Consider the following 57671-nt stretch of genomic DNA (forward strand, 5'->3'; position numbering starts at 1 on the left):
GAATGGGTGCCGAGCAGCTCCCCGGCATTCACCGGAAGCTCAACTGCAGCTGCTTGCCCTACCTGCACGGTAACGACTCCATTTACCGCAGGACCGCTCAGCTGAGCCGCTGTAATAGCTGCCACCGCAGGCTTGGCAGTCGCATTTGGCACTGGCGTTGCACTTGGCACTGGTGTTGCTGCCGGACGCGGTGTTGCCGGCGGATCAGTCGGTGTCACCGGCGGGTTCGTAGGTACAACCGGCTGGCGGTTCACGGTAAGCTCAAGCGGCTCCGTATTAACCGTATCCTTGTATGCAAGGCCGCCGATCAGACGGGTGTTGCTTACTTCTGCCTTATAGGCACCCGCATCAGCCAGCGCGGCCTTCTCCAAAATCAGGCTGCTGCCGGTGGCGCCGTCCAGGACAAGACCGTCCTTCAGCCAGCGGTAGCTGAGTTCTCCATACACGGAGCTTGCTACCACATTAAAGGTTACTGGAGCACCTTCTGTTACCGGATGGGCCGTCACCGTGAACGACTGGACAGCCGGAAGCTCATGGGCCGGATAGACCTTGAGCAGCAGCTCCGTTCCGGTAATGACTTCCGGGCTCGCCTCAGCTTTGCCGGTCAGTACAACGCGGTAGGCGGTCCCGTTATCTTCAATTAGCGGTGTGAACCGGTATACGGCACCAGTAACACTGGCTACCGGCTGCCAGGTGCTGCCGCCGGCTTGTTTCATTTCCCAGTTGATGGACGCAATGTCCCCTGTCGTATCAACCAGAAGGGTTACGGGTTCGCCTTCCACAGTCTCAAGTGCAGACGGCAGATCTGCCGTGAAGGCAGGCGTGATCCATTCGGCTTCAGCCGGAATGACTTGCAGCGTATATTCCTGTTCGCCGGTTACGCCGCTTTCGTCAGTAACGACGGCCTTATAACGGTAGCCGCTCATTGCTGTGGCCAGCTCCGGCAGGATTAGCGTGTCGCCCGAACCCACCGGTTCGCCGTAGCCTGCTCCCTTATCCGCATACCAGGTGTAGGACAAGATACCTTCACCCTGAGCAGCAGCGCGGAGCACGCCTTCGGTTCCTTCACGCAGCGAGCCTTCACTGACGATCTGTACTGCCAGTGTCTTAAGTGTCCATTTCGCAGTCAGTGTTAATGCGCCGGGCACGGTCTGGGCGGCAAAATCCCATTTTGCTGCACCATTGTACCAGCCCTCCAGCGTATAACCTTTCTTGGCTACCTCCGGAGCGGTCAGCTTCTGGCCGTATACAGCCTGGATGACCGTCTGCGCCGGGCTTCCGCCATCGGCCTCGAAAGTGATGTTATAGTGCGTCAATGCGCTGATCTCGCTGTTGCTGAGATTGCGGATTTCGATTTTCATGCGCTGATTATCCAGTCCCTGGTCATCAGCCAGTCTCACCGTGGCCCCATCGTTTTTGGATGCGCCTTCTACAGTGATGACCTTATTATTGCTTTTGTTAACAATCGTATAGTAACTGCCGTCCTGCTCCAGCTTCCACTGCTGAGTATCCGGTATAGTTCCGGTAGCCTGCTTGTTCTGGCAAAGCTGCTGTATGGCTGAACCAGGGAGAATGTCGAGCACATGCCCGCTCTGAACGGACTGAATCTGGTAATAGCCTGTGCCCAGATCCAGGAACCGCCACAGCTGATTATTGCCGTCGCCGTTCGACCACTGGTTAATGACCGCCAGCGGACTGCTTGATACCTTGTCTACGTCCAAGGCCTTTCCGCTGTGCTTCGGCTGGATTTTGAGCATTTTCTCCGGAGTGATCTTCCCGGCAATCGAGCTCATGAAGCCGCCGCTGGCCTGATCAATGGTGAGGCTGTCGATATTGAATCTTCCGGTATCCCCTTGCTCACGGACGAATTCAATGACATTATTTCCGGCATTCAGGTTCACCAGCTCGGTACTGTTGTTCCATGTATCCCAGTCCTTTGTCGGCAGCAGGGATACTTGCTTCACCCTCTGGCCGTTGATGTACATTGACATGGTTATATTGGCGCTCTGCTGGCCGGAATACCGCAGGGTTGAGGTATAGGCAGCGGTATTCGGAACGTTAACCTTGAACTTCAGCGAATCGCCAGTTTTCTCAAATCCGCCTACAAAGCCGTTGCCTTCATACCATAAATGATCTTTCCCGATTTGCAGACTGCCTGCCCGGGCGGAATCCTCTGCCTGATATCTCCAAGGTGTCCGTTTGTTCAAATGAATGCTGTCGATATTTATGATGCCGGAATGACCGGTTTCATTTTTATAAGTAATCGTATTGTTGCCTGCCTGCAGGCTTAATGTCTCCAGTTGCTCCTTCCAGACCGTAAGCCCGCCGGTAGCAGGGAGGGTTATGCTTTTAACATAGGTACCGTTCAAATACAGGCCAAAGATTGAGCCGGCAGCTTCCTTGGCATATCTCAGCTTTACATCATAAGATGCTGCATTCTCCACGTTAACAGCGAACTCTACGGAGGAGTCTGCTGCCGACAGCCCGCTTACATAACCTGTGCCCAGGTTGCCGGCGTCTTTGGTATACTCAACCGCAGTATCACCTGCGCCGGACAGCTTTGCGTCCTCGGCCCCGTAATGCCAGGTGGTGGCTTCGGTCACGGTGATATAGTCCAGATTGACATTACCGGTGTTGCCGGCGTCGTATTTATACGTGATCGTATTTTCCCCTTCCTGCAGGAAAACATTATCATACCGGTCAGCCCAGCTGTCCCAGCTTTTCAGGCTGAAGAAGTCGACCTGCTTAATCTTTTGCCCGTTTACATACATGCTCAGGGTCCGGTCATCATCGAATCCGAGGCTGTAGCCCAGATTCACCGAATAGCTGCCTGCAGCCGGAGCATTTACCTTGAAGCTGACCGCAGAACCCGAAGTCCACAGCCCGCCGGCAAATCCGGTTCCGCTGTAACCCGGGTGGTCGTTGTCGGCCTTGGCATTTCCCGTCAGCACGGCATTTTCTGCTTCGTACAGAGTGCTTCGCTTGATAATCATGGCATCCAGCGCCAATGCGCTCTTGCCGGACAGGCGGATCGTATTGCTGCCTGCGTTAAGCTTGATGTTATAAGCGGACTTCAGATCAAAGTTTGCTTCGAAGCCTGCATTGGAGGCGAAGATCAGCTCCCGGTCAGCCTCCTGGTTAACGCCTAATTTCATAGCCACTGCATCCGTTGTATTGTTGTTGTATCTGAAATCCAGGGAATAGGTGCCCTCAGTGCCGGTATTAACCGTAAACTCAATATAGTCATTTTCGCTGCTGTTATTGAATTTCTCATATATGCTGCCTGAGGCATAAGCGCTTTTTCCGGTAATTCTGGAAACGCCGGATACCTTTGCGTCCTCGGCTTCATAGATTTCGCTTTTTTCCTCTCCGGATGGTCTGTTCAGGACCGTACCGGGGTTAGAAGGGATGCCGAGATTGATGAAATCATTATCATCCCAATGGATCCGCTGCGCCCGGATGCCTCTGTTGCCGCCGCCTTGTCCATGGGTCGGTATACCGTGATAGAGAATCCAATCCTCGGTGTTGTCCTCAGACTTCAGGAACAGCGGTGAGCCCGGTCCATACGAGCTGTTCTCATCGGATCTGGTCATCGCCGGCTCCGGATGCTTGACCCATGACTTGGCATCCATCACATCAGAAGCGGCATCCGCTACGGATACGCCTACTGAATAGTTATCATTCATGAAGCTGCTTGCCGAGTACGCGAAATAGATTTTGCCGTTCCGCTCAACCACCGCAGCGCCTTCGTTGATATTGTCGCCGTGCTTTTCCCAGTCGTATACCGGCGTAGCCACCATACCTTCAGGACCTTCCAGGGTCCACGGGTTCTTCATTTTGACAATCGTCGGGCTCTCATCAAATTTCGTAGCCCCCGGATTCTTGGGGTCCTCGAAATAATAGTATTTCGTGTAGGTGAAGTAGGTTTCTCCTTTGATGGACACAATCCCGCAGGCTAAACCGAAGCCCTCCGTATTCAGCAGCCCCTGCTTGGCAGTAACCTGTCCGTCGCTGTCCTCATTAGAGGATTCCCCCTTCAGCGTCCACGTGCCTTCAAAAGGATCGGGCGAGGGATTCTCCAGAACGTAGGAGCTTGGATGCCCGTAACCGAAGCTGTCCTCCGGGCCGGAGGCGAAATACAGGTACCATTTGCCTTCCAGCCTGTAAATATAAGGGCCCCACACATAGCCGAAATTAGCAGGCTTCTTCCAGACGACTTTGCTCTTGGCTGTGGATACTCCGAGAATCGTCTCGTGCCGCTTCAAGGTAATGTTATTATCTCCGGAAGAAGCAGAATAGTAGTAGCCGTCCGCAGCCCTGGCAATCGTAGGGTCGGCCCCGCCCATAAGCGGGTTGACGTAGTTAGAGGTGACCTCTGCAAAAGAGATGCCTGACATCAATAATGAAAGTATTAATACCAGGGGGAGCAACTTTAAGCTTTTTTTCCTCATAATAGTCTCCTTATCTAATCCGTGGTGATGTGGTGATGCTTACATGCTCTGATTGCTAAACGGCAGCTGACTTTATCCCCTCCTCCAAGAACTGCGACTGTTATTGAAACCGCTTTCTATTGTTTGTACCGCTACGCATTCATTATAAAATAAGAGCGGAACTGTTTTTCCGCATCATGTTTTACGTTATTTTGAGTGTTTCTGCCTGCAGGCGGGGGAACGTGGACAGGAGAGCGGTAATCTTGCATTTTTTTTAGTTTTCTTATGATATTTTTACTCTGTACAATCACGCAACAAATGTTTACATTCTTTGTATAATTATAGTGAGACTGGAATCCGGATCTGATAAAAAAGATAAATGACAGTCTAAGAAAAAGGCTATAAACAGGGGGGACCATGTTGACGGAAATAAATTATCCAATTAAAAATCCATCACGAATTGAAACCATCATAGGCATGATTATTATTATATCTTGCCATTCAATTCTTCTATCGAGATTATGGGATCAGAGGGGAATATTCTACGTTTTGTCAATAACGGTTCTTTTGTGTTTAGTTTTACTGTTCCTGGCATTCTACATAACATTTTTTAAGAAACCAACCGGGTTAAGCCTGTCCAATGAGCAGATTTTCTTAAATGGCAATATTATTAATCCAAAGGATATTAAAGTGATAATGATCAGGGGGTACTTTAAGCCTGTTATTGGAATATTACCTCACAAGAGGAGGATCGTCCCACTCAATATGGCATTCAGGTATTCAGAGGATGAAGATAAAGGTATCTCAAATTTAAAAAGCTGGGCAACAATGAATAATGTAAAGATGGTCAACAGATCGTTTCAAACGTGGATATAAGATTAGTAGAAGAACAATAGGGAGGAATCATAGACAGGGAATCACTCATTTTTACTTAGAGCAAGTTACGGGTGGCCTGACATGGGACTACCGCTCATGTTATAACTGTAATTTGTACAACTATAACGCTTCATTATTGCGAAGAAACATTTTTAATTGCACTTTGTACACTTATAAATTATTTCTTTGCTGTAAAAGAACAAATTCCCTATTTTTAATTGTACGGAATACAGTTATCCCTAGATATGCGGGTTTTCGCCGGCTTTTAATTGCACAAAATACATTTATTATCCGCTATTGGCTCCACGCTGCTAATGAAACCCCTCTTCATGCCTTAATCTTAGTTCCATAAAAAAGTACAGCTGAATCAGATCGATTCAACTGTACACATTTTTGAATTATGCAGTTAAATTACGCCTTCTCCGCCAATAGCCGTTGCTGTGAATGCTATCGGCCCAAATAAGTTTAAAGGCAGGCTGCTGTCATTTTGTATGATTAATTCATAGTTGTGGATTCCAAGATAAGGACCGTCAACCCACAGAACATTGATTTGAGTATCAGTAATTGTAGTATAACGGAAAACAGATCTATAAATATCGGTCCCAGCCCGCCGGATCAAAACGAAAAATGGACCATCCGCAGGTGCGGTAAGACTAAAACTGCCTTTTAATTCGACTCTGCTGGAGAAAGAGGCAGGATTAGCCGGACTAATATTTACCTGTGCTGTAGCCAGACTTGCCCCGGCTCCGGGAATCCCTGCAACGGTTACAACCGTAGTAAACGGGTCTAACGGCATTTTTGCCTGCGAACCATAGCTTATTATTGTTGCCATCTATCATCACTCCATTTCAAAGGTATACGTTATTATATTGTGAACCGCAATGATAGAGTGGACTAAGCTCCTGATGATTATATACATTTAGCCGGCTGTTACAGCGCTCGCAGGCGGAAATATTTATTCGGAGAGTTGATTTCTTCGATGATATTATTCTACTATGAACGAATAACATCTAAGAGGTGAACGAATGAAGTATCATGAATTTAGTATCGGACAGGTCTTTAAGACCAAATCTCTAAGGATAACCCATGAGAATATTAAGAGCTTTGCGGCTGAGTATGACCCGCAGTATATGCATCTGGATGAAGAGAAGGCCGGACAGGGCAGATTCAACGGCATTATTGCCTCCGGGATTCAGACGCTGGCGGTCTCGTTCAAGCTCTGGGTAGAGACTGGGAGTTATGGCGAGGATGTTATTGCCGGCACAGCGATGAATCATATTAAATTTATTAAGCCCGTATTTCCGGGAGATGAGCTGCATTGTGTTATCGAAGTCATCGGTCTGAGCAGCAAGAAGAATGAGACGGGACTGGTTACCGTGTCGCTCTCAACCTTCAACCAGGCGGATGAGAAAGTGTTTGCCGGGGAATTAACGGTGCTAGTTAACAAACAGCAGCAAGTTTAGCTGCCATCTTATGGATATGATACTGCTGCGGTTTAAACCTCCTGTCAGGCGGGTAAATGAGGACAAACACTCCTATAGGAGAAAGGCGGTAATCGTATGCTGTGGGGATTAATCGGACTCGTTGTTGTGGCTTGGCTGCTCGGATTTATCTTTGATGTGATGGGCAATTTAATTCATTTGTTGCTGTTTGTCGCCGCGGTCCTGTTCGTGGTCAATCTGTTCCGGGGACGTTCCCGGGGTTAGCTGAGTTAACTAAACGGCAAAGCACGCGGCTCCTGCTTACGGGGCGCGTGCTTTTTTGTCTGTTCCTGATGTTCATGGGCGGCAGCTGCTTGATCCCGGTCCAGTCTGGACACGTCCCCTTGTGAAATTTATAATGTAATGACTATCATCACACAATACGCAGCTATTCTATTGCAGAACATGCAGCCTGAAGGAGGAGAATCAATGAGTAAACCAATTATCGCTGTCGATATGGACGATACAATCTGCCATCTCGTCAAACGTGCGATCTACCACAACAACATTGAGTTTCCTACGCATCCGCTTCGTTACGAAGATATGATCGACTGGAATACGGATCATCTGCGCCACCCGGACAGTACCATGGACCTGTTCTTTGGCCGGCCCGGCCTGTACGAGGAGCTTGAGCTGTTCGATGAATATGTCGTTGAAGAGATGGAGAAGCTTCATAACGCCTATGATGTCATTATTGTAACGGCTGCTGTACCCAAAACGGTGCTGGAGAAATGGAACTGGCTGCAAAAGCATATGCCGTACATCCCGGCAGAGAATTTCTTCACCGCGAAGCGGAAGCAGCTGCTCGGCTTCGATCTGCTGATCGATGACGGCCCGCATAATCTGCTGCCCGCCGTCCAGGCGGGGCGGAAGGTGCTCTGTATTCCGCATCCCTGGAACCTGAGAGCCAGGGAGGAATATGCGTTTCCGCTGATGACCTCCTGGCAGGGTGCGAAGGAGCGGGTGGATGAGATTTTGCAGGGCCGGCGTAGCCGCTTGGCCTTCTAGGCGCACGGATGGGGATGAGGGGCGGAAATGCCCCTGAATTCCCTGAAAGTAGCCCTGGGTGGGGAAACTAGGGGGACTTATGGATCTCAGTCCATACAGTAAACGGTCACACACCGGTTAATAAGTACATAGTGTAGCGTTACGGACATGAGAGGCGTTAAGAGGCGGAAAAGCGGCTGAATGCAGGCCTAACGGACATCAGCGCCGTTATTTCACCAGAAAAGTGAAGATATCACACGAAAAGTGGCGAATAAAGGCCGTGGTGTCCGCAAACCCGTCAAATGGAGCAAAAACGGGCTGATAAGGGCTGTGGTGTCCGTAGTGACCGAAGTGCTCGAAGTGACCCGAAGTACCCGAAGTGACTAAAGTATGCAATGTGACTATAGTGACCAAAGTAACAGAAGCACGCAAACAACCAAAGTACCCAAAGTGTCCAAGGTATGTAAAGTGACCCAATTACCCAAAGTACCTGATGTGTCCGCCAGATGGTGTTCGTATTGACCTGGGGAGTTGGTGTTTTGTCCTCTATATTCCACTCTGAAGCCCCTAATTACAGCAAAAGTGAGCAATGAGAGGGGAATAGGGGCACTAATGCCCCCGAATCCTCCAAGTGCCCCTCGTTCCTCCAGAGCCGGCAATTCCAAAGTAAACGACAAAAAGGCTGTCTACGCAAGTAGAGTTCCTACTTCCGGAGACAGCCTTTTGTCATATCGATTTAGGAGGCCTGCTCAAACTGGCTGTTATACAGCTCGGCGTAGAAGCCGTTCTTCGCCAGCAGTTCCGCATGGCTGCCGCTCTCCAGGATGTCGCCGTCCTTCAGGACAAGAATGACATCGGCGTTCTTGATGGTGGAGAGCCGGTGGGCGATGACGAAGGAGGTTCTGCCCTCCATCAGCTGGTCCATTGCCTGCTGAATCAGCAGCTCTGTCCGGGTATCGACCGAGCTGGTCGCTTCGTCAAGGATGAGCATCGGCGCATTCTTCAGCATGGCGCGGGCGATGGTCAGCTGCTGCTTTTGTCCGGCGGATAAGTTGACCTTGTCGTTCAGGACTGTATTATATCCGTCACTGAGCGACTGGATGAACCGGTGCAGGCCGACGGCTTTGCAGGCTTCCATCAGCTGATTCTCTGAAATTCCCTGCTGATTGTAGATCAGGTTCTCTTTGATCGTGCCCTCGAACAGCCAGGTATCCTGCAGGACCATGCAGAATTGATCATGGATATTCTCCCGTGTTAAGCTGCTGATCGGCGTGTCATCAATGTAGATTTCGCCGCCGGTCAGCTCATTGAAGCGGATCAGCAGATTGACGAGCGTGGTTTTGCCTGCACCGGTCGGGCCGACGATGGCGACCTTTTGCCCGGGCTTCACATCTGCCGAGAAGTTCTTGATCACGAGCTTCTCCGTGCCTTCATACGCAAATTGCACCTGTTCAAACTTCACTTTCCCCTTAGCTGTAGCCAGGGTACGCTCCTTCGCACTCTCGTCCTCCATTTCCTCAGCTTCAAGGAATTCAAACACGCGTCCTCCGGCTGCGGTGGCCGACTGCATATTCTGTGCAGCCTGGGCTACCTGGGCCAGCGGCTGGGTGAAGAAGCGGACGTACATAATGAAGGCGACAATGACCCCGAAGGAGATTGTCCCGTTCAGCGCCATTACAGCCCCGACGACACAGACGGCGACAAAGCCGAGGTTACCGATAAAGCCCATCAGCGGCGGCATCAGCCCGGAGAGGAACTGCGCCTTGAAGGCACTGTCCTTCAGCTCCTTATTGAGCGACTGGAAGGTGCTGCGCATCTGCGCCTCGCCGTTATAGGCTTTGACTACGTTATGGCCGGTGTATACTTCCTCAACATGGCCGTTGATTTTACCCAAATATTCCTGCTGGCGGGCAAAATACTTCTGCGAGGCTTTCATAATTACCGCCATCAAGCCGAAGCCGATAACAGTAGCAACGATGGCGGTAACGGTCATGATTACATTGGTCTTCAGCATCATGATAATCGAACCGACGAACATTGCGGCTGCGGTCACGAGACTGCCGATGCTCTGATTCAGTGCCTGCCCGATCGTGTCTACATCATTGGTCACCCGGGAGAGGATATCACCGGTAGTCGACTTGTTGTAGTAGGAGATCGGCAGGCGGTTCATTTTGTGAGCCAGATCGGTTCTCAGCTTCTTCGAGACCTTCTGGGTAATGTTCGACATGATCAGGCCTTGGGAAAGTGACAGCACAGCACTGATGCTGTAGATCAGGACCAGTGTGAGGCCAATTGTCTTGATTCCTTCCAGATCGATACCACCGGCAAGCCCGGCTGTAATCTTGTCCGTCATTTCGGAGAGCTTATCCGGACCGAATAGAGTGAGCACCGTTCCGGCAGCTGCACAGATCAGCGCAATCACAATTACAGGGACATAGTTTCGGCAATAGCGGAGCAGCTTGCTCCAGGTGTTAGGTTCTTTGGTCTTCGTGCTCTTCGTACTCATTAGGCAAGCTCCTCCTTGGACAGCTGGGAATAGGCAATTTCCTGATATACGCTGCAGGTCTGCATTAATTCATCATGGGTTCCCTTTCCGGCAATCCGTCCGGCTTCCAGCACGATGATGGTATCCGCATCCTTGATGGTACCGATCCGCTGGGCGACGATCAGCTTGGTGGTGCCCTGGGCATCCTTCTTCAGCTCACTGCGCAGCTTGCGGTCGGTCTTATAGTCCAGCGCGGAGAACGAATCATCGAAGATCAGAATTTCCGGCCGCCGGGCAATCGCTCTGGCAATCGACAGGCGCTGCTTCTGCCCGCCGGAGAGGTTGGTGCCGCCCTGGGCGATATGGGCATCGTAATTGCCTTCAAGCTTCTCAACAAATTCCGAGGACTGGGAGGTATAGACCGCATCGACGATATCAGAGGTCATAAGCGATCCGGAGCCATTTTCGCCAAAAGCAATATTGGAGGTTACGGTTCCGCCGAACAGAACGGCCTTCTGGGAGACATAGCCCATTTTATTCCGCAGCACCTGCTGGTCGTATTCCCTGACATTGATGCCGCCTATCAGCACTTCACCTGCCGTAGCATCATAGAACCGGGGGATGAGGTTAACCAGAGTACTTTTGCCGCAGCCCGTTGATCCGATAAAAGCGACCGTTTCCCCCTTCTTCGCTGTAAAGCTGATATCCTCAAGGACATATTCCTCTGCATCGGGATATTTGAAGCTGACCCCTCTGAATTCCAGCTCATTCTCACGCTTCACAGGCAATTGGGTGACTGAGCCATTCTTCAGGCTAGGTGCGGTTTCCAGCACTTCGTTAATACGTTTGGCGGATACCTGAGCCCGCGGGAGCAGGATGAAGATCATAATCAGCATCATAAAAGCCATCACCACCTGCATGGCGTAAGAGGAGAACACAATCATATCGGATAACAGGCCCATCTTGGCGGTGCCTTCGGCTGCCTGAATAACTATAGCACCAATCCAGTAAATAGAGAGGCTGAGCCCGCTCATGATCAGGGTGATACTCGGCATAAGCATGGTCATCACATTGTTGGCGAACAGGTTGGTACGGGTCAGCTCATTGTTGGCGGCTGCGAATTTCTCTTCCTGATATTGCTCGGCATTGTACGCACGGATTACCCGCAGGCCGTTCAGATTCTCGCGGGAGACCCGGTTCAGGTTGTCAGTCAGCAGCTGCAGCTTTTTGAACTTGGGCAGGACAAGAAGGATACAGACGGCGACGATCAGCACGAGAATCCCTACAGAGGCCCCGGTTGCAAGTGACCACTGCCAGCTCTTGCCTGTAATCTTAAGGATCGCCCAGACCGCAAGAATCGGTGCCTTCACCAGCAGCTGCAAGCCGATCACAATCAGCATCTGCACCTGCGTAATATCATTGGTGGAGCGGGTAATCAGACTGGCTGTCGAGAAGCTGTTGATTTCCTCCATCGAGAAGGACTGTACCTTGTCGAACAAGGTGGAGCGGAGTCTCGCGGAGAAGTCGGCCGCAATTCTGGCGGCAATTCCCGCCACAACAACCGAGGTGGCCAGACTGCCCAGTGCACAGAGCAGCATCCAGCCGCCGGCGGCCATAATTTCGCTCATCTCACTGCCCGGGGTTTGAATCAGCTGGGTGATGTCCCTCATGTAATCAGGCAGCTCCAGATCGAGCCAGACCTGAACAACAATAAACATCAGGCTGACAGCGAACAGGAACCATTCTTTGGGTTCCAGTTTCTTAAGTAATTTCAGCATAAGAATGACTCCTCTACGTAATGAATAAGATGTGTAACTGATGATGCAATCGTACAGGAGGTTCATAAACTGAAAATTAACTTTTCGCTGAAAAAGCAGCAGCGGCTAATAAAATAACCCCACAAAGTGGGGCTATCTGGCTACAATGGAGGGGGCCTTTTTGGCCGCAGGGAGCAGTACCGTGAAGGTGGTGCCTTGCAGCGGAACGCTGTCACAAGTGACTGTACCGTCATGCAGAGCGATGATCCGCCGGACAATGGTCAGACCGAGGCCGTTGCCGGAGGCGGCATGAGAGGTGTCCTGCTGATAGAATTTGTCGAAAATTCTGGGCAGTGCAGCCGGGCTGATGCCCGCTCCGTTGTCATGGAATGTAATCTCGACTGCATCGCCGGCCTGCTTCATCGCCACTTCAATTTCCCCGCCTTCGGGAGTGAACTTGATCGCATTATCCAGCAGATTCAGCCAGACCTGGTTCAGCAGCTCCTTATTGCCGGGGATCTCATAATCCTGGACGTTGGCATTAAAAGAGATCCGCTTCTTCATAAGCTTTCCGTGCAGGAGCAGCACACATTGGCGGATTTGCTCACCGGCATTGAAGGTTTCGCGTCCGGTCAGGATAGTCTGTGCTTCCACCTTGGACAGGTTCAGCACATTCGAGGCCAGGGTAGTCAGCCGGGCGGATTCCTCAATGACAATATCCAGATATTCATGCCGCTCTTCATTGCTCAGCCCGTCATCCTTGAGAATTTCTGCGAAGCCTTTGATCGACACAATGGGGGTGCGGAATTCATGGGAGAAGTTGTTGACAAAATCCGTACGCAGAATTTCAATGCCGCCCAGCTCGTCGGCCATCCGGTTGAAATTCTCAGAAAGAATCTTGAATTCCGGCGGATGCTTGAGCTGCAGCCGGGTGGAGAAATCTCCTCCGGCCAGCTGCTCGGTGGCATTGATGAACATGCGGATCGATTGCAGCATCCTCCGGCTGGCCAGGATCGAGGTGACGGTGCCAATGATAATACAGGCGATTAATATAACGAAGGTAAGCACCTTAATATCCTGAATGACCCGCTCATTGAGCACGCCGATTACCGACAGCAGATAGATCAGAACTCCGGTAATAAGCACGGTAATCAGGAAGATGAAGAATACCGCGAATGAGAAGTAGAGGGAGAGACCGATTTTACCCGTGAGCTTCCTGATCATGTTCTCACCGCCTTGTATCCGAGACCGCGTACGGACACGAGCTCGAATTCAGGATAGGCCTCGAATCTTTTGCGCAGACGGTTGATGTGCACATTCACTGTAGTATCTGTAGATTCACTTTCCATTCCCCAGATTTCATCCATCAGCTGGATGCGGGTGAAGATTCGCTCCGGATAGGACAGCAGCTTGTAGAGCAGGTAGAATTCCTTCTGCGGCAGCGTCTGTTTATCATCGTCCCGGGTAACAGTCAGCGTATCATAATCAAGCTGGACCCTGCCGAGCGTTAGCCTCCTGGCGCTGGCAATCTGCGAGCGGCGGAGCAGAGCCTGGATACGCAGCAGCATTTCTTCGGTATCCACCGGCTTGGTCATATAATCATCCGTTCCGAGCCGGAACCCTTTCTTCTTATCCTCAGGCAGCTGTTTGGCTGTTGCCATGAGGATCGGAATATTGTTGTCAGCATTCCGCAGCTCCGCAGCGAATTCGTAGCCGTCCATCCCGGGCATCATAATATCGAGAATAATCAGATCAATGTGCTGCACCTCAAGAACCTCAAGCGCCTCAATTCCGTTCTCGGCCGTTAACACCTCATAGCCTTCCCGTTTCAGCACCGCCTGCATCAGCTTGCGGACATGCTTATCGTCTTCCACAACCAGGATTTTAATCATAGATTTCACTCCAATTAGATCTTGAATTGAGTGCAGTTCCTCATTAGTGTAATGGAAAAGAGGGCAGATGACAAAAGATGAAGTTAGTCTTCAGGATCGGTTAGTATGAATGACTTAAGGAGTGGTGAGAGACAACCTGCTGAATTTACTAAACCTTCTTATCATACAAATAAATTATTAGAACTTATCATAACTGAACGTGAACTGCTTGATAAAGAATACGGAGATGCTTATGGTGAGCATTTAAAGTACCTCAAAGATAGAGAGGCCTAAACTTTAGCAAATTGGAAAAGGGGGTTTAAGATAAGGCTTGAATGGTGAGGAGCCGCCCGATGTTGCTTGGAGGAACTGTTTCAATTCAAACAGCAGCCCGGGATATATCCCGGGCCGCTTTGATTAAGTAGAAAAAGTACATTTATTTAGCAAAAAAAAGTATGATTTCGAAGTGACAGTTGGAAAAAATACACTTAATTGACCGGTACCCGCCATTTAGAGAGCGATCCGGTCCCAGCAGATGCTGTTTATCCACTTAAATTATCTTTGTGAGCAAAAACGGTTTAAATAAGTGCTGAATTTCCACTTGTTATACATCCACCACAAACGCCAAACCGCCGTACTATTTATCCTGATTCAAGAACATCCGTGTCCGCTCCAGCCGCGGATTGCCGAACAGCGCCTCCGGGGTGCCCGATTCGGCGATCTCCCCGTTATCCATGAAGAATACGCGGTCAGCCACATCGCGGGCGAAGCTCATCTCATGCGTAACGATGATCATCGTCATGTTCTCCTCAGCCAGCTGGCGGATGACGCGCAGCACCTCGCCGGTCAGCTCCGGATCAAGCGCCGAGGTCGGCTCGTCAAACAGCAGAATGTCCGGGCTGAGCATCAGCGCCCTGGCGATCGCCACCCGCTGCTTCTGTCCGCCTGACAGCATGGAGGGATAGACATCCGCCTTATCGGCAAGGCCGACCTTGGCGAGCAGCGCCTGGCTTTTGGCCTCGATCTCCTGCAGGCTCTCCCGTTTCAGCGTCCGCGGGGCCAGCTCCAGATTGCCCTTTACCGTAAGATGCGGGAACAGGTTGAAGTGTTGAAACACCATGCCCATCGTTGCTGTAATCTCCCGGATTTCCGTACTGCCGGCATATTTGCCATTCTCGACAAGTGCTTTGCCGTGAATTTTGATGCCGCCGCCGGTGACCTCCTCCAGATGCACAAGGCTGCGCAGCATGGTGCTTTTGCCGGAGCCGGAGGGCCCGATTACCGCAACAACCTCTCCCGGATTCACATCAAAGGTAATCTGCTTCAGCACATCGAGGCTGCCGAAGGACTTTTGCAATTGCCGAACTTCAATCATGCTACTCATAGCTATACAGCCCTTCTACTCAAATTTGAATCGTTTCTCCAGCGCCTTGAAGAACAGTGTAAGCACTAGTGTCATCAGCAGATATATTACACCTGCGACAACAAAAGGAGTTACGGTGAAGTCCCGGTTAACCGCCGTCTTGGCAAAGTTCAGCAGCTCAGGCACAGCTACGGCATACAGCAGAGCGGTGTCTTTCACCAGGGTGATGGACTCGTTGGCTACCGCAGGCAGGGCCACCCGGAACATCTGGGCGAGAATGACCTTGCGCAGCGTCTGCCACCGGCTAAGCCCAAGCACCTGGGCGGCTTCATGCTGGCCTTTATCAATCGAGAGCAGCCCGCCGCGGAAGATCTCGGCAAAGTAAGCCCCGTAATTCAGAATGAAGCCAAGGCTGGCGGCAACGAACCGGTCCATGACCAGGTATTGCCCGATCACCGGAATCTGCGGCAGACCGAAGCAGAAGAATAACAGCTGCAGCAGCAGCGGGGTTCCGCGCATCACATAAATATAAGTATGGGCGATCCAGGCCAGCGGCTTGATCCGGCTTTTGGCCAGCAGGGTGACCGCCATTCCGAGCGGAATGGACAGCACAATAACGATCAGAAACAGCAATACTGTGGTTCGCGCACCCTCCAGCATCGGCCCGGAAATTTTAATAATATAGTCGATATCCATGTCTTCCTCCGCCACTCTACCCTTAACTTGAATTTTGTAAGTTCAATCTATCTAGTTCAATACTTTGTCTTCGCCGAACCATTTCGTTGAGATCTCGGCGGCTGTCCCGTCACTGCTCAGCTCGTCAAGCGCCTTCTGCAGGGTCTTCAGCAGCTCCGCATTACCTTTCTTAATTCCGACGCCGTACTCTTCAGGAGCAAGCGACTCTTCCATCAGCTTATAAGTATCCGGCTCTTTAGATATGTAATATCTGGCCACTACTTCATCAATAACAACGCCATCCAGACGGCCCGATTTGAGGTCTGTCAGAGCAAGCACATTATCGGTAAATTCAGAGACACCCTTCAGCTCTGCCTTAATCGGATTCGCATCCAGGGCATCGGCAGCAGATGAAAGGCTCTGCAGTCCGACTTCCTTGCCGGCCAGATCACCAAGCGCAGACAGCGCCGAATCCGCAAGCACCACTACGACCTGGCTGTTCTTCAAGTAAGGTCTGGTGAATAATACCTTTTCCTTGCGCTCATCCGTGATGGTGTAACCGTTCCATATCATATCAATACGTCCGCTGCTTAGCTCCGATTCTTTGGCAGACCAGTCAATCGGCTGGAAGGTAACCTCTTTGCCCATTTTCTCAGCTGCTGCCCGCGCATAATCAATATCGAAGCCGACAATCTCATTGTTATCATCCCGGAAGCCCATCGGGGCAAATTTATCATCAATCCCGATCACCAGCTTACCGTCATTGCCTCCTGAACTGGAGCAGCCTGCTATTACAGCAATAGCCATAACTATTAATAGAACGAATATGCCTTGTCTCTTCATCACTTGAATCCCCCTAGTAAATTAAACGCAACAACACGCGCTTTAGTTCGTTAACACGTTATCAGGGTATCATAATAACATATCATGTGAATTACGTCGATAGAGAAGCGGAACATATCTGTGCACCTTTGCCAAGGGGAAGGCAGATGAAGCATAATAAAGCGTATACATATTTTTTTGGAGGCGATGATATTGGCTCAAAATGCGGAAGAGATCATCAATGCGTTCATGCAGGAGCATTCGCTCAATGAGAAAGCGGAGAAGGTGAAGAAATACAGCATCCTTAATTCTCTGGCAGTAAAAGGGCAAACCGTGATGGCGGGCTCCTCACTGATGGAATTTTTCCCGGTGAATGAATTGCAGCAGAGTCTCGCACGGCAGACGGTAATCTATAACCGTGGAATTGCAGGCTATGTAACAAGAGAGCTGTTATCCACTATGGAAGAATGCATTTTTGAGCTGGAGCCGTCGAAGCTGTTCATCAATATCGGCACTAACGACATTGCTTCGGCGGACGGTGAATACCAGCCCTTGCGGCTGCTGGAGAACTATAATGAGATTTTGACCCGGATAGGGGCCAGGCTGCCCGGATGCAAGGTGTATGTGATGGCGTATTACCCGGTAAATGCCAAAGCGGATTTCAGCGGGATCGATCAGGCGATGAAGGCAGGCATGTTCAGCACAAGAACGAATGCAGCACTCCTTGCGGCGAATGCCGAGGTGGAGAAGCTGGCGGAGCGGCATGGATATCCTTTCATTAATGTGAATGAGGGGTTAACCGACGGGGAAGGGAATCTGAAAGAAGCGTATACGATGGACGGGGTTCACATGTATGCTAGCGGTTATGCGGTGGTGCTGAATAATCTTAAGGCTTATTTGTGAACAGCTGCCGGACGCATCAGGAAAAAAGCAGCGGTTCTCCCGGGAGGGCGAACCGCTGCTTTTTACTGTAACCTTCATATTCATGCTCCGTGAATTATGGCTTGCTTGCCAGGAATTCATCCAGCTGCTTCTGCTTCTCGGCCAGAATATCACCAAGGCCGTTCTTCTTCTCTTTGTCGTACCATTCCTGTGCTTTGGCCGGATCGATGGCTCCGGTCTCCAGGGCAGCGGCATATTGCTTTGAAATATTGATCAGGATGGCCGCCTGTGATTTGACCGGCTCTACATTGAAGATGAATCCAAGGGCCGGAGACTGATGGGCACTTTCGTTGAACACCTTGGTCTGCTCCCACTTGTTCGGATCTTCCGATTCAAAGGTATAGTTCAGGAACTGGTTCCCGAGCTCCCAGGCTACGCCCGGAGTATAGTCCGCCGCTTTGGGGCCGGAGGTAATGACGTTATCGGATACCTTCGTGTAGTGCTCGCCCTCAATCCCGAAGTTGATCAGGTTGATCAGGTACTTGTCGGAGTGCAGCAGATTGATGACCATCATGGCCCGGGCAGGGTCTTTGGAAGTCGAGGAGACGGCCAGCATCGCGCCTGCCGTTTCACTGGTGGATACGGTTGCCGGGCCCAGCTCCAGCTGCTTGATTTTGCCCTCCATCCCTACGGAGATGGCATATTCCTTGTCCCAGCCCGGTTTGAGTGAAGCAATCGCCATGAAGACATTGCCGCTGCTCAGCGGGTCGCCGACGGATGTGGTCGCTGCATCTTTATTAATAAGGCCTTCTTCGAAAAATTTGCGTGTCAGTTCAATCTGGGCCATATAATCCGGGTCCTCGAAACGGCTGATTACGGTGGTGTTCTCACCGTCCTTGCGAACAGCGCCGTCGATGGTATCATCGCCCAGGAAATCGAGCTGGGCCATGTAATGGGTGTTGAAGTTGGAGCTCTTGGACATGAACAGCGGGGTGAAGCCGGCGCCTTTATTCTCCTTGACGGCCTGCAGGATCGGCTCCAGGTCGGCAACAGTCTTGACATTATTCAGTGCCTCGGTCAAGCCCAGCTCTTCAGCGATATCACTGCGGTATAAGACCCCGCCCTGGGCTGCCATCTCTTTGTTCGTAGGAATGCCATAGATCTTGCCCCCGACTGAGGAGCCTTTCAGGAAGGCGGAATCGAGTGAGCTTGAGATGTCTTTGCCGTATTGCTCCAGCAGATCGCCGGTTGCTGCGCCGGTATCATTCAGCGGCAGGAAAGCGCCTTTGGAGACGTTGTTGGCATAGCCGTTCCACTGCGCAGTGAACACGATATCCATAGGCTCACGGCTGGCGATGAGCAGCGGCATCTTCTCGTCATACTGTCCCCAGTCCAGCGTGCTGATCTTGACAGTGGCATTGATCTTGGGCTGCAGATATTCATTGATTTTCGCTTCAACGGCCAGTACATCCTTTTGTGCCGGGCCTTCCCACAGCAGCTTTACCTCATAAGGCTTCAGCTCAGCGGCTGCAGAATTACCGGCTGAATCCGGGGAAGCAGTGCCGGTGCCGGCTGCGCTGTTATTCTGTGTGCCGCCGCATGCGGCGAGCAGCAGGGACATCGCGAGTAGGGCAGTTGATGGCGCAATCTTGCCTTTAGCATTCTTCAGGCTTGTTCTAAACATCGGGGTTGGCCTCCCTTTTCAATATAGATGCAGCTATATTCAACCGGCTGAATACCGGGTGGAGCTCTGTGTGGAGATGCTTATCTGCTCCCGGAATCAGCCCTTAACGGCTCCGACCGTCAGTCCTTCAATGAAGAAACGCTGGAAGAAAGGATAAGCGAAGATAATCGGTCCGATGCCGACGACGGCCATCGCCATGCGCACCGTTTCACTCGGGAGCTGATAGCTGGGATTCTGGCGCATAATCGCCGCATAAGCGGTGGAGTTGGAGCTCAGGAACTGCATATCCTGCAGCGCCTTATACATCCGGTACTGGATATTGATGTGTGTATCATCGTTAATGAACAGCATGCTCAAATACCAGTCATTCCAGTAATTTAAGGTGCACAGCAGACCTACACTGGCGAGCACGGGCAGGGAGAGCGGGAGGACGATTTGGGCGAAGATACGCCATTCGCCGGCCCCGTCGATTTTGCCGGATTCAATCAGCTCGGTGGGTACGGAATTGGTGAAGAATGTCCGCATCACGAGTACGAAGAAGCCTTGAACCAGGTAGGGGAGGATGAGCACGGCCAGTGTATTTTGCAGATGCAGATACTGGGTATACATCATGTAGAACGGGACAAGACCGGCATTGAACAGAATGGTGAACACCATGATGAAGGAGAATAGCCCGCGCTGCCTGAAATCTCTTCTGGAGATTGGATAGGCGAACAGGGCCATGATCACAATGGACAGGACGGTGCCGATGATGGTGACGAATATGGAGATTCCATAAGAGCGGACGATGCTGCTCCAGTCATTCAGCAGGAAATCGTAAGCGGACAAGCTCAGCTTCTCCGGGAAGAGGCTGTAACCGTTTAGCAGCACGGTTTTCTCATCTGTGAAGGAGACGACAAGCACCAGCACGAACGGTATGATGCAGAGCGCGGAATAGATCCAGAAGAAAATATTGATTAAGGTATTGGCGGGCTTGGAAATATCGGTTACTGAGCGCGGCTTCCCGCCTGCCTTCAGCTTGCCGTTGGTATTCTTCATTGAGAGTGTTGCCATAATGTGCCGACCTCCTATAATGGATGATTGCGGGCCTTCCGGCTAGTATAACGCATCCTCACGGCTGATTCTCCGGATGATCAGATTGCTGACGAAGACGAGGATGAAGCCGACAACCGCCTGATACAAGCCTGCCGCCGAGGACATCCCGAAATCACCGGTAACGATCAGCCCCTGATACACATAAGTATCAATTACGAGTGTCGTATCGTATAGAGCGCCGGCATTGCGGGTCACCTGATAGAAGAGTCCGAAGTCCGAATAGAAAATGCGGCCGACCTGGAGCATCGTGAGCACTATGACTACAGGGCGGATCAGCGGCAGCGTAATGGACTGGATCTGGCGCCATTTGGATGCACCGTCAATCGTAGCCGCTTCGTAATACTCCTTGTCGATTCCGATGATCGCTGCCAGGTAGAATACGGCGTAATAACCGATGCCCTTCCAGGTGTTAACAATTGGCAGAATGTACGGCCAGTACTTGGGATCGGAATACCAGTCGAAGCTTTGCTGAATGCCGAGGGAAGGGAGCAGGGATTTGTTAATCAGGCCGATCTCCGGGTTGAGGAAGCCATAGACGAGATAGGTGACGATAATCCAGGAGAGGAAATACGGCAGGAACATCATTGTCTGGTGGAATTTGGCGAGCCGGCGGCTGCGCATTGCATTGAATAACAGGGCAAGCGCGACACCGATAATCAGATTCAGAATAATAAATACGGCGTTGTAGATAATGGTATTCTTCGTAATATTCCACGCGTCACTGGTGCTGAACAGGAAGCTGAAGTTCTTCCAGCCGATCCACGGGCTCTGAAACACCCCGGTCTGATAATTCACGTTCTTGAAGGCAATGACAGATCCGATCATAGGAAGGTAGTTGTTAATGAGCAGGAAGAGCAGCGCGGGGGTCATCATCAGGTAAAACGCCCCGTACTTCCGCCAATATCCGATGTTCTGCCTGCGGCTGTTGCCGGCGGCGGGCAGAGGCATCTGGACAGCCTCGACAGGTTGGTTCATTCTTCTCACGTTCCTTTCGGCTCTGTGGTTCTTTCTACTGGCTTCAGTATAGATAGATTGTGTCAGCGATTCTATCTACTCAAATGACATGAATAGCAAATATGTGACTTTCGCGGAAAAATATCTAACATATAAAGTTATTACTATGATAGAAATGAAAATAATCGTGATGATATTTCAATAAATCATGAAAAAATATCAAATAAACACATAAAAACCGCAGGCCCTATCGAAGGGAGTGCGGTTTTTATATGGGCTGCAGCAGATGATACAGAATTATGACGAACGGTGTATTCTCCGGTAATCTTGCGGGGTGAAGCCGGTCAGCTTGCGGAACAGCTTGGCGAAGTAGGAAAAGTGTACATAACCCAGTCCTTCAGCGATGCTGCTGATTTTGTCACCCGTCTCCACCAGCAGCTTTTTCGCCCGCTCAATCCGCTGAAGTGTAATGTATTCTGACAGGGACATGCCTGTTTCCTTGCGGAACAGGCGGGACAGGTATGCCGGATTACGGCCGACCAGGGCGGCGATATCATCACGGGTCAAATCCTGATGCAGATGCTCCTGGATATACTGGTACGCCTTGGTAATGACCGGCGAGGAATTCCGCTGCCGGCTCTCGAAGGCTTCAGCGGTTTTGCAGGCCAGACGCCTTGCCCACTGCAGCAAATGCTGCGGCGAGCGGACGGCCTGGGTGTCATTCAGCTCTTGAACGCTGAGCAACTCATAGATGGACAGGCCTTTGCGGTAAGCAGCCTGATAGAACATGTGCAACAGCCCGTAATAGAGCTGCTCCAGCAGCTCACGGCTGGCCGTCTCCCTCTGCAGCCGCTTCACGGTGAGCTCCAGCTGGCGGATCAGCTCCTCCTGCTGTCCCTGTTCCAGCAGCTCTGCCCATTCGCCTAAAGAGGGAAGCAGCCCGGCCTCACCGGGAATTCCGGTATCTGCAACCGCACCGGCATCGATAACCGATTCCGGCGAAGTCGTGTTCGTCCGTTCCGCCTGAACCAGGCTGGCGATTACCTCCGTCAGCTCTACAAGCGGCGTTTCGCTTCCGACATAACAGGAAATCCGGCAGTGGAGGCCTGAAGACGCAGACACGAACTGGCGGCAGCGCTTAAGCAACGCCTCCCGGTCCAGCGCCTCATCCTCCTTGCCGTAGAGCAGAATCAGATTCAGCTCGTGACTGTCCTGAATGACTACCCCGCTTAGCTTGCCGATAATAATCTCTGTAGCCTCCTTGCGGAGGGCATACTCCATAATCGTCTCATCCCGGGCACTCATGTCTGTATTCCAGTGCTCAATACTAAGCAGTATAGGCAATACATGACCGTCAGCCCGCAGCGGAATGTGATACAGGCCGAATTGCCGGTCCAGCCGTTTGGGCTGAAGGGGGAGCCTTCCGGCCAGCAGGTCCTGCCAGAAGCGCTCGACCAGCACCGGCAGCTGCATGCTCCACTGCTGCTGATGCTGTTCCAGCAGCTCATGGAAGGAACGCTGCTGCTGCTGTGCTTCAAGCTCCGTCAAAGCCCGGCCGACAATGCCCTTCAGCAGGTCATGATCAATCGGCTTGAGCGCATAATCGAAGCAGCCCAGCTGCAGCGCCTCATGGGCGTATTCAAAGCGGGCATGGCCGGTCAGGAAGATGACCAGCGTATGCGGGTAATTCCCGTGTATCCAGCGGAGCAGCTCAAGTCCGCTGGCCTGCTGCATCTCAATGTCAGAGATGACAAGCTGGACTGGCTGCTGCTGCATAAGCTGTTTGGCGGACTGCACGCTGCCGGCTTCAAGTATCTTCGAGATGGGCAGGCTGCTCCAGTCAATGCCCTGCGTAATCCCTTTAAGTGCGTATATTTCATCATCTACCACCAGCATCGTAACCATCGGTATCCTCCTTCATTTCCTGCTGCGGCCCGGCGCCTTCACGGCTCCCGGGTAAGCTGCTTAACTGCGGCAGCCGTACTTCAACCACGGCGCCGCCGTCAGCGCAGTTGCTGAAGCGGATCCCGTCCCGGATTCCGTCTCCGTACAGCAGCTTGTACCTGCGGAGCACATTCCAGATGCCCAGATGCTTGTCACCTGTGCCGTCTGCATACCTGCCGCTGACCAGCCCGCTAAGCATATCCTCCGGAAAGCCCGGGCCGTTATCCGTAATGGTGATGACGGCATACCGGCCGGCAGGATCGCTATCGTCTGCCGAGCTAATGATGATCCGGAACGGTGTGCCGTCCTGCTGGCGCGCGGTCAGGCCGTGGAGAATAGCATTCTCCACGAAAGGCTGCAGCAGCAGCGGGGAGACGGTCAGCTTCAGGTGCTCTTGCAGCACTTGAAACTCATAGTCCAGCATATCCATGTAACGCAGCTTCTGGATTTCCAGGTAATGCCGGATATGCCCGAGCTCATTCTCAAGCGGGATGGAAGAGCGGTCGCCATGCATCAGGAAGCGGAAATAATCTGCCAGATGAAGGCTCATCTTCTGAACCGATTTGTACTCCTTGAGCGCTGCCATGTTATAGATAATATTGAGGCTGTTCATATAAAAATGCGGGTTGATCTGCATCTGCAAATGCTTGTATTCGGCCCGCTGCACCCGCAGCTGCTCTTCGTACACATCAATCTTGAGCTGCTCAATATGCCGGGCCATCTCATTAAATGTGGTTGTCATGAGGGAGAATTCCTTGGTGTCCCTCTGGTCCGGGAGCCGCACATCCAGCATTCCGTAGCCGAGCTTGCGCATCCCGCCGGTGAGCCGGGCCAGTGGGCGGAATAAGAAGCGCTGCAGATAGAGGATATAACCGCTGAGTGCCATAACGGAGAGCAGCGGAACCCAGTAATAGAGCAGCTTTTGCAGGTAAGGCAGGTTCTTCAGGATATAGGACTCCGGCGTCACGATGACGTAACGGATATCGGAGTACTGTGAGCTCTGCGTCAGCACCAGGTACTTCTTATTCTTCCACTGGAGTGTGCCGGATGGAGCCTCCATCTGCAGGACAGAGGTACGGAAGGCGTTGTCTTGTCCGTCAGGGAGCATGCCCGAGGAGAGCAGGCGGCCCCCGCCGTCCATAATGAAAACAGAGCCCTCCGGTCCGACATCAAGCGCCGCGAGTGTCTGATTCAGCGTATCCAGCTGAACGAGGGCCCCGTCCAGCATGCCGAAGCCGATATCGACAGCCTTGATCAGGTAATTGCCGCCTCCCGGCATCCGGATGATCTCCCAGCGGTCGCTGATTCCTTGGCCGCGCGAAGCGAAGCCGGCAGAATAGGATTTGAGCAGCATATTCATTGCATAGGCCGTGTTAACGTTCTGGGTAGCGAAGAGGGGATAATTGCTCTCCTTGTCCAGATAGACGAAGAAGGTATCAATCATTTTATAGTAATTGGTATCCAGCAGGAAGCGGTTGTACAGCCGGACCTTGGCCAGCGTGTAGTCGGGATCGCTTACGGGCAAGGTTTTGAGGGACAGGATTTCCGAATCATTCGCGGTATCAAGCTGGATCAGGAAGTTGTAGGTGTTTTTCAGAAGCGAATCATTGGCGTTAACCTGTATACCGGACAGCTTGCCGTAATTGGCGGAGATTTGCTCACGGACGATCCGGGCGGCGTACAGATTGTTGTAAATGAGGAAGAGGACCAGCGGAGTGACGATGAGGAGGAAGCCGAACACAATGCGAAAGCGCATCGACAGCCAGTATCGCATCTGAATTCCCTCCTGTCCGCTTGGCATATTTTCATAATAGAATAACCCAATCTATGAAAATATGCCAATACAACTATACACATGCCACAGAGCTAAGGCTTGAGCTTCCTCCATTTACCGACAATCAGTAACAATAGCGGCAGGCCCAGCATGTTCACAGGCAAAGCAACAGGCACCCAGTAGCGCAGCAGATAATTTGTGGTAGCCTCCGTTACATTTTGCGGAATCAGTGCAAAAGCAAACATGACCGGAGCAATGAACCAGATCAGCAGCTTCCAGTTGCCGATCTTCAGGAATTGGGCCGTTCCATAGCTGACCACGAAGAAATAGACAGCCAGCTTAATGAACACGCTGGACATCCAGATTACAACCGGAATGGCGTCGAAGTTATCTATGAAGCCAAACAGCGATATTTTCTGCGTCATCTCGAAGAAGGGGTACCACATGTTGGGACTAAGATTGACGCCAAGGATCGCAATGATCATTATGGTGGTTAGGAGTACCAGTAAGTTAGCGAACAATACAGCCCAAATGGCATATGGAGCGCCTTTGCGGGGCTGTTTCAAGAAGGAAGCAAACATCAGGTATTCTACGGAATGGCCAAGATAGGAGGCAGGAGCAAACGAACCTTGCACAATATGTTTGGCTCCGCTGTCCACGTAGACCGGCAGGATATTCTTCCAGTGAATATGATTACTGTTCGCCAGCAGGACTAGCAGCACTGTAATCATGATGATGGGGCCGAGAAATTCGCTGCATCGGCCGATTCCTTCAATTCCTCCTACATACGTTGCATAAGTAAGAAGTAAGACCATGAGCAGAATTATTAATTCTTTTGGCGTCTCGGGAAGCAGCATGATATTCACCAGGTCGGTGAACTGGCGGAGCACAATCGGAATAATCGTATACCATTGAACCAGATAAATCATAATTACCAGCTTACCAAGCCATTTGCCGAGAATGAGCGGACTGTATTCAATGAGGCTCTGACCCGGAGCCAGCCGGGCAACCTGTGTGACCAGCACAGCGATCAGCAGGGCGATGCAGCCCGCTATAATAATCGAGATCCAGGCATCCTGCCTGGCGGCCTGAAGGCTGGAGGTAAGTGTCATGACCAGGGTCATGCCAAGATTCATGCTGAAGATGAGCCAGAAGATCTGCATGCCCGAGATTTTCAGATTCATTGTGATTATCCTCTTCAATTTTAGGATTTGTTATTTTTTAATTTCAGAGTGGCCTTGTGTTTTGCCGATTTGTTCAATTTGAACCTTGACCTCAATAGACACCGGTATTTCCGGGAAAAGCTCGGACCACGAGTCCTTTATTTTTTTCCAGACATAAGGATGCTCTATATGGAGATCTTCTCCTATCCCAAAGATATCCGTCTTGAGGTCTTTTTGCACAAGGTTTAACATTTGAATAAATTTGGTGTGCAAGTGCACAGCAAACTTCTTCTCTACAAAAGTTCTGTCTTTGACGTTGTTTAGATCCAGTTTTGTATTGTTAGAGACCGCTTTGACCACTATGCGGAAATTGACTTTAGCCTCGGGCCTTCCGTCTATAATCTTCGAATGAATTTTTACACTGCTCTTCGAGGATTTGATGCTTACGGTTCCCTTATAGTTTTTATCTTCCGGTTCAATTTGCATGGTGAAGCCCAGACGGTAAGGATCATCTATCCACCATCGCAGTAGTTCTAGTTCATCCGGCGGAATAAATCCTTTGAGTGTATTGCCCTGGTAAACGGCTGCGCGGTCGATGACAATGGACTCTTTATCAGTGCCCTTATGGATAATCCGTATGGCTGCCGTCACCGGGGAGATTCCGGGTGTTGAGAAGGCTTCAAGAAATTTATCAAGCTTTACGGAGAAGCTGAGTCTGCTATTCTGGATTTTGCTGATGGCAAGGGCCGGAATAAGCTCCATGGGATAAGGGGCATTCAGAATTTCTTTGGCAGTCCCCCCATACGTTGTCAAGACATAGCTGTTAAAGCGGGTCTCTGGATACCGGGTGAAAAGATCCTGTATCTGATTCAGGCCATGCCGTGCACAATTCTCACCAATCAGCATGATTTCCCGGTGACCAAAATAAATGAATCTGGACATCTGTGCCTGTATCCGGCCAAGGGCCTCCTGCAGATCATTCCCCTTTGCTGAGATGACGACGACCTGTTTCTGGCTTCCGCCCGACTTCACAGCACTGGGAATTCCTGTAGGCAGCGCAATCTGATAAGATACCTCAATCAGCCCGTCTTCTGTAAGGTCGATTCCACTACCCATAATTAAAGCGAGGTCATCCATCTCCCTGCGGTCCCAGCAGGCGGTTATCATGCTAAGAATGAGCAGGAGAATTACAGCCCTGCTTGCTATTGTCACTCTGTTCATGTGGCCTCCCGCTTTAGTTAATAGCTGTCAATCTCTTGAATGCTTATGGCGCCTGCGCATCAGTTGCCACGGGGCTCTGATCAATGTATCGGCCAGGCCGCTGGTGCTGACAGGAGCTACCGGATTCATGTAAGGCACACCAAAGGAACGCAGATTCACCAGATGCACCAGTATTGCCAGCAAGCCGATGCCGAGCCCGTATAGGCCGAAGGTTGCAGCAAGCAGCATGAGCGGGAAGCGAATTATGCTTATCGCCTGGCTCATCCCCGGATTGGGAATCAGGAACGAAGAGATGCCTGTGATAGAGACGACAATGATGATTGTAGCGGAAATAATTCCTGCCTGTACTGCGGCTTGTCCAATAACAAGCGCACCTACAATACTGATCGTCTGGCCTACCGGCCGGGGGAGGCGGATACCAGCCTCACGCAGGGCTTCGAACGTGATTTCCATGATCAGTGCCTCGACAATCGCCGGAAAAGGGACAACTTCACGGGCTGCCGCGAGACTCAGCGTTAAGCTTGTAGGAATCATTTCCTGGTGGAATGTTGTGATTGCAATGAAGATAGAAGGCAGCGCCATCGCGAAGAAGGCGAACAGGTATCTCAGCCAGCGCAGCATGGTAGCGAACATGAATTTCATATAATAATCCTCGGCAGACTGAAAGCCGAACCAGAAGGTAACAGGCAGAATCAGCACCATAGGCGAGCCGTCAGTAATCACTGCAACCTTGCCTTCAATAAGCGAGCCTGTTGTCATATCCGGACGCTGGGTGGCCTGAATAACCGGAAAGGGGGAGTAAGGATGATCACAGATCAATTCTTCGATATAACCGGATTCGAGCACGCTGTCCATGTCGATGCCGGCAATCCGCCTTTTTACTTCCTCAACCACACTATGCTCTGCGATGCCTTCAATGTAGACAATGGCAATTCCGGTACGTGAGAGGCTGCCTGCGCAGACCTTCTCGATCTTCAGCCGGGGGGTGCGGAGCCGGTGGCGGATCAGCGCCAGATTAATATCCATCTTCTCGATGAATCCGTAGCGCGGTCCGCGGATTACAGCTTCTGTTGAAGGCTCTTCCAGCGCCCGGTTCAGCTTATCTTTGACTGCAAAAGTAAACGCCCGCGCGGAGGATTCCACGAATAAGACGCTTTCCCCGCTGACCATCCTTAGGGCGATGTCCTTCATGCCCGTGACCACCGAGGGCTGCACAATGGCTGACAGTCTGTATTGGAGCACCTCATATAACTCGGAGGAAGAAACATCCTTAATGGCCTCCTGCTGCATTAAGGGCTCCAGAAATCCGTCATCCCACAGCTGCTTATCAATCAGAACATCAAGATAGACGATCATGGCGGGTATAGTGCCGAAGATAAGGAGTCTGCGTACAACGAGATCGGAGCAGTTCGCGAACACTCCGGTAATGGCTGCTTCATTGTCACTCAATTGCTCATGGACGCCTTGGTCGTGCTCAGGCTCCAGGGCTTTTATTTGTGCGGCAAAAGGATCTGCCGCCCGTTGCTTCCGTTTCATCAGTCTGCCCCCTCTCTTCCTGATAACATTCTCCATCTATTACCGGATTATCCAAATGGACAAGAAAAAAGCTATCCGCGAAGGTTCGAATCACCTTGGGGATAGCCGGTTTCGTGAGGCAGCTGGAGCTGAGTGGGTATATTTGTCCGGTTGCAGTACATACTGCATGCCATAAGAACTGTAAGCTGCTAGAAAGGGAGGGTAAGGAGTGAAGGTTATCGGAAAAGCAGCGGCCTTTCTGCTGATCATTGCCTTGTCGGGGTTAGTGTTGTATTTCTCCACTGTGCTTGGAGGTTAGCTGAAGTATTTGGTTACGATCTTCTCCGCTGTCCGTGTAGCCAGCGCCTGGGTCGTGAGGGTCGGATTCGGTCCGCCGATTCCGTTGAAGTGCACGCTGTTATCGGCGATGAACAAGCGCTTGACCTGCAGCGCCTCACAATTCGTATCTGTAACATATCCCATCCGCATCGTGCTCTCCAGATGAAGCATGAAGCCGAACGGGGTGTCTGAACGGATAATCTGCCGGGCACCGGCCTGCCGCATTGTATCCGAGGCGTATCTTGCCAGCTGATCACGCCGCTTCAGTGTCTTCGCGCTCGGGGTGTAATGAATGACCGGGACAGGACCGTGTTCATCCTTCACCAGCGGGTCCACCTCAACCCTGTTGCGGTAGAGTGTCTCATCATCGGTCAGCAGCAGCATCGTCATGGTCCGGCTATAATTGCGCATCAGTTCCTTCAGCTGCGGTCCGACTACCCTGCCGCGGATATCCCAGGGGGCTCCGGGTTCCGGCGGATTCAGCGAGTTATACCCTGCTTCACTGAAGCCGTACGTCAGAAAGGACATCAGCCCCGGGCTGAGGCAGGACACCTGGAAGATTCCCGTTCCCGGAATATCCACCCGCGCTCCCGATGTCTGGCCCATGTACGGATAGACGGACGGAAGGCCCATTATACTCATCAGATCCTTCTCGTCAAAGACACCGCCCACCCAGTCAAAGCAGTGATTGGTTAACCCTCTGCCTACCCATTCGTTACGGGGAAGATCTGAATTCAGCCAGAGGCGCGGAGATTCAATACAGCCGGCAGCCATAATGACGGTCCTGGCCGTCAGCTCGCCGATTTCACCGCTCCATGTATCCCGGAACTGTACGCCGCTCGCACGAATGCCTCCCCCGGAATCATGCGCCGTAAGAATTTTAATGACGAAGGAATTGGGCCGGATCGACACATTGCCGGTCTTCAGGGCAAGCGGAACATAACTGACCAGTGTGCTGCGTTTGGCTATCCGTTCCACAGACGGGCCGGTAGCACAGCCATTCACACAGTTCCCCCGCAGGGTACAGCCTTCCATATGCGACAATTCCTCAAGCGAATACCGCTCATCCATCAGCTTCTCATTAGGCGGCAGGATGGCATTGGGATTCGGCCTGTATCCTGCTGTCGTTACATTCAGGGTAGGGTTCAGCTGCCAGCCGGCCTTCTTGGCACCGTAATAGAACAGCTCCTCCTTGGGCGTTGCTGCCGCAAACTGAACGGGCAGCGTGGCTTCGGCTTTCTCGTAATAAGGAATCAGCTCCCGGTAACTTAGCGGCCAGATGCCGTCGATCGCGTCTGGAAAAGCCCGCGGCGACTGTGACCAGTAATGCTGGGTGGTCCCGCCGACCCCGGAAGCCTGCCAGATATCGCCTTTCTGCTTCATGATCCGGTGCCAGGGTGTGCGGCGCCGGTCCGCAGGCCCAAAGCGGAAGACCCCTGACACTACATCATTCATATTGTTCTCATATGCATTGAAGATTCTTTTGTAGATTCCGATATCCAAATCCCTGGAGTCATTACTCCATTCCCCGCCGCGCTCACTGTTCGGATTCTCCCACTGCTTGTTTCCGTACCAGGCCCCGGCTTCCAGCACCAGCACCTTCAGCCCGGCTTCACCAAGCTCCTTGGCCGCAACGGCACCGCCGCCGCCGGACCCGATAACAATGACATCAGCGTCGAACACGGCTTCAGCTGCACACAATGGAAGAGCCCCCTTCTTGTCGCACAATAGTCAATACATTGCCGCACAAAGCCCGGTAACCCGGGGCTACTCCCGGGTATTCCGCCTGTATCCAGCCGGCCGGGAATCCTTCGAGCCTGCGTCTCACCGGCGTCTGCAGCCGGGTACTTCCATAGGCAGACCATTCCGAATAGTTTCCGAACAGGATTTGCCTGTTAAGGAAATCTATAATAAACCGTACCAGGCCGCCATCCCTCTGATAGGGCGGGGGCAGGACACCAAGATCGAGATCCGTTTGCTCCAGCATGGCGAGTACCCGGATCCGGTCCACCGGATGCAGGGAAGCGAAAGGACTTACAGGCCAGAATGAATAATCAATTCCGCTTCGGTTCTGACCCGATGCCACGAATTGAACGGCGCCGCAATTGAGCAGGCCGACGGTAGGGCCGGATAACGGGACAACGCTCAAATATAGACCTTGCATAAGCGAAAGACTGTGATCCAGCTCCCAGATCATATACTCGTGAACACACAAAGCAACAGCACCTGCAGCTTCCACATCCCCATATACGGAACTTGCTGTACCGTCCGGGATGAGTGCTTCTGCAAGTGCGCGGAATGTGGCACAAATATAGTCAGAGGCGGTTGCGGCATAGGCTGCAGCCGGATGCATAATAGAGCCCCCCTTTGCTGTAACGGGACCCGGTGATCCTCAGGTTCCCTCATACCTATACTTATTCTCCGGGGCGCCTTTTCAGACGCTGCAGAAGGGAGGTTATTTGTACGACATTAATAATTCGTCCTTAATTCATCAGATCAGTTCCTGCCTCCGCTTCAAGTACACATAGAGCACTACTCCCGACACGGAGCAGATTGCCGCACATAAGCCGATGAAGCCGTAGCCCGCCTGCAGACCGCGGAGCAGACCAAGCTCAGTGGTGCTGCCGTAGATGCCTTTGACGAGTTCAATCACCCAGCCGATCAGATAATTGCCGATGACACTGCCAAGGCCCATCAGCGTAACGACAAAGGTGATGGCGGTATCGCTTCCGTTCGGATAGCGGCGGGCGATGAAGGCCATCACGGTAGGGTAGATGATTGCGATCCCTGCGCCGGATACGGCGAACAGGAAGGCCAGGCTCTCCCCGCCGGCCAGGGCAATGAAGGTGCAAATCGCCGAGAGCAGGGAGAAAATAATCAGCGAGAGCACGAAGCCGATCTTGTCAGTCAGCGGACCGATCAGCAGCCGGCCCAGGGAGAACAGCAGGAAGAAGGCAGACAGCATGCCGGAAGCCTTGACGGTATCCCAGGCGTAGGCTTTCTCCAGGAAATTAACTAGCCAGCCGCCCACTGCAAGCTCGGAAACGACGCCGAACGACAGGATCATGACCATCATCCAGAGCGCCGGATCAGACATCAGCGTCTTGAAGGAAGTTCGTTCCTCATGCGGCAGTTCGTCACCGGGGAAGGTGCTGCGCAGGGCAGTCAGAATTGGCAGCAGACAAAGTGAGAGCATCACCAGATACATTCCCCGCCAGTCCAGCATGTGGCCGAATACACTCAGCGACATTACCCCGGTTGCGAGAAGAGGAGCTACGGTGGAGCTTAGCCCATAGAAAAAGTGGGAGAGATTCATCATCATCCCCGTGTTTTTGACAAAAATACGGGCACCCAGAATCGCCAGCCCGATCTCCAGCATCCCGTTGCCGATATACATCAGGAAATAGGAGGAGGCGAACAGCGGATAGCTGTGCGACAAGTAAATCAGCACGCCCGAGAGCACCATCGAGCCGAAGGAGATGATGCTGACCGCCTTGATGCCCCATTTGCGGACGAGAATGGCCGTGAAGGAACAGGCAATGAGATAACCCAGTGCGTTCAGGGAGAGCAGGGTTCCAAGCTGCCCTTCATTCAGGTTGAAGTCGAACTGAATCCGCGGAATCGCGGGTCCTTTAATATTTTCCGAGAAGCCGAATACAATAAAGCCGAGAAAAATAGTAACGAGCTGCATAATATAAATATTGTTGCGTTTGCCGGATTGGACTGTAGTATTGTCTGCTTGAGCCTTCACAGTAAAATAGCCTCCTGAGTTGTTTGGATTACTTGTGGTATTGTGCCGGTTATTTCCGTTCTACCAGCTGGAACCTGTAGTTCAGGCTTTCCAGGGTTGTGGTAATGAGTCCTGCCATGTACTCCTGCCGCGTATCGCTCCGGATAATCAGCTCAGGCATATGCTCCGGCGGAATGATGTCCAGGCAGCCGGCACGCAGGGCGTCCAGCATGTCCTCCGGCATATTGTCTCCCGTCAGCACGAACGTGGCAGGGTTGATAATAGTAATAATGGATACCAGCGCATGGACAGCCAGCGGGCGGAGATCGCCGTCACCCTGAACCACCCGGAGCTGCTCCTCTCTGGAGATGCCGTAAGGCAGGTAAGAGACCTCTCCGCTGAAAAAGCTGTTCCCGTTAAGCAGCTGCCCGTTCACCATGAACCCGGCCCCCGGATAATGATTCTTAGGGAAAGTCAGCACGGCAAACTGGTGCTCTTCATCCAGCTGCAGCTTCTGATAGAGCCCGTATACTGTCAGATTCATATCATTCTCAATGATAATCTGGACCTCCTCATAGCGGTCCTTAAGTACAGCGCCGAGCGGCTGGCCGGCCAGCTCCGGCACATCACATATGCCGATTACATCCTTCTGGACCACCCCGGGGATGCCGATTCCTACCGCCTGCACATTAGGATGAGCCATGATAATCTGATCCAGACAGTCCGTGAGGGTATCTGCGGTAATCACGTCATGCACCTGATCTCTTTGCTCGATCACTTCCCCGTTCAGATTGGCCAGCGCATAACTGACTGACTGCACACCGCCCTCCGAACGTACAATCATACAGATAATGCGGGAGTAATCGGCATTGAACTGGTACTTCCGCGCAGGCCTGCCGCCGCTGGATTCTTCCCAGCCCAGCTCCAGAATCTCGCCGCTATGGACCAGTTCATTCAGAATGGTGCCGCAGGTGGCTACGCTTAGCCTTGTTTGGCCGGCGATGGACGCTTTGGTGCCGGTTCCGGCGGTGCGGAGGATGTTTTTGACCAGTTCAACATTTATTTTTTTGACCAGCTGGGTGTTATGTGCGGGTCTGACCATGTATAGAGCCTCCTTGGGGTCATCATTATTTATTTATTATTAAAAGAGTTTTAATAAGTGTAGTGTAGTTATTTTCCGGGAAATAAGCAATAGCGTCCGGATAAAAAAATCGAGCATACTTTGATGGCAGTGCTCTGCCGGCTTAACGCAGCTCGCTGGGAGTCCGCAGCTTCACCTGCTTGAATACGCGGTTGAAGGTACGGATGTTGGAGAAGCCGCATTCAAGCGCGATATCAAGAATGCTTTTGTCTGTGTTAAGCAGCAGGTATTCCGCCTGATTGACCCGGATACTGTTCAGATAGGCGATGTAGCTCATGCCGGAGATGCTTTTGAAGAAGCGGGAGAAATAGAACAGGCTCATATTGGCATGCTTAGCTGCGTCAGCGAGTGTAACAGGATGCATATAATTGCTGTCGAGGAACTGGAGCACCCCCTGCATAATCTTCATGTTGGTCATCCGCCGCTTATCCCTGTGGGGATTCACCGTATCCAAAGGCATATGCCGCAGCAGCAGGGCACACAGCTCATGCAGCAGCCCCATCACCAGCTGTTCATGCTGCGGGAGCTTCAAGGTATATTCCTGCAGCAGCTCCTGCATTACGGCGGACAGGCGGAGGTGGATGGGCCCATTCTCCGGCGAATCGGGCTGTTCCTTGAACGGAGAGCTTAACCGCATATTCTGCGGCCAGCCTGCCGGGAAGCCGATCAGCGACGGATTGAAAATAATAAGCAGGAGCGTGGAGGAGCTGTCCTTGCTGTCATAGTAGTGGATATCCCCGCTGCTGCAGACGGCCAGATCTCCTGCCTGGAGCAGCCGTGTATCCGAGTTGATCCCCATCCGGATCGAACCCTCCAGAACAAGGACAAGCTCCAGATCATTATGCCAGTGAGCCAGATATTCGATATTGCGGGTGGTGAAGGCAGTGAAGGGAAAGGCTGATCCGTAGGATCTGTTCTCGTGAAAAGCGCGCATAGAGTCTCCTCTTCTAATTGGCTTGACCGCTAAACGGTAAGCGATTTCAATGTGGATACGGTCTTATCCGTGGTTATACATAAACTTAGCAAAAAATGACCATTCCTACAAGCAAAATGGCGAGCAGAGCGCACCGGTATGCATTACAATTTCATCAGGGTAAGCAGTAATGAATGAATTCACGGAAATCACAGAAATCACGGAAATCAGGGAAAGAAGGAGAATATGAGATGGCGAAGAAGGCATTGATTGTAAAAGGCGGCTGGGATGGTCATGAGCCGAATGAGGTAGCGGCAATTTTCGGCGGGATACTGGAAGCGGAAGGATTCGAGGTTGAAATTTCGGACACGCTGGACAGCTTCAATGATACGGAGGCCCTTAAGGAGCTCAGCCTGATTGTTCCGGTATGGACCATGGGCGAGATCAAGAATGAACAGGTGGCTTCGGTGCTGGCTGCAGTGTCCTCCGGCGTAGGCATTGCCGGCTGTCACGGCGGGATGTGCGACTCCTTCCGTAACAATACAGAATGGCAATTTTTGACCGGATCACAATGGGTGGCGCACCCGTTCAATGACGGTGTCGATTATGAAGTGAATATCGTGAGATCCGGCTCCAGCCCGATTGTGGAGGGCATCGCGGATTTCATGGTGAAGTCCGAGCAGTATTATCTCCATGTTGATCCGGCTGTTGATGTACTCGCTACGACTACCTTTGTACTCAGCGAAGGCGACCATTCGGCGAACGGGGTAATCACGATGCCTGTTGTGTATACGAAGCGCTGGGGCAAAGGCAAAGTATTCTACAATTCACTTGGCCATCATGCGGATGTATTCGATATTCCGGAGGCCAAGGAACTGATGCGTAAGGGCTTCCTGTGGGCCGCCAACTAAACAGTGAGAGGAGGGGAACAATGTGCGTAAAGTAAAAGTGGGTATTGTCGGCTGCGGAAATATCAGCAGCATATATTTCGAGAATCTGACCGGCTTGTTCGTGAACACGGAAGTATACGCCTGCTCTGATCTGGACCCTGCGCGGGCGCAGCAGGCAGCGGAGAAATTTGGCGTGCCGCATGTCTGGACAACGGAAGAGCTGCTGGCTTCCGAAGAGATTGAGATTGTCGTCAATCTGACGACGCCGAATCATCATTTCAATGTGTGCAAGCAAGCCCTGCTGGCCGGCAAGCATGTGTATGTGGAGAAGCCGCTGTCGCTAACCCTGGAGAATGGTACGGAGCTTGTGGAGCTGGCCCGGGACAAAAACCTGTTCGTCGGCTGCGCGCCGGACACCTTCCTCGGCGGCGGTCTGCAGACCTGTGCGAAGCTGATTGCAGACGGGTATATCGGAACGCCGGTTGCAGCCACGGCATTCATGCTCTGCCATGGCCATGAGAGCTGGCATCCGGACCCGGAATTCTATTATCAGGCCGGTGGCGGCCCGATGTTCGATATGGGTCCGTATTATTTAACGGCTCTGGTCTCCCTGCTCGGCCCGGCGAAGACCGTCTGCGGCATCACGAAAACATCGTTTGCCACACGGACGATTACCAGCGAGAAGAAATTCGGCAAGGTGGTGGAGGTTGAGGTTCCTACCCATGTAGCCGGGACGATTGAGTTCGCGGGCGGCGCGGTGGCTACGATGATTACCAGCTTCGACGTCTGGCACAGCACCTTGCCGCGGATTGAAATCTACGGCTCACTCGGCACGCTGATCGTGCCCGACCCGAACACCTTCGGCGGTCCGGTTCTGCTGCGTCCGGCAGGCAGCAGCGAATTCCAGGAAATCCCGGTTATCTACAACTATGCCGGGAACAGCCGCGGGATTGGTGTGGCCGATATGGCCCGCTGCATAGAGTCCGGCGGCGTCCCGCGGGCAAACGGGGAGCTGGCCAACCATGTCCTTGAAATTATGCACGCCTTCCATACCAGCTCTGATACCAAACGTTATGCTGAGCTGGCCACCAGCTGCGAGCAGCCTGAGCTGCTTCCGCTCGGACTGGTTAAGGGATATCTGGAGTAATATTGGTGTTGTGAGCAGCGGCCGTTCCCGGTTTTCCGGGGACGGCCGCTGCTTTGGTGTGTTGCTGCACCGTACGCAATCGGGAAGATATGACGGGGGAATGAGCAAGCGGGGGAATGACCAAGTGAGAATGAGCAAACAGGGGAATGACCAAGCGGGAGAATGGCCAAACAGGGGAATGATAAACCTGGCTTGTTGCTGTGCAGCATCAACGGATGGGATAACCCGTCTAGCTGCCCGCCGCGCCAGCGGATTGGAGAACCTGGCTTGTTGCTGCGCTGCGCCAGCGTAAAGGAGAACCTGATTCGGCAGCCCGCCGCACTACCGTATTGTGAAACCCGGCACGTACCTCATCTGCTCAGCATTTGGCAAATCTGCATTGCACCCTGCTCCACAGTCATCCACGCTGCCAACTGATCGAAATAAGTGGAAAAATAGCACTTAATATTAAATAAAAACCTAATGTTGGGAAAATAAGTGGAAAAAGTACATTTAATTCTACCGATTATGCCTTCTGGCTGAGATAAGAAGGGGATTAAATGCTGTTTATCCACTTATTTTCAGCTCAAGGTTTAGTTTGTGGAATTTAAGTGTACTTTTTCCACTTAAAATGCATGGATCAGGATGACAGCTGCTGTAAGAACCTCTTGTGGAGCAAGGGACTAAAGCAATAAGTTACTGTTACAAATGCTGAAGGAGCAGCGTTACAATGAGTGGCGGTCAGTTGGCGGCTAAAGCTACTATTACATTTACTATTCTGAAATCCCGCTAAGCAAGGTGATTGCACGATTCCGTCAGCCCTATTCCTGCTACTCAGCAATTCCGCTAACCTGTAATCGTATAGTACTACACCTGCCCCCCTAGCCTGCAATCACTAAACGGTGATCTCGCAATCCTGCTTATTACTTTTCCGCAATTCTTCCACTCCAATGCTTACAATCCGCACTCCGCAGCTCTTCTGTCCCATCATTCCGTGCTCATCGCTTAATTTTCTCCCGAAACGGATTATTGCTGCCCTTTTTCAATCCTCTGCCCTTTCTCAATCCTCCGCCCTGCACAAGCACCATTGACAACCTGTATATACAGGTTTAAACTGTGTGAAGTGTTTGATCTTGTATATACAAGTTTAATGATTGTCATAAAGTAGATCCTAATGGAGGTGCTCCTATTGAGCCAGTCCCGGTATTCGGAATGGTGGCGCCGGTCCACCGTGTATCAGGTATATCCGAAAAGCTTCAACGATACGACAGGCAGCGGAACAGGCGATATCCGCGGGCTTACCGCGAAACTACATTACCTGCAGGAGCTGGGCATTGATATTGTCTGGCTGCAGCCGGTATATGTCTCGCCGCAGCATGATAACGGTTACGATGTGGCGGATTATGAGAATATTAACCCGGATTTCGGCACGATGGAGGATTTTGATGAGCTGGTCGGGGAGCTGCACAAGCGGGGAATGAAGCTGATGACCGACATCGTTGTCAATCATACCTCGACGGAGCATGAATGGTTCAAGCAGGCGGTGTCCGGCAGAGATAATCCGTACCGTGATTATTATATCTGGAGGGACCCGGCACCGGGCGGCGGCTTGCCGAATAACTGGCAGTCGAAGTTCGGCGGCCCGGCCTGGCAGCTCGATGATGCATCAGGACAATATTACCTTACCTTGTTCGACAAGACACAGGCAGATCTGAACTGGGAGAACCCGCAGGTCCGCCAGGCAGTGAATGAGATGATGCTGTTCTGGGCCCGCAAAGGGGTGGACGGCTTCCGGATGGATGTCATCAATCTGATCTCCAAAGATCAGCGCTTCCCGGATGATGACGGCAGCGTACCGCCGGGGGACGGGCGGAAGTTCTACACGGACGGGCCGCGAGTTCATGAATATATCCGCGGGATGTATGAAGAGGTGTTCGGCCGCTATGAGATGGTGACGGTCGGCGAGATGTCCTCTACGACCCTTGAACATTGCATCCGCTACTCGAACCCGGAGGAGCGGGAGTTCTCCATGACCTTCAACTTCCATCATCTGAAGGTCGATTACAAGGGCGGGCAGAAATGGGAGCTGATGCCTTATGATTTCGAGGCATTAAAACGGTTGTTTACACAGTGGCAGACCGGGATGCAGCATGGCGGAGGATGGAACGCTCTATTCTTCAACAATCATGATCAGCCGCGGGCCCTTTCCCGGTTCACAGACGACGATCTGTACCGTGCGGAGAGCGCTAAGCTGCTGGCCACAACGCTGCACGGAATGCAGGGAACGCCTTATGTCTATCAGGGCGAAGAGATCGGCATGCCGAATCCGAAGTGGAACAATATAGATGAATTCCGCGATATCGAATCGCTGAACATGTACCGGATTCTGCAGGCGCAGGGCAAGAGCCCGGAAACGGCGCTCAGCATCCTTCAGGAGCGCTCGCGTGACAATTCACGCACGCCGATGCAGTGGGATGAAAGTCCCAATGCCGGATTCACAACGGGCACCCCATGGCTTAAAGTCGATGAACGGTATCCCGACATTAATGTGCAGAAGGAGCTGGAGCAGCCGGATTCCATCCTGCACCATTACCGTAAGCTGATCGCACTGCGCAAGGAGCATGCGGTATTCACCGAAGGCGTATTCAGCAGGCTGGATGAAGCTCATCCGGAGGTGTTTGCTTATTCCCGGACCGGGGAGGGGGAGACGCTTATTGTGGTCTCGAACTTCAGCAGCAAGGACATTACGTTCCGGTTCCGGGATGCGGAGTGGACAGGCCTGAACTCAGCGGGCAAGAGCAAGCTTCTCGTCAGCAATACCGCTGCTGATCCTGTATTAACGCAAGAGCTGCAGCTTAGTCCCTATGCTTCCTATATGTGGTTAATCGGCAACTAATATCTGACTAAGCAAGGAGTGAATAACATGGCTATAGACCGCAAAAATGTAGAGGATATCGTCCGGGCGGTGGGGGGCAAGGAGAATATAGAGGTTGCGACGCATTGTGTAACACGGTTAAGATTCTCGCTCTATGACGAGAGCAAGGTGGACGCGGCAGCACTGGACCGCAATGATCTGGTCAAAGGGCAATTCTCATCCCAGGGGCAATTCCAGATTGTTATTGGTCCGGGAACGGTTGATAAAGTATATGAACAAATGATCGAGCTGACCGGCGGTGCCCGTGCTTCCAAGGATGAGGTGAAATCAGCAGCTGCACGCAAACAGAATCCGCTGCAGCGGGCCGTCAAGACACTGGCCGATATCTTTATCCCGATTCTTCCGGCAATCGTAACCGCAGGTTTGCTGCTAGGGATTAATAATATCCTGACCGGTATGGGCATCTTCTTCGATGAGCAGTCACTGGTCCAGGTCTATCCGGCCTGGAGTGACATTGCCTCCATTATCAACACCATTGCGAGCACGGCCTTTACCTTCCTGCCGGCACTGATCGGCTGGTCGGCCGTTACCCGGTTCGGGGGCAGCCCGCTGCTCGGGATTGTGTTAGGTCTCATTCTGGTACATCCGGACTTATTAAGTGCCTACGGTTATGCCAATGCTTCGCTTGAAGGCACTGTGCCGACCTGGAATCTGTTCGGCTGGCATGTGGAGAAGATCGGTTATCAGGGGCAGGTGCTGCCGGTGCTGGTATCAGCTTATATTCTGGCCGGCATTGAGAAGTTCCTGAACAAGCGGGTGCATGATTCTATCAAGCTGCTGGTCATTGCACCAGTGACGCTCCTGATTACCGGATTCCTGGCCTTTACGATTATCGGGCCGGTTACCTTTGCCATCGGTAATGCGATTACCGACGGTCTGGTCTATATTTTTGATCATTTTGCACTCCTCGGAGGGCTTATCTATGGCGGCTTCTACTCCGCGCTCGTCATTACCGGGATGCATCATACGTTCCTGGCCGTCGATGTCCAGCTGATCGGCAGTGAAGGCGGAACCTTCCTGTGGCCGATGCTGGCGCTCTCCAACATTGCCCAGGGTGCTGCGGCACTGGCGATGATCTTCGTCATCAAGGAGCAGAAGACCAAAGGTCTTGCCGTAACATCTTCAGTATCCGCATTCCTCGGGGTCACGGAACCGGCGATCTTCGGAGTCAATATCCGCTACCGGTATCCATTCATCTTCGGGTTGATCGGCTCAGGCTTAGCCGGTATGCTGCTGACGCTCAATGATGTCCGCGCTTCTTCGATCGGTGTAGGCGGGATTCCCGGCTTTCTGTCGATCTTCCCGAACCAGTGGGGCGTATTCTTCCTCGGCATGGCGATTGTACTCGTAGTACCTTTTGTGGCTACTGTACTCTATGGGCGTGCTGTAGTGAACCGTGCCCGGAACAATCCGGCAACCGCCGGAGCCGGAACCACGGGAACCACCGTCAAAAGCGGGGAGCTCACCAGCCGCAGTTCCGTCCAAGGCTCACAGGAGCCGGTGAACATACTGGAGCTGGCTGCACCGCTTAGCGGAACGGCAGTGCCGCTTGCGCAGGTGCCTGATCCTGCTTTTGCCGAAGGGCAGATGGGTCAGGGGATTGCGATTGAACCTTCGGAAGGCAAGGTATATGCGCCGTTTGATGCTACCGTAGCCCATGTGATTAAGAGCAAGCACGCGATCATACTGGAGCATGCCAGCGGTGTGCAGGTGCTCATTCATGTCGGGATTAATACGGTGGCGCTCAAGGGCAGCGGATACACCTCCCTGAAGAACATCGGAGATAAGGTCCACGCCGGCGAGCTGCTGCTGGAATTCGATATGGAGGCCATCCGCAGCGCCGGATATCCGCTGATTACACCCATTATCGTTCCTGCAGGACAGGATATGGTGGACAGCATTGAGGAGAAAAGCGGACCGGTGGCGGCGAAGCGGACAAGTATACTGACCATTCACCTTAAGGGCTGAATATCCTTTCACATACCAAGAATAATGATTATAGACAGGCAGCCCTCCGGGGCTGTTTTTCTATAACAACCGGATGAAGCCGTATCCGGAACGGGAGCGATGCGTCCTAGCGCATGGCATGATACAATAGAGGGCGGTGATTAATGATGAGAGAAAATATATATTTGCAAATCTATAATGATTACAGCGGCCGCATCCATTCCGGCCAGCTGCTTCCGGGAGCCAAGCTGCCGTCCGAAAGTGAACTGGCCGAAGCCTACGGCACATCCCGGGAGACGGTGCGCAAAGCGCTGAACCTGCTGTTCCGCGAAGGTTATATTCACAAGATTAAAGGCAGGGGCTCCTTCGTGCTGGACATGACCCGGATGGATTTTCCCGTGAGCGGCCTGATTTCATTCAAGGAAATGGCGGATACGCTGGGCGTTCCCTCACGGACCCTGGTGGAGGAGACCTTGAAGGAAGCTGCCGGCCCCGTGCTGTCCAGGCAGCTGCAGATTCCGCAGGAGGACCTGATCTGGAAAGTGATCCGGACCAGAGAGATAGAGGGCGAGCGGATTATTCTGGATAAGGACTATTTCCGCGCGGATATGGTCCCTTTCCTGAGCGCAGAGCTTGCCGCAGGCTCCATTTATGAATATTTGGAGGGGGAGCTTGGCCTGAAGATCAGTTATGCCAAAAAGCTGATCTCCGTCGAGCCGTCGGCCGCAGAGGATCACCGGCTGCTCGATTTGAAACAGCATACGCATATTGTCGTTGTGCGGAACTACGTTTATCTGGAGAACACAGTGCTGTTCCAGTATACGGAGTCCAGACACCGGCTGGATAAGTTCCAGTTCGTGGAGTTCGCCAGACGGGTGCGGCGGTAACAGGCACTCCAGGCACTCAGGACAGGAGCGGCAGGTTAAAGTAAAACACATTCCCGGCACCCGGGGAGGAGCGGACCCCGATTTCCCCGCCGTGTGCTTCAATAATGTATTTGCAGATGGCAAGTCCAAGACCTGCTCCCCCTAAATGGCTGGAGCGCGATTTATCCCCGCGGTAGAACCGCTCGAAGAGGCGGGGTAAGTGTTCCGGGGCAATTTCCGGGCCGTTGTCCCTCACACTCACTTCCAGCCGCCCCCCGGCAGGGGAAGCGCTGATAGTGATCTGCGCCGCTTCTCCTGCGTACTTCGTAGCATTGCCGACCAGGTTATTGAATACCTGCGTGAGGCGGACCGGGTCTGCCCGGACTGCTCCGGCCGGAAAGGGACGGACCACAGTGAGTGTGGCCCTTCCCTCTGCCAGTTCATATTCCAGCGGACGCACGATGGATTCCAGCAGCGCTGCACATTCAGTCTCTTCGTAGTTCATTTGCAGTTGCCCAGTCTCCAGCTCCGAGAACCGGAACAGATCCTCAATCAGATCATTTAGCTTATCTGCCTTGTCCCGGATGATTGACAAATAACGCTTGAATTTGATTTCATCGTGGGCCACCCCGTCCTGTAAGCCTTCCACATAGCCTCTTATAGATGAGAGCGGTGTTCTAAGATCATGGGATATGCTCGCAATCAGTTCATTGCGTGCTTGTTCATATGCGTCCTGGTTCGCCTTAGATTCCAGCAGACGGGTTCTCATCAGCTCGAACACGGCGCTGAACCTGCCCATCTCATCATCAGCCTGATAAGTGATCGGGCAATCCATGTTGCCCTGCACAATCTGTTCAGCCACAAGCGTAAGCTCCCGGAGAGGCAGTAACACTTGTCTCGTAATGATCCGGGTCATCCAGACCGTGCAGAAGATCAGCGGGAATGAAACTATAATGACCACAGGAATAATCCCATAATACGCATCGCCTGCAGAGGAATCGCCATTGATTCCGGTACCGATAGCTACAGAGGACAGGAGCAGCAGGGGAAGCAGGATAATGATATACATCGAAGTAATCATTTTAAAGCGGAGGCCTGGTTTTTTCATTTATATCCCCCCGTGAAATTTATAGCCGATGCCTCGGATGGTAAGAATGTACCGGGGGTTTGCAGGATCTGTTTCGATTTTTTCCCGTATCTTTTTGATATGCACCGTTACCGTATTCAGATCGCCGTATTCATGTCCCCCCCAGGCATTACCGAATATCTGCTCCCGGGTAAACACCTGATTGGGATGGGCCGCGAGGAAGCGGAGCACCTCGAATTCCCTCGCCGGGAAATGGACAATCTCATTGCGGACCCGGACCTCGTAGGCTTTGAGATCCAGCTCCAGGCCCGGATATACGACTGTATCCTGCTGCCGTGAAGGCAGATTTAGCCCGTTAAACCGCCTAAGCTGTGCTTTTACCCGGGCAACAATTTCACTTGGACTGAAGGGTTTCACCACATAGTCATCCGCTCCAAGGCCAAGGCCCAGGATTTTGTCGGAATCCCGTTTTTTTGCGCTGAGCATGATGATGGGAATGTCGGATTCCGTGCGTATTCTGCGGCATACCTCCATGCCATCGAGCAGCGGCAGCATAATATCAAGGAGAATGAGCTGCGGCCGGAACCGGGAGAAAGACCGGAGCGCTTCTTCACCGTCAGGGCAGATGAGCACCTCATAACGTTCAATCTCCAGGTAATCCTTGATCAGTTCGGCGATCTCCGGCTCATCTTCGACAATCATAATCCGTTCGCTTGCCATAGTAGGGACACATCCGTTTTCATATGATTATTGTTCTATATAAGACTTACTTATGAAGATTTAAACTTGAAGCTTAGTCGGCACTGCGGTGAACATTTGGACTTCCGGCCGCTGTTGTCCCCAGATTTCTTGATTAGAACCGCTGGTCGCGGTAGAAATCCGGTGACTGCTTATGCTTCCGAAGTAGCTTTCCTGGGGAAAGCTTTTAGGCGGACGCTATCGCTCCTACAGTTCCAAATATCCCCTCCGCTTCTTTCGCTTTTGTTAATGTCTATAGTGTGTCTTATATAGAAACCATCATATCTGATTTGGATATATCCGTAAATCAGCCTGTTTTAAAGCTGACCAATGACAGCAGCAGCAGCAACGCCCCGGCAATAATAAGCACAAATGTGAGAATTCGTTTTTTCATAGTCAAGTCTCCTTCATATCTGTTATTTGATTTCCATCTTTCTGAAGCTCATGATCCCGGCCCAGGCAAACAGGAGGATAGTGGCAATGGGAATAAGAATCAGGAGGGCAAGCTCATGCGCGGTCAGCTGGAAGTTGCCGATCTCCAGAAACAGCTTAAATACGGTATGCTCGTAAAATGTTTTGTACATTGCCGATTTTGAGCTCAGCCATTCGGAGATGGTGTCGAAGAACAGGAGTACCAGAAGCACCGCGCCAATGGTTACTCCGCTTATGGTCGTTGTAACTGCGAACACAGCAACAATCGAAGCAAAGGCGGCTGAATAAAGTATCGTAAAGGCAAGCGTACGCAGAAAATAAAGGGCCGCATGCAAGTCCGGGAGGCTGCCAAAGCCATTCAGCACACTGCCCGCTGCCGTGCATATTACAGGAATGGTCAGCATCAAAATAATAATGCCGGCTGCATAAGCTGCCAGCTTGGCAGTATAAATCTGCCTCCGGCTATACCCTGAAGCCGCCGAAATTTTCATAATTCCGAGGCCGTGCTCACCTGAGAGGAAGAAGCCCCCCACTACGGCTAACGAGATTTTCAGCACAAGCACATTAACCTGTATCCCGTAGCCAAGCCCTGCGATGCCGCTGAATACCTTCTGGCTTGAACCCATATAATTAATCACTGCGGACAAGAGAACCGCCAGGATGATAAAAGTGAAGATCAGCATCCGGAACGAGGGCTCTTTGTATAATTTGTACAGCTCAGACCGCAACAGATTTACCATTGTCCGCGCCTCCGATCAGCTTGGTGTAATACCGCTCCAGCTTATCGCCCTCCGGCATGAACTGCTGGACCTCCAGGCCTGCCGCAAACAGCTTCGCAGAGAGTTCGCCGGGACGGCCAAAAGGTTCATACAGGCGGATAATTCCGTTCGCATCCAGTACACATTCACTTGACCCGTATTCTCCTTGGATAATTCCGACAGCGGTTTCCGGAGAGTCCACCTTGATGTGCAGGTACTGCCTGCACTTGGCCTGAAGCTCATTTGCGGTCAATTGCTCCAGCATCCGTCCGTTATGAATTATTCCGTAATCCGTTGCGAGCAAATGCAGCTCACTCAGAATGTGGCTGGACATAAGGATGCTGATGTTCCTTTCCCGGTGCAGGCGAAGGAGTAATTCCCTTAATTCAACAACTCCCACAGGATCGAGTCCATTGGTAGGCTCGTCAAGAATGAGCAGCTCCGGGTTGCCGAGCAGCGCGACCGCCAGACCCAGCCGCTGCTTCATACCCAGAGAGAAGTTACCGGCTGTTTTATTGCCGGCCTCCGCCAGCCCTACCAGCGACAGGGTTTGGCGGATCCTCGTCTTGTCGCGGATTCCCTGCTGCAGCCGGAATACCTCCAGGTTCTCTGCTGCTGACATATGAGGGAAAAGGGCCGGAGTCTCAATCGTTGTGCCGATCCTTTTCCGTGCCTGAACAAGCTTGGCACCTTCTCCTGCTCCGAATAATTCGATCCGGCCTGAGCTTGGTCTGGATAGCCCAGCCGCTATGCGCATAAATGTTGATTTTCCGGCACCGTTCTGGCCGATGAAGCCGTAGATGCTGCCCCTGCGTATGGACAGGTCGACCACCTCCAGTGCGGGATGTTTCTTGTAATATTTGGATAACTGGTGTGCCTGAAGCACATATTCGCTCATGCCTTGTCCCACCTCACTATTATTGTATGTATTGACTCGTCCGCCGGCTGTCTCTTATTATAGCGGGCTGTTATGAACATTCACTCCGTCTAAGATAAACAGGCTATAAAGGGTTCATTAACATTTGATAAACATTCCGCAAAAAATGACCAGTCCCCCGGCTGAAATGACGAGCAGCGGCCCGTTGTTTGCCTTAAAATGATAGTAGAGCGGCAACTCTCATAATTTTCGGGGTAAATGCTTTATTCTGCGTATGGGAAACAAGAAAGCCGGCTTGTACAATGACTCTAATCATTGTAAACGCTTGCGTTACACCCAAGGAGGAAACTATGCAATCACTAGATAAGCTGAATCCCGTGATTTCCGGGTATTATCCTGATCCGAGCGTGGTCCGCGTAGAGGAGGATTATTATTTAGTCAACAGCTCGTTTGAGTACTTTCCGGGCGTGCCGATCTTTCACAGCAGGGACCTGTTACACTGGACACCGCTCGGGCATGTGCTGACCCGGCAATCGCAGGCTGATCTGCGGACAAGCAGCAGCTCTGACGGCATTTATGCCGCTACATTGCGTTATCATGCCGGCCGCTTTTACATGATTACCACCGATGTGCGGGGAATCGGCAATTTCTACGTAACGGCTGAGCAGCCCGGCGGTCCCTGGTCGGACCCGGTCCTGCTGCCGCATGGAGGCATTGATCCGTCCCTGTTCTTCGATGAGGACGGGCGGGCTTATGTGACAGTACAGAACGGAGCCGGGCTGGAATCGCATATTATCCAGTATGAGATCGATCCGGCTACCGGTAAGGTGCTGACAGAACCTGTCCGTATCTGGAACGGCGATGAAGGCCCGTGGGTTGAAGGCCCCCATTTGTACAAAATCAAAGGACTCTACTACCTGATGACGGCATCGGGCGGCACCGGCAGCCGGCACCGGGAGATTATTGCCCGCAGCAGCACGCCTTACGGGCCATTTGAAGATAAGCCCGAGCCGATATTAACCCACAACGGACTGCAGGAGCATCCGGTACAATGCCTGGGTCATGCCGATCTTGTGGAGGATGTGTCCGGCAACTGGTGGGCTGTCTTCCTCGGCACACGCCCGATAGACGGTAAATATGCGCCGCTCGGCAGGGAAACCTTCCTTGCCCCGGTAACCTGGACGGAAGACGGCTGGCCGGTGATCGACAATAATGAGGGGACAGTGGTTTCGGCGCCAGATGCCAATGCTGCTTGCGCTGAGAGCAGGCAGGGGGCCGGGCTGCAGGGCGGATTCGGGCCGGAATGGGCCTTTCTCCGCTCGTATGAAGAAGAGCGTTATTCCTGGACGGAAAGGGCGGGCTGGCTCGCAGTCCGGGGAAACCGTTACACGCTGGAGGATGAGGCGCCGGCTGTATTCGCCTGTATCCGCCAGAAGCATCACCGGATGGAGATGGCGGTAAGCCTGGATTTCATCCCGGCCAAGGATGGGGAGTACGCCGGCCTGGCCGCCCGGCTGAACAACCGGGGATATCTCTTCTGGGGGCTGGGCCGCGCAGAGGGCAAGCGGATTGCACAACTCCTTGTGCGGGACGGCGATCAGCAGCAGGTTCATACTTACGGGTTAAGCAGCCAGGAAGCGGTAGCCCTGCGGCTGCGTTGTGACGGTGAGTATTACAGCTGCGCATATTCCGCGGACGGGGTACTCTGGCATGAAGCAGAGCACCGGGTGCATGTCAGAAGCCTGTCGCCTGAGGTAAACGGCGGGTTCACGGGGGTCTGCCTTGGACTGCATGCCACAGGCACGGGAGCAGACAGTACAGCTGTGGCTTACTATGAAGGCTTCTGCTATAGACCGCTGTAACTGGCTAATTTCAATCAATCTACCGCCAAAGGAGAATTATAATGAACTCATTGCCAAAAGCTAACGAACCGCTAGTCACCCATATATACACCGCTGATCCGTCCGCACATGTATTTGAAGGCAGAATTTATATTTACCCTTCCCATGATCTTGATCATGACGGGCCGGATAATGATAACGGAGACCAGTACGCGATGGAAGACTATCACATTCTGTCGATGGAGAACTTCGATTCACCTGTGACGGATCACGGTCTGGCGCTGCATCTGGATGATATTCCGTGGGCGTCGAAGCAGCTCTGGGCGCCGGATGCGGCGTACAAGAATGATACTTACTACCTGTTCTTCCCGGCACGGGATCATGCCGGCATCTTCCGGATCGGTGTAGCCGTTTCGGCTTCTCCGGCAGGCCCGTTCATCCCGCAGCCTGATTATATTGCAGGCAGTTATAGTATCGATCCGGCGGTTCTGGTAGATGAAGACGAGCAGGCGTATATATATTTCGGCGGCCTCTGGGGCGGCCAGCTGGAGAAGTGGCAGACGGGAGTATTTGAGCCTGAAGGCGAAGGGCCTGCACCGGATCAGCCGGCATTAGGGCCGCGTGCAGCCTTGCTCAGTGAGGATATGCTGTCCTTCCGGCAGGAAGCGTTGGAGATTTCGATTACCGATGCGGAAGGCCGGCCGATTCTTGCCGGTGACGAGGAGCGGCGGTATTTCGAGGGGCCGTGGGTCCACAAATACAACGGCTTGTATTATCTCTCCTACTCCACCGGAACGAAACACACGCTGGTGTATGCGGTCAGCACGAATCCGCTGGGTCCGTTCACCTTCAAGGGAGAGATTCTCTCCCCGGTCATTGGCTGGACTACGCATCATTCCATCGTCCAGTTTGCGGACAAGTGGTATCTGTTCTATCATGACTGTTCGCTGTCAGGTGGTGTAAACCATAAGCGTTCTGTCAAATATACGGAGCTAAAGCATAATCCGGACGGAACGATACAGAAGATAGATCCATATCCATTCTCAGGCTAAGCGGGTGGAAGTGAATATACGGCAGCTCCCGGCGGGGGCTGCTTATTTTGTTATGTACTGCCCCCCTCCCCCGCGCAAGCCGAATGTGTTCGGTTTTTCATATACACTACGCCAGAGTGCTGCTAATTGAGCTCCGCCGTACAATTTCCTTTAATTTGACCAGCGTATCTTTAATTTCGCTTCTACTTGGACCGGCAGCTCCTGCTATATATTAAATTTGGAACAAGAATAAAAGGGGGGTACAGGAAAATTATTTATGAATGCGTTTCCAATAATGCACCGTTTGAACTGGCAGAACAGAAGATCATCCCCATGAATGAGGAGAGTGGACAATGGTAACTCATACCCGAACACGCAAACTTCGTAAGCTGACTTCAACTGTAATCAGTGCGGCGCTTCTGGCAGGCTTGCTGCCGCAGACTGTCCTGGCCGGAGACACCTGGCCGTTCAAAGGGGACAGCGCGCATGGAGCGAACCAGCCGAATGTGCATGGCTACACCAGCAATCAGATCGCGGACTGGAGTCCGCAGACCGATCCGGATGCGGAGCTGCTGCGATCCCGCGTGCCTTTGCAGAGCCGGATTGCCTCCTTCAAGGCTACACAGGCCAATCCTAAGCTGAGCCCGGATGTACAGATGATGAATGTCGCGGGCGATTATGGAAATGCTTTCATTGAGAACGCTCCGTACACCAACAAGTTTGCCCAGTATCATTTCAACTTTTGGCAGTATGTCGACTATTATTCGTATTGGCACGGCACAGCAACGGCATACACACCGCCGGAATACTACGATGATCTGGCCCAGTCCGACTGGCAGCAGAAGTGGTTTGAGTTCGGCATGCTGAACATACCGAACCCGACCTATACGGATGCCGCACATAAGAACGGGGTCATGTCGCTGGCCGGCGTGTTTTTCTCCAACAATGACCGCGGGCAGCAGACGTACAAACAAATGATTGTGAAGGATGAGAACGGGAACTTCCCGGTAGCGGAGAAAATGATTGAAATGGCCCAATACTTCGGCTATGACGGCTATTTCCTGAATCAGGAGGAAGTGAGCCCGAACGTCGCAACTGCCGACATTCCTGATTACATCGCATTCATGAAGGTGCTGCAAAAGGGCGGACTGTATGTCCAGTGGTATGATTCTTTAACTACGAATAACGGTTCCAATACGTTTACAAGAACCTTTAGTAATAATAATATTTCGATGCTGTATGACAAGACGGCAAAAGAGCCGGTCTCCAATTCCTTCTTCTTCGATTACGGAGTGAATAGCACTCATATTAATACAGCTATTGGCTATCTGGCCGGAATGAATGAGGATGAAGGAACGAATTACAATCTGTTTGATATCGGCTTTGCCGGACTTGAAGCAGGCCGTGACCGTTTCAAGAGTGTACAGGGAACAGCGCTCAAGGACAAATTGACAGCAGCCGGAGCTCCGCGTCTGAGTATCGCCACTCTCGGTGCCGATTTCGTCCATGCCGGTCTTGACGAGGATATGGGGCAATCATGGCCTGTCTCGAAGCGGACAGAGAATGGATACCAGTGGATGACTAATCTGCGCGAGCAGCTCTGGTGGTCAGGTCCCAATGTGAATCCGGGCAATACAACCGTTTCGGCCACGAATACGGCGGCGGATGTCTACGCAGATAACCGCTACTGGCCGGGCATCTCTTCGGTCATTGCGGAGCGCTCAGTGGTTCAGGATTCCAATTTCTATACGAATTTCAATACCGGACACGGAATCTCTTATTATGTTAACGGGGTCAAGTCTAATGAGGAAGAATGGTCCAACATGAGCCTGCAGGATATTCCTGTAACCTGGCAATGGTGGCAGGATACCCAGGGCAACCGCTTGACGGTTGACTACGACTACGGTCCGGAATATGAGATGACAGGCAATACGCGTATGAATTATGAGCAGATCGGCGGCTTCAACGGAGGCAGCTCACTGGTGGTGAACGGGGCGCTGGACAAGGAGAATTTCCTCCGCTTGTACAAGAGCGACCTGTCTGTAAAAGCGACTTCCAAGCTGTCGCTTACTTATAACAAGACTTCGGAAGGCGATGCTTCGGTTATAAGCGCAGGCCTGATCTTCAAGGATAATCCGGCCAAGGTAGTCAAGGTCCCTGTGGAGAACAGCGGGGAACAAACCAGCGGCTGGGTGACGGCGGATGTAAATCTGGGAGCTTACGCAGGCAAAGAAATCGCGGCCTTTGGCCTGGTGTTTACACCGGGTGCTGACACAATCTCAGACTATCAGGTGAATATCGGCCAAATCCGTATCGCTGACGGTTCAGCCGTGAAGCCGGCTGCGCCAACTAATCTGGCGGTTACACAGGCTATTGCGAATACGGATGAAATGATCCTGAAATGGGATCTGAACAGCGATTATTCCAAGGTGAAGCAATACAATGTATATGTGAATGACATCTTTATGGGCGGCAAATATGATGAGACATTCTACATCAAACAGCTGCCGGCCAAATCCGGTATAATAAAAGTCGTTCCTGTCGGAGCAGACGGATTAGAAGGGGATGCAGCTACCGTATCCTACAATCTGGACTCGGCGGTATCGGGTATTGAAGTGGAATCAAGCGCTAACGGTGATTTCCTGGTCAAGTGGTCCGGCTCAGGCGCGGCCGGAAATGTTAAGGTGACGGTGAAATCAGTGAACTGGATTTCAACCGCAGCACCGGTTTCCAGACAATTGAGCCTGCCGCAAGGGACAACCTCAGCCTTGTTCAGCGATATGCCGGTTAATGGAGACGAATATACTGTAACCATTCAGGCAGGCAACTCGGATATTGTGACCCATAATGGCACGTTCATTGACAAGCAGGCTCAGCCATATGCCGAAGCGTGGTCCTGGAATGGAAATACGCTGAACCTGCCAATGCCGACTACGCGGGACTGGCGGTACATGTATGTCTATGAAGACGGAGCCCCTAAATCTTTTGCTGTAACTTATTTTTCAGGGACAGCAGCGCAAAGACCGATGATTATCCGCGGCCGCACCACCAAGGCAAGCCTTAGCTTTACATCGACCAAAGCAGTAACTGTGGTCATGGAGGATTACAGCGGGAACAAATCCCAGCCGCTGCAGCTTGATAAGCGGTACAATGTAACCTTTAACAGCAACGGCGGCCAGCCGAAAGCAAACGTGGTCCAGGTGATGAACGGTGCGCTTGTGACTGCACCGAATGTAGCAAGAGAAGGCTATGTGCTGGAAGGCTGGTATAACGGCAATGTGAGATGGCATTTTGCCACGGACACGGTAGGTGGCCCGCTTACACTGCAGGCGAAATGGACAGCGCTGCCGCCGGCCGTACAGGTGGTCAGTGAAGGCTCGTTCCGGGCAGGACAGAGCGGAGTGCTTCAAGCTGTAGGTAAAGGTGCGGGTACCTTAACCTATGCCTGGTATGCCGATAGAGGAGAAGGTTACGGCGAAGCCATTGACATTAGTGATAAGCTGATGCTTACAGAGCTGACAGAAGAAATGAGCGGATACCGCTATAAGGTGATTGTAACCGGCGAAGGCGGCTTAACCGCGGAGCAGGAATATGTTCTGCAGGTGCTTCCTGCGGAGACCAACTGGGTTACCCCGGCCTTTGTGATGGATCTGCCACCGCTGATGGAGACCGTTGCCGGCGAGCCGGTTGTGCTTGCCGTCGATACCACAGGAGACATTGCCTCCATCGGATGGGAAATGAAGCGTGCTGCCGATGAGGAATGGCAGTCCCTTCCGAATGTAACGGGTGCGGTATATCATATGAATCCCGGTTATGAAGAGGATGGAACGAGTTACCGGGTGGTGCTGACCGGCAAAGAGGCAGCTGAACCGGCACGTATCGTGAGCTCTCCGCTGGAACTGAAGGTCTATCCGCTGCATGACGCTCCAGCGATTGCTTCATTCACAGCGACAAGTCAATCGGTAACCGAAGGGAACGACGTGACCTTTACAGTTGTGGCCGATTCCGTATACGGTGAACTGGGCTACAGCTGGTTCAAGGATGATCTGGCGATAGAAGGCGCTCTCGGCAGCAGCCTGACCATTGCGGGTGCAGCGTTGACCGATACGGGTATCTATAAGGCGCGTGTGGAGAATACCCGCATTGTCGGAGGCCGTCCTTATGTGGATGCAGCGGATACAGAGGGGATTCAGCTGACCGTTAACGCTCAGCCGGTGTCACCAACGAATCCTCCGGCAGCACCAACGAATCCTCCGGCGGCCGCACAGCCGGCGGCAACGCCAGTACCAGTGCCGGCGGCAACACCGGCGGCCGGGGCTGCAGTGATCACAGCCGCACAGCTGGGCAGCCCTGCTGTGAACGGTGTGGTTACCGTACAGACAGGGAATGCGGTTACTATGGAGCTTCCGGTTAACGCCGGTGAGCTGCTGGGCACAAATACACTCGGCCTGCAGGGAGACGGAGCAGTCTTTGAACTGGCGCCGGAGCTGCTGAAGCAGCTGGCTGAGGCTGTACCTGCAGCCCAGGGCAGCGGTGCGAAGATCGTCCTGAAAGCGGAGTTCAAAGCGCTGGCGCAGGCTGCACTGAAGACGGAAGCCGGGGTATCGCTTAAGGGACGGCTTCTCGACTATGATCTGAACCTGACCTTAGCAGATGGAACGGTTAAGCGTCCTGGCAGTAGCGCTGCCCCTGTGAAGATCAGCTGGCCGGCGGGTGAAGGACTTGATCCGAAGCTGCTGGGCCTGTATCTTGCAGGCAGTGACGGTACGCTCAATTATCTGGGCGGAACAACTGCAGCAGGCAATCTTACAGCCGGACTTGCCGGCACCGGTACGTACGCATTGCTGGAATACAACAAGCAGTTCAGCGATGTTCCGGCTGCCCACTGGGCATTCGATGCCTTACGCGTGCTGTCGGCGAAGCATCTGATCAAGGGAGTCACGGAGCAGGCTTATCAGCCGGGCCGGAATATTACCCGGGCTGAATTCGTCCAGCTGATGGCCGGCGCACTGCAGCTTAAGGGCAGCGGTACAGTCAGCTTCGCGGATGTCCCGGCAGGCGCCTGGTATCAGGACGCACTCTCGGGCATGGTGCAGGCCGGACTGATTACCGGACGGACTCCGGAGTCGTTCCAGCCGGGTGCGGAGATCAGCCGCGAAGAGATGACCGTCATTCTGATGCGGGCTTACCGCCTGCAGCATGACACCATCCAGGCTGCTCCGGCCGGCCCGTCCATGACAGATGCGGCCAGCATCTCTGACTGGGCAGCAGAGCATGTAGCAGCGGCAGCTTCCCTCGGTCTGGTCAAGGGCCGGGCGGATGGAACATTCGCTCCTAAGGCTCCGGCTACCCGGGCTGAAGCGGCACAGATTCTGCTGAATTATTTAAATTAGGATCACTGAAAGGTTAGCTTAGCCCGTTCTGCGGATCATAACCAAGGCGCTCACCCTCTGAAGAAATGCAGGGGGGAGCGCTTCTTGTCTATTCTTTTCACGCCAATAAACTTAAAGGAGGTGGACCATGCGGAGAAATACCCTGTACCGCAAGTACTTCAAAGATAATCTGTTTATGCGCTTTACCCTGATTGTATCCTGCGTCTTCATTGCGACCATTATCGCTTTCTCTTATCTTGTCCTCATGCTGATTTCGGATTCCGCCGTGCAGCGGCAGATGGACAACCAGCGCAATACGATGGAGGGCATCAGCAAGTATGTAGAGAACAAATACCAGTCTGTACAGGATATGATTCGCGATGTATACCGTGACGGGAGCCTGGCGAGCAATACCACATTTCTGCTGGAGCATCCGTTCAGCGAGTATGTAGAGCACCGGCTGGACCGCTATTTCGCGGCTGATCAGCCTACATCTGATGCTGTGCAGTTTTTTCAGAACAAAATTGACGACGATCCGGATATCCGCAGCCTGATGCTGTACAGTGCCAATCAGCAGGTGATGTACTATTACAAGGCCCGCCGGCAGTTTGATATGGTGTCCACCAATGCCGCCCATTCCTTTGTCCCGGATTCTATGTATCTGGATGAGGAGAGTCTGGTGTCTGTGCCGAACATCTGGGTTCTGCAGAGTATCGGAATGCAGCGCTCACCCATGTTCTCGGTGAAAATTCCGATCAACAATAAAACGTCGCTGCTGAATATCGGCCAAATCCTAGTCTACTTCGATTCCACCGCCATCCGGCAGGCCATGAGCAACTACAAAGAGGAATTTAAAGGTGAAATCCTTGTGCTTTCCGCGCAGAATGAAGTGATTTTTGATAGCTCGGGTAAGGGCTACGGTACCAAATACCGGGGCCTTGCAGGAATGAATTCGGGCGAGGAGGTTACGGTGGACGGTATGGTGGTGACCAGCCTGACCCAAAGCCAGGCCGGCTACTCCGTAGTCAGCATGATTTCCAAGAAAGAGCTGGCAGAGACCTACCGCAGTGCGCGGAACACAATCATTTCTATAGCCCTCGTCTGCATTCTGTTCGCTGTATTGCTGCCGGCGATGTTTATTTCTAATTTTGCCAAGAGAACACACCGCATTATCCGCTTTACCCGCAAGGTGAAGAACGGGGATCTCAATACCCGGATTATCGACAGTAAGGAAGACGAGCTGGGCCAGATTGCCAAAAGCTTCAATAGTATGCTCGATGAGCTTAACCAGTATATTGATCAGGTATATAAAGCTGAAATCAAACAGAAGCATACGGAGATCGCCACCCTTGAGGCCCGCGTGAATCCGCATTTTCTGTATAATACTTTGGAAGTCATACGGATGCGGGCTATTTCCAGCGGGGCGAAGGATGTCGGGGAGATGATCTACAGCCTGTCGGTGCTCTTCAAATCCTATGTCCGTCCCAAAGCAAGATATACGTTCAAGGATGAGCTGGAGGCGTGCCGCATGTATCTGGAGTTATTCCGCATCCGCTATAAGGACCGGTTCGCCTATACGATTGAATGCAGTAAAGAGCTGGAGGATTTGCCTATACCCAAAATGTCGCTTCAGCCGGTAATCGAAAACTATATTCTGCATGGCATGCGGACCGGACAGGCGGACAATAAGGTCAGCATCAGGGCGTATCCGGATCAGCAGGGTATCCAGGTTGTCATTGCCGATAACGGGCTGGGCATTCCCGCTGAGCGTCTGGATGAACTCCGGCTGGGGCTGGAGGATAACGGGACAATGTCCGGGTCAGAGTCGTTCGGGCTGCGGAGTATCCATGAGCGGTTAAGGCTGATGTACGGGAAACCGTATGGCGTAGGCCTGATTAGTGAAGCAGGGGCAGGAACCGAAGTGACTATTACTTTCCCATATCCCGCCAAGGAGGATACAGAGCATGTATAAGGTATTTATTGTAGATGATGAGCCGTTCATTCTCAGCGGCCTGCAGGATATTCTGGACTGGGAGCTTCTGGGTCTTACGATTACAGGGCAGGCGGAGAACGGGCAGGAAGCCCTTGAGCAGCTGCGCGAGGCGCCTGCTGATATTCTGATTACCGATATTTCTATGCCTGTAATGACAGGGCTTGAGCTGATCCGTGCGGCACAGGAATTCAATCCGGAGATGAAGGCCGTTGTGCTGAGCGGGTACGATGAGTTCAAGTATGTAAAAGAGGGCCTGTCGCTCGGGATTGAGAATTATCTGCTCAAGCCGATCAACCTGGAGGAATTCCACAGCACGCTTGAGACCATTGTGGAGAAGCTGGATGTCTCAAGGCTTGATACGGAATGGTCCCAGTATACGAACTCCGTGCTTAAGGATAATGTGCTGCTGCGCTGGCTGCGGGGCCAGATCGATGCCGGGGAGCTGTCAGAACGGCTGGGCCTGCTCGGCTTATCGGTCAGCAAGCGTTATGTCCAGGTGGCGCTGATTCAGGCAGAACCGGCGACGGAAGCCTTCAGGACTAACGCGGCCGCACTGGTTGGCACCCATCCTTCGTTCTTCATGTTCTGGGATTCGGATAATGATCTGGTGCTCATACATAATTTCGGGGATGAGCTGGCCGGGGCGGAGGGGATGGCCTCTATGCTGCAGGAAATC

The 57671-nt window shown here is 52.4% G+C and carries 42 protein-coding genes (2 of these 42 only partly in view); 16 read left to right on the forward strand and 26 right to left on the reverse strand.

All coding sequences use genetic code 11. The annotated features are described in order from the left end of the window. A protein-coding gene (locus tag LOS79_RS01930) for a CBM35 domain-containing protein (protein ID WP_315421930.1) crosses the window boundary here: on the reverse strand, nucleotides 1-4397 show its 5' portion. 952 nt of this gene lie to the left of the window's left edge; 4397 of the gene's 5349 nt are visible here — the first part of the coding sequence; the start codon lies at nucleotides 4395-4397; its stop codon lies beyond the left edge, outside the window. Between the two features lie 450 nt (nucleotides 4398-4847). Here LOS79_RS01930 and LOS79_RS01935 point away from each other — a divergent pair, with 450 nt between their 5' ends. After that, the gene (locus LOS79_RS01935) at nucleotides 4848-5306 is read left to right on the forward strand and encodes a hypothetical protein (protein WP_315415878.1); all 459 of its coding nucleotides are present in this window, start codon (nucleotides 4848-4850) and stop codon (nucleotides 5304-5306) included. Nucleotides 5307-5712: 406 nt separating this feature from the next. Here LOS79_RS01935 and LOS79_RS01940 read toward each other — a convergent pair whose 3' ends face one another. Then, on the reverse strand, nucleotides 5713-6138 hold the full coding sequence (locus LOS79_RS01940) for a hypothetical protein (RefSeq protein ID WP_315415880.1): 426 nt from the start codon (nucleotides 6136-6138) through the stop codon (nucleotides 5713-5715). 193 nt (nucleotides 6139-6331) lie between these two features. Between LOS79_RS01940 and LOS79_RS01945 the strand changes: the two genes are divergently transcribed. From LOS79_RS01945 to LOS79_RS01955, 3 genes are all read left to right on the forward strand, one after another. Continuing rightward, the gene (locus LOS79_RS01945) at nucleotides 6332-6769 is read left to right on the forward strand and encodes a MaoC family dehydratase (protein ID WP_315415883.1); all 438 of its coding nucleotides are present in this window, start codon (nucleotides 6332-6334) and stop codon (nucleotides 6767-6769) included. A 96-nt stretch (nucleotides 6770-6865) separates the two neighbouring features. Next, a complete protein-coding gene (locus LOS79_RS01950; RefSeq protein ID WP_315415884.1) occupies nucleotides 6866-7012 on the forward strand; it encodes a lmo0937 family membrane protein in 147 nt (48 codons plus the stop codon). A 204-nt stretch (nucleotides 7013-7216) separates the two neighbouring features. Continuing rightward, entirely contained in the window at nucleotides 7217-7795 is a 579-nt protein-coding gene (locus LOS79_RS01955; RefSeq protein WP_315415885.1) for a 5' nucleotidase, NT5C type, read from the forward strand. A gap of 715 nt (nucleotides 7796-8510) precedes the next feature. Here LOS79_RS01955 and LOS79_RS01960 read toward each other — a convergent pair. The 4 genes from LOS79_RS01960 to LOS79_RS01975 all read right to left on the reverse strand — a co-directional run bounded on the left by LOS79_RS01960 (nucleotide 8511) and on the right by LOS79_RS01975 (nucleotide 13908). Beyond that, nucleotides 8511-10280 carry an ABC transporter ATP-binding protein gene (locus LOS79_RS01960; protein ID WP_315415887.1) on the reverse strand — a complete coding sequence of 590 codons (1770 nt, stop codon included), beginning with the start codon at nucleotides 10278-10280 and terminating at the stop codon, nucleotides 8511-8513. After that, a complete protein-coding gene (locus LOS79_RS01965; RefSeq protein ID WP_315415888.1) occupies nucleotides 10280-12037 on the reverse strand; it encodes an ABC transporter ATP-binding protein in 1758 nt (585 codons plus the stop codon). Before LOS79_RS01965 ends, LOS79_RS01960 begins: the two co-directional genes overlap by 1 nt. 132 nt (nucleotides 12038-12169) lie before the next feature. Beyond that, the gene (locus LOS79_RS01970) at nucleotides 12170-13240 is read right to left on the reverse strand and encodes a sensor histidine kinase (protein ID WP_315415890.1); all 1071 of its coding nucleotides are present in this window, start codon (nucleotides 13238-13240) and stop codon (nucleotides 12170-12172) included. Continuing rightward, on the reverse strand, nucleotides 13237-13908 hold the full coding sequence (locus LOS79_RS01975; protein WP_315415892.1) for a response regulator transcription factor: 672 nt from the start codon (nucleotides 13906-13908) through the stop codon (nucleotides 13237-13239). The genes LOS79_RS01970 and LOS79_RS01975 overlap by 4 nt, the downstream gene beginning before the upstream one ends. 105 nt (nucleotides 13909-14013) lie before the next feature. Here LOS79_RS01975 and LOS79_RS01980 point away from each other — a divergent pair, with 105 nt between their 5' ends. Beyond that, entirely contained in the window at nucleotides 14014-14181 is a 168-nt protein-coding gene (locus LOS79_RS01980) for a hypothetical protein (protein ID WP_315415894.1), read from the forward strand. 343 nt (nucleotides 14182-14524) lie between these two features. On the opposite strand, the gene LOS79_RS01985 is transcribed toward LOS79_RS01980, so the two are convergent. From LOS79_RS01985 to LOS79_RS01995, 3 genes are read right to left on the reverse strand one after another with little or no spacing between them, the layout of a single operon-like run. Then, nucleotides 14525-15271: an amino acid ABC transporter ATP-binding protein gene (locus LOS79_RS01985; RefSeq protein ID WP_315415895.1), complete on the reverse strand. Its 747-nt coding sequence runs from the start codon at nucleotides 15269-15271 to the stop codon at nucleotides 14525-14527. A gap of 15 nt (nucleotides 15272-15286) precedes the next feature. Next, entirely contained in the window at nucleotides 15287-15946 is a 660-nt protein-coding gene (locus LOS79_RS01990) for an amino acid ABC transporter permease (RefSeq protein WP_315415897.1), read from the reverse strand. A 51-nt stretch (nucleotides 15947-15997) separates the two neighbouring features. Continuing rightward, nucleotides 15998-16768, reverse strand: a complete 771-nt coding sequence (locus tag LOS79_RS01995; protein WP_315421933.1) for an amino acid ABC transporter substrate-binding protein — start codon at nucleotides 16766-16768, stop codon at nucleotides 15998-16000. 192 nt (nucleotides 16769-16960) lie between these two features. Here LOS79_RS01995 and LOS79_RS02000 point away from each other — a divergent pair, with 192 nt between their 5' ends. Beyond that, entirely contained in the window at nucleotides 16961-17650 is a 690-nt protein-coding gene (locus LOS79_RS02000) for a GDSL-type esterase/lipase family protein (protein WP_315415898.1), read from the forward strand. A gap of 94 nt (nucleotides 17651-17744) precedes the next feature. Here LOS79_RS02000 and LOS79_RS02005 read toward each other — a convergent pair whose 3' ends face one another. The 13 genes from LOS79_RS02005 to LOS79_RS02065 form a co-directional block, all read right to left on the reverse strand. Further along, nucleotides 17745-19313 (reverse strand): ABC transporter substrate-binding protein, encoded by a 1569-nt coding sequence (locus LOS79_RS02005; RefSeq protein WP_315415899.1) that lies wholly within the window; start codon nucleotides 19311-19313, stop codon nucleotides 17745-17747. 96 nt (nucleotides 19314-19409) lie between these two features. Then, nucleotides 19410-20366 (reverse strand): carbohydrate ABC transporter permease, encoded by a 957-nt coding sequence (locus LOS79_RS02010; RefSeq protein WP_315415901.1) that lies wholly within the window; start codon nucleotides 20364-20366, stop codon nucleotides 19410-19412. Nucleotides 20367-20408: 42 nt separating this feature from the next. Then, on the reverse strand, nucleotides 20409-21383 hold the full coding sequence (locus tag LOS79_RS02015) for an ABC transporter permease (RefSeq protein ID WP_315415903.1): 975 nt from the start codon (nucleotides 21381-21383) through the stop codon (nucleotides 20409-20411). Between the two features lie 276 nt (nucleotides 21384-21659). Further along, a complete protein-coding gene (locus LOS79_RS02020) occupies nucleotides 21660-23267 on the reverse strand; it encodes a helix-turn-helix domain-containing protein (protein WP_315415905.1) in 1608 nt (535 codons plus the stop codon). Beyond that, a complete protein-coding gene (locus LOS79_RS02025) occupies nucleotides 23242-25080 on the reverse strand; it encodes a sensor histidine kinase (protein ID WP_315415906.1) in 1839 nt (612 codons plus the stop codon). The genes LOS79_RS02020 and LOS79_RS02025 overlap by 26 nt, the downstream gene beginning before the upstream one ends. Before the next feature lie 92 nt (nucleotides 25081-25172). After that, on the reverse strand, nucleotides 25173-26264 hold the full coding sequence (locus LOS79_RS02030) for a GerAB/ArcD/ProY family transporter (protein WP_315415907.1): 1092 nt from the start codon (nucleotides 26262-26264) through the stop codon (nucleotides 25173-25175). Nucleotides 26265-26294: 30 nt separating this feature from the next. Continuing rightward, on the reverse strand, nucleotides 26295-27464 hold the full coding sequence (locus tag LOS79_RS02035) for a Ger(x)C family spore germination protein (RefSeq protein ID WP_315415908.1): 1170 nt from the start codon (nucleotides 27462-27464) through the stop codon (nucleotides 26295-26297). 27 nt (nucleotides 27465-27491) lie between these two features. Continuing rightward, on the reverse strand, nucleotides 27492-29000 hold the full coding sequence (locus LOS79_RS02040) for a spore germination protein (RefSeq protein ID WP_315415909.1): 1509 nt from the start codon (nucleotides 28998-29000) through the stop codon (nucleotides 27492-27494). 294 nt (nucleotides 29001-29294) lie between these two features. Then, nucleotides 29295-31019 carry a GMC family oxidoreductase N-terminal domain-containing protein gene (locus LOS79_RS02045; protein ID WP_315415910.1) on the reverse strand — a complete coding sequence of 575 codons (1725 nt, stop codon included), beginning with the start codon at nucleotides 31017-31019 and terminating at the stop codon, nucleotides 29295-29297. Next, the gene (locus LOS79_RS02050) at nucleotides 31006-31671 is read right to left on the reverse strand and encodes a hypothetical protein (RefSeq protein ID WP_315415911.1); all 666 of its coding nucleotides are present in this window, start codon (nucleotides 31669-31671) and stop codon (nucleotides 31006-31008) included. The genes LOS79_RS02045 and LOS79_RS02050 overlap by 14 nt, the downstream gene beginning before the upstream one ends. A gap of 138 nt (nucleotides 31672-31809) precedes the next feature. Then, the gene (locus LOS79_RS02055; RefSeq protein ID WP_315421935.1) at nucleotides 31810-33009 is read right to left on the reverse strand and encodes an MFS transporter; all 1200 of its coding nucleotides are present in this window, start codon (nucleotides 33007-33009) and stop codon (nucleotides 31810-31812) included. A 109-nt stretch (nucleotides 33010-33118) separates the two neighbouring features. After that, the gene (locus tag LOS79_RS02060; RefSeq protein WP_315415912.1) at nucleotides 33119-34150 is read right to left on the reverse strand and encodes an ROK family protein; all 1032 of its coding nucleotides are present in this window, start codon (nucleotides 34148-34150) and stop codon (nucleotides 33119-33121) included. Nucleotides 34151-34292: 142 nt separating this feature from the next. Then, a complete protein-coding gene (locus LOS79_RS02065) occupies nucleotides 34293-35123 on the reverse strand; it encodes an AraC family transcriptional regulator (protein WP_315415913.1) in 831 nt (276 codons plus the stop codon). Between the two features lie 230 nt (nucleotides 35124-35353). Between LOS79_RS02065 and LOS79_RS02070 the strand changes: the two genes are divergently transcribed. The 5 genes from LOS79_RS02070 (at nucleotide 35354) to treR (ending at nucleotide 42887) form a co-directional block, all read left to right on the forward strand. Further along, a complete protein-coding gene (locus LOS79_RS02070; protein ID WP_315415915.1) occupies nucleotides 35354-36013 on the forward strand; it encodes a ThuA domain-containing protein in 660 nt (219 codons plus the stop codon). 22 nt (nucleotides 36014-36035) lie between these two features. Continuing rightward, entirely contained in the window at nucleotides 36036-37139 is a 1104-nt protein-coding gene (locus tag LOS79_RS02075; RefSeq protein WP_315415916.1) for a Gfo/Idh/MocA family protein, read from the forward strand. A gap of 1153 nt (nucleotides 37140-38292) precedes the next feature. After that, the gene (gene treC, locus LOS79_RS02080) at nucleotides 38293-40014 is read left to right on the forward strand and encodes an alpha,alpha-phosphotrehalase (protein WP_315415918.1); all 1722 of its coding nucleotides are present in this window, start codon (nucleotides 38293-38295) and stop codon (nucleotides 40012-40014) included. A gap of 27 nt (nucleotides 40015-40041) precedes the next feature. After that, entirely contained in the window at nucleotides 40042-42021 is a 1980-nt protein-coding gene (gene treP / locus LOS79_RS02085) for a PTS system trehalose-specific EIIBC component (protein WP_315415919.1), read from the forward strand. A gap of 146 nt (nucleotides 42022-42167) precedes the next feature. Continuing rightward, on the forward strand, nucleotides 42168-42887 hold the full coding sequence (treR, locus tag LOS79_RS02090; RefSeq protein ID WP_315421936.1) for a trehalose operon repressor: 720 nt from the start codon (nucleotides 42168-42170) through the stop codon (nucleotides 42885-42887). A gap of 16 nt (nucleotides 42888-42903) precedes the next feature. Here the strand turns inward: treR and LOS79_RS02095 are convergent, their stop codons facing one another. From LOS79_RS02095 to LOS79_RS02110, 4 genes are all read right to left on the reverse strand, one after another. Beyond that, nucleotides 42904-43974 carry a sensor histidine kinase gene (locus tag LOS79_RS02095; RefSeq protein ID WP_315415921.1) on the reverse strand — a complete coding sequence of 357 codons (1071 nt, stop codon included), beginning with the start codon at nucleotides 43972-43974 and terminating at the stop codon, nucleotides 42904-42906. After that, nucleotides 43975-44673 carry a response regulator gene (locus LOS79_RS02100; protein WP_315415922.1) on the reverse strand — a complete coding sequence of 233 codons (699 nt, stop codon included), beginning with the start codon at nucleotides 44671-44673 and terminating at the stop codon, nucleotides 43975-43977. It lies immediately after the preceding gene. A 434-nt stretch (nucleotides 44674-45107) separates the two neighbouring features. Continuing rightward, the gene (locus LOS79_RS02105) at nucleotides 45108-45863 is read right to left on the reverse strand and encodes an ABC transporter permease (protein ID WP_315415924.1); all 756 of its coding nucleotides are present in this window, start codon (nucleotides 45861-45863) and stop codon (nucleotides 45108-45110) included. Next, on the reverse strand, nucleotides 45841-46779 hold the full coding sequence (locus tag LOS79_RS02110; protein WP_315415925.1) for an ATP-binding cassette domain-containing protein: 939 nt from the start codon (nucleotides 46777-46779) through the stop codon (nucleotides 45841-45843). The genes LOS79_RS02105 and LOS79_RS02110 overlap by 23 nt, the downstream gene beginning before the upstream one ends. 329 nt (nucleotides 46780-47108) lie before the next feature. On the opposite strand from LOS79_RS02110, the gene LOS79_RS02115 reads away from it, so the two are divergent. The 5 genes from LOS79_RS02115 to LOS79_RS02135 all read left to right on the forward strand — a co-directional run. Further along, nucleotides 47109-48620: a glycoside hydrolase family 43 protein gene (locus LOS79_RS02115; RefSeq protein WP_315415926.1), complete on the forward strand. Its 1512-nt coding sequence runs from the start codon at nucleotides 47109-47111 to the stop codon at nucleotides 48618-48620. Between the two features lie 41 nt (nucleotides 48621-48661). Then, nucleotides 48662-49651 carry a glycoside hydrolase family 43 protein gene (locus LOS79_RS02120; protein WP_315415928.1) on the forward strand — a complete coding sequence of 330 codons (990 nt, stop codon included), beginning with the start codon at nucleotides 48662-48664 and terminating at the stop codon, nucleotides 49649-49651. Between the two features lie 332 nt (nucleotides 49652-49983). Then, nucleotides 49984-55023, forward strand: coding sequence for an endo-beta-N-acetylglucosaminidase (locus tag LOS79_RS02125; protein ID WP_315415930.1), 5040 nt, complete (start codon nucleotides 49984-49986; stop codon nucleotides 55021-55023). Nucleotides 55024-55150: 127 nt separating this feature from the next. After that, nucleotides 55151-56974, forward strand: a complete 1824-nt coding sequence (locus tag LOS79_RS02130; RefSeq protein ID WP_315415931.1) for a sensor histidine kinase — start codon at nucleotides 55151-55153, stop codon at nucleotides 56972-56974. Beyond that, nucleotides 56967-57671, forward strand: the start of a protein-coding gene (locus LOS79_RS02135) for a response regulator transcription factor (RefSeq protein ID WP_315415933.1). The gene runs 813 nt beyond the window's last position; only the first 705 of its 1518 coding nucleotides appear in the window; it begins with the start codon at nucleotides 56967-56969; its stop codon lies beyond the right edge, outside the window. The genes LOS79_RS02130 and LOS79_RS02135 overlap by 8 nt, the downstream gene beginning before the upstream one ends.

This window comes from Paenibacillus sp. MMS20-IR301, from assembly GCF_032302195.1.
Taxonomy (GTDB): Bacteria; Bacillota; Bacilli; order Paenibacillales; family Paenibacillaceae; genus Paenibacillus_AQ.

What these genes read in the sequence shown, in the direction of transcription:
- LOS79_RS02050 (WP_315415911.1), bottom strand. Translation starts at nt 31,671, where the DNA reads ATGCATCCGGCTGCAGCCTATGCCGCAACCGCCTCTGACTATATTTGT.
- LOS79_RS01970 (WP_315415890.1), bottom strand. Translation starts at nt 13,240, where the DNA reads ATGATCAGGAAGCTCACGGGTAAAATCGGTCTCTCCCTCTACTTCTCA.
- LOS79_RS02025 (WP_315415906.1), bottom strand. Translation starts at nt 25,080, where the DNA reads ATGCGATACTGGCTGTCGATGCGCTTTCGCATTGTGTTCGGCTTCCTC.
- LOS79_RS02130 (WP_315415931.1), top strand. Translation starts at nt 55,151, where the DNA reads ATGCGGAGAAATACCCTGTACCGCAAGTACTTCAAAGATAATCTGTTT.
- LOS79_RS02110 (WP_315415925.1), bottom strand. Translation starts at nt 46,779, where the DNA reads ATGAGCGAATATGTGCTTCAGGCACACCAGTTATCCAAATATTACAAG.
- LOS79_RS02040 (WP_315415909.1), bottom strand. Translation starts at nt 29,000, where the DNA reads ATGAAACGGAAGCAACGGGCGGCAGATCCTTTTGCCGCACAAATAAAA.
- LOS79_RS01945 (WP_315415883.1), top strand. Translation starts at nt 6,332, where the DNA reads ATGAAGTATCATGAATTTAGTATCGGACAGGTCTTTAAGACCAAATCT.
- LOS79_RS02005 (WP_315415899.1), bottom strand. Translation starts at nt 19,313, where the DNA reads ATGTTTAGAACAAGCCTGAAGAATGCTAAAGGCAAGATTGCGCCATCA.
- LOS79_RS02065 (WP_315415913.1), bottom strand. Translation starts at nt 35,123, where the DNA reads ATGCGCGCTTTTCACGAGAACAGATCCTACGGATCAGCCTTTCCCTTC.
- LOS79_RS01985 (WP_315415895.1), bottom strand. Translation starts at nt 15,271, where the DNA reads ATGAGTAGCATGATTGAAGTTCGGCAATTGCAAAAGTCCTTCGGCAGC.
- LOS79_RS01935 (WP_315415878.1), top strand. Translation starts at nt 4,848, where the DNA reads ATGTTGACGGAAATAAATTATCCAATTAAAAATCCATCACGAATTGAA.
- LOS79_RS02105 (WP_315415924.1), bottom strand. Translation starts at nt 45,863, where the DNA reads ATGGTAAATCTGTTGCGGTCTGAGCTGTACAAATTATACAAAGAGCCC.
- LOS79_RS01975 (WP_315415892.1), bottom strand. Translation starts at nt 13,908, where the DNA reads ATGATTAAAATCCTGGTTGTGGAAGACGATAAGCATGTCCGCAAGCTG.
- treR (WP_315421936.1), top strand. Translation starts at nt 42,168, where the DNA reads ATGAGAGAAAATATATATTTGCAAATCTATAATGATTACAGCGGCCGC.
- LOS79_RS02015 (WP_315415903.1), bottom strand. Translation starts at nt 21,383, where the DNA reads ATGAACCAACCTGTCGAGGCTGTCCAGATGCCTCTGCCCGCCGCCGGC.
- LOS79_RS02055 (WP_315421935.1), bottom strand. Translation starts at nt 33,009, where the DNA reads ATGCAGCTCGTTACTATTTTTCTCGGCTTTATTGTATTCGGCTTCTCG.
- LOS79_RS02100 (WP_315415922.1), bottom strand. Translation starts at nt 44,673, where the DNA reads ATGGCAAGCGAACGGATTATGATTGTCGAAGATGAGCCGGAGATCGCC.
- LOS79_RS01950 (WP_315415884.1), top strand. Translation starts at nt 6,866, where the DNA reads ATGCTGTGGGGATTAATCGGACTCGTTGTTGTGGCTTGGCTGCTCGGA.
- LOS79_RS02095 (WP_315415921.1), bottom strand. Translation starts at nt 43,974, where the DNA reads ATGAAAAAACCAGGCCTCCGCTTTAAAATGATTACTTCGATGTATATC.
- LOS79_RS02010 (WP_315415901.1), bottom strand. Translation starts at nt 20,366, where the DNA reads ATGGCAACACTCTCAATGAAGAATACCAACGGCAAGCTGAAGGCAGGC.
- LOS79_RS02030 (WP_315415907.1), bottom strand. Translation starts at nt 26,264, where the DNA reads ATGAATCTGAAAATCTCGGGCATGCAGATCTTCTGGCTCATCTTCAGC.
- LOS79_RS01990 (WP_315415897.1), bottom strand. Translation starts at nt 15,946, where the DNA reads ATGGATATCGACTATATTATTAAAATTTCCGGGCCGATGCTGGAGGGT.
- LOS79_RS01965 (WP_315415888.1), bottom strand. Translation starts at nt 12,037, where the DNA reads ATGCTGAAATTACTTAAGAAACTGGAACCCAAAGAATGGTTCCTGTTC.
- LOS79_RS01960 (WP_315415887.1), bottom strand. Translation starts at nt 10,280, where the DNA reads ATGAGTACGAAGAGCACGAAGACCAAAGAACCTAACACCTGGAGCAAG.
- LOS79_RS02035 (WP_315415908.1), bottom strand. Translation starts at nt 27,464, where the DNA reads ATGAACAGAGTGACAATAGCAAGCAGGGCTGTAATTCTCCTGCTCATT.
- treC (WP_315415918.1), top strand. Translation starts at nt 38,293, where the DNA reads ATGGAGGTGCTCCTATTGAGCCAGTCCCGGTATTCGGAATGGTGGCGC.
- LOS79_RS02120 (WP_315415928.1), top strand. Translation starts at nt 48,662, where the DNA reads ATGAACTCATTGCCAAAAGCTAACGAACCGCTAGTCACCCATATATAC.
- LOS79_RS02115 (WP_315415926.1), top strand. Translation starts at nt 47,109, where the DNA reads ATGCAATCACTAGATAAGCTGAATCCCGTGATTTCCGGGTATTATCCT.
- LOS79_RS02125 (WP_315415930.1), top strand. Translation starts at nt 49,984, where the DNA reads ATGGTAACTCATACCCGAACACGCAAACTTCGTAAGCTGACTTCAACT.
- LOS79_RS01955 (WP_315415885.1), top strand. Translation starts at nt 7,217, where the DNA reads ATGAGTAAACCAATTATCGCTGTCGATATGGACGATACAATCTGCCAT.
- LOS79_RS02060 (WP_315415912.1), bottom strand. Translation starts at nt 34,150, where the DNA reads ATGGTCAGACCCGCACATAACACCCAGCTGGTCAAAAAAATAAATGTT.
- LOS79_RS01940 (WP_315415880.1), bottom strand. Translation starts at nt 6,138, where the DNA reads ATGGCAACAATAATAAGCTATGGTTCGCAGGCAAAAATGCCGTTAGAC.
- LOS79_RS02020 (WP_315415905.1), bottom strand. Translation starts at nt 23,267, where the DNA reads ATGGTTACGATGCTGGTGGTAGATGATGAAATATACGCACTTAAAGGG.
- LOS79_RS01980 (WP_315415894.1), top strand. Translation starts at nt 14,014, where the DNA reads ATGAATGACTTAAGGAGTGGTGAGAGACAACCTGCTGAATTTACTAAA.
- treP (WP_315415919.1), top strand. Translation starts at nt 40,042, where the DNA reads ATGGCTATAGACCGCAAAAATGTAGAGGATATCGTCCGGGCGGTGGGG.
- LOS79_RS02070 (WP_315415915.1), top strand. Translation starts at nt 35,354, where the DNA reads ATGGCGAAGAAGGCATTGATTGTAAAAGGCGGCTGGGATGGTCATGAG.
- LOS79_RS01995 (WP_315421933.1), bottom strand. Translation starts at nt 16,768, where the DNA reads ATGAAGAGACAAGGCATATTCGTTCTATTAATAGTTATGGCTATTGCT.